This window comes from Rhodoplanes sp. SY1 (assembly GCF_046000175.1).
Taxonomy (GTDB): domain Bacteria; phylum Pseudomonadota; class Alphaproteobacteria; order Rhizobiales; family Xanthobacteraceae; genus Rhodoplanes.
The window spans coordinates 1-54,740 of the sequence record NZ_JBEOMB010000017.1 but is presented as its reverse complement, the minus strand read 5'-3'; the positions used below and the strand labels follow the sequence as shown (position 1 = coordinate 54,740).

The window sequence follows — 54,740 nt, the reverse complement described above, 5'->3', positions numbered from 1 at the left end:
GTCGCCCTTCGAGGGCCGCGCGTCGCGCGGCCGCCTCAGGGTGACGGACAATTTCCGAGCGTGCGGCAAGGTCGTCAGAACCGGTTCTTGCGCTCGCGCACCTCGGCGAACACGGCGGCGGCCGGCTTGCCGGCGAGCTTCACGGCGGCCGCCACGGCGGGCACGTCGGCGCGCAGGAACGGGTTGGATTGCTTCTCGGCGCCGAGCATCACCGGAATGGTCGGCCGGCCGGCGGCGACCTGCCGCTCGGCCTCGGCGGCGCGGGCCGTCAGCGCCGCGTTGTCGGGCTCGATGGTCTGGGCGAACTTGATGTTGGCGAGCGTGTACTCGTGCCCGCAATAGATCGTCGTGTCGTCGGGCAGGGCGCGCAGCTTGAGGAGCGAGCCCCACATCTGCTCGGGCGTGCCCTCGATCACCCGGCCGCAGCCGATCGAGAACAGCGTGTCGCCGACGAAGGCGATCTTGTCGGCGTCGAACACATAGGCGATGTGGCCGGCCGTGTGGCCGGGCGTGTCGAGCACCCGCGCGGTGAGGCCTCCCACCGTCACGGTGTCGCCCTCGGCGACGGTGGCGTCGACGGCCGGGATCGGCTGCTTCTCGTGGCGCGGCGCCGTCACCTTGCAGCCGTGCCGCTCCTTCAGCTCGGCGACGCCGCCGGTGTGGTCGCCGTGATGATGCGTCACCAGAATGTCGGTGAGGGTCCAGCCGGTTTCCTTCAGGGCCGCGTCGACGGCCCACGCCTCGGGCGCGTCGATCGACGCCGTCGCGCCGGTCGACGGATCGTGGATCAGCACGCCGAAATTGTCGGACAGGCACTTGAAGAGATGGGTCTGGGCGGCCATGGGGTTCCGTTCGCTCGATGAGGTCGGTCTGGACCTAGGATGAACCGGGCGATTGCGCAACGGCAACAAGGTCGCGCGAGGCAAGGCATCGTGTCCCGGGGCGCGGCGCAAGGCGCCGCGAACCGGGACCCAGAACGACGCCGCCAAGCTTCGCTTCGACGCCCCTGGGTCCCGGCTCTGCGGCGCATCAGGCCTTCGGCCTGACGCGCCTTGTCCGGGGCACGGATGCTGCGAACCGGAACGCTTCGATCATCAGGACGCCATGACGTCCAAACAACTCACCCGAACGCGCGGCCTTCCTCGCGCAGGATGCGGGCGATCTCGGTCAGGCGGTGGTCGTTCGAAAAATCCTCCAGACGGACCGGGAGCTTCTGGCGCCAGTTCGGGTGCTCGTTGATGGTGCCGGGCACGTTCGGCTGGTCGGCGACCTGGAAGGCGTCCTCGGCGGCGACCACCATCAGGCGGCTCGGTGTGCGGGCGAGGAAGCGGGCGATGTCGTCGAACGAGACGTGCTCGGCCGCGACGTCGCGGCGCAGCGCCTCGGCGATCCGGGTTCGGGCCTCCTGGCGTTCGTCGCCGGTCTCGCCGGGATCGAGGCCGAGCCCGTGCTTGACGGCGAGGTCGTGGCCCGACATCCAGCCCGAGAAGGTCGACAGGTCGTGGGTCGAGAACGACACCAGCGCCTGCGCCGGATACTTGCCCGGCGGGGAGAACGAGCTGTCGGTCGTCCATTCGCGCTCGAACAGCATGATCCGGTAGGACCACACGTTCCAGCCGGCCAGCGTCTCGCGGAAGCCGTCCGGCACGGTGCCGAGATCCTCGCCGATCACGATGCATCGTTCGGCCTGGCTCTCCTGCGCGACGACCGCCATCATGGCCTCGAGCGGGAAGCGCACATAGGTCCCCTGGTCGGCCTTGAAGCCATGCGGCACCATGTAGAGCCGGTTGAAGCCGAGCACGTGGTCGAGCCGAATCGCGCCGGCATGGCGCATCACGGCGCGCAGCGTCTCGCGCAGGAGCGCGAAGTCGGTCGCCATCAGGACGCGCGGATTGAACGAGGCGAGGCCCCAGTCCTGCCCGGCCGTGTTGAGGAGATCGGGCGGAGCGCCGGCCGAGAGCTCGCGCACATAGGCGCCCTGGCTCGACCACACGTCGGCCGAGTCGGCCGCGACCCCGACCGCGACGTCGAGATAGAGGCCGACCGGCATGCCGGCCTCGGCCGCGGCGGCGCTGCAGGCGGCGAGCTGGCGGTCCGCCGTCCACTGCACGAAGGCGTGGAACTCCATGTCGGCGGCGGCGCTCTCGGAGAGCGAGGCGATCGCCTCGCGCGACGGCGCCCGCCACTCCTCCGGCCAGTTCCACCACGGGCCGCCATGGCGGGCGCGCAGCACCATGAAGGCGCAGTAGCCGGCGAGCCAGTCGCCGCGCTCGGCCTTGAAGGCGGCGAAGTCGGCGCGGCGCTCGTCGCTCGCCCGCTCGCGGAACGCCTCGAAGGCGATGCGCAGGCCCTTCAGCTTGAGCGGGATCACGCCGGCATAGTCGACCTGCGGGCTGGCGCGCAGCCGCACCACGTCGTCGCCGAGGCCGGCCGCGGCGCCGGGAAACTCCGGGATCGCGGCGACGTCGATGTAGAGCGGATTGAGGAACAGCCGCGAGGTCGGCGAGTAGGGGCTGATCGCACCGGGATCGTCGAGCGCGATGGCGTGCAGCGGATTGAGCGCGACGCCGGCGGCGCCGAGCCGGCCGGCGATGCGCACCAGATCGCGCAGATCGGTGAAGTCGCCGATGCCCCAGTTGTGGTCGGAGCGCACGCCGTAGAGCTGGACGGCGAGCGCCCAGACGCGGCCGCCCTTGTCGAACGCCTTCGGCTGCCACGCCGCCTCCGGCGCCACCAGGACGGCCTGCGGACGCGGCCCCGGGGGGTCGAGCTGCAGCTGATAGGAGCCGACCTTGGTCTTCTCCGGCAGCACCACGGCGCCGTGCTCGCAGGTGCCGGACGCGACCGTCCGGCCGGTGCGCGTCAGACGCCAAGTCGTGCCGTCGCCGCAGACGCCGTAGATCGGCTCGATGCGTCCCTTGCGGCGGACGTGGACATGCGGCTCGGCCCCGAGCGGCGGCCCGCTGCGCGCCAGCACGTCGAGCACGGCCTCGACCGCGTCCTGGCTCACCTCGCGGAACTGGCCGCGCGCGTCGTAGTAGCTCGTCTCGACGCCGAAGGTCTCGGCGCGGCGGCTCAGCTCGCCTTCACTCATGCCGTTCGACACTCACGTCGCGAGACGTGTCCCGTGCTCCCCGTCGCGGTTTCACCCGTCGCGATCGGATCAGTGGCGCTCGAACCGCACCACCGGCGCCTCGGCGCCGCGCGATCCGACCGCCGGCACCGTCGGGACCTGCGAGACGACCGGCAGCGCCATGTAGGCCGAGTCGTCGAGCGTGCGAACGAAGTCGGCGAACCATAGCTGGACGGATGTCGCGCGCAAGACCTTCATCATCGCCTGCCAGCGCGCGATGCGTTCCTCGAGCGACATGCGGAGTGCCGTGCCGATCGCGGCGCCGATCGCCGCGGTGTCGTGCGGGTTGACCAGCAGCGCCGCATCGAGCTCGCGCGCCGCGCCGGCGAATTCCGATAGCACCAGAACGCCCGGATCGAACGGGTTCTGAGCGGCGACGTATTCCTTGGCGACGAGATTCATGCCGTCGGCAAAGGGCGTCACCAGGCCGACATGTGCGGTCCGGTAGAAGCCGGCCAGGGTGGTCTGGGCATAGCCCTTGGCGAGGTAGCGGATCGGCACCCAGTCGGGCTCGCCGAAGCGGCCGTTGACGTCGCTGACCAGGCCGGCGATCTCGGCCTTGAGCGCTTTGTAGGCCGGAATGTCGCCGCGCGACGGCACCGCGACCTGCATCAGCGTGACGTTACGTCGGAGCGCCGGCTCGCTCTCGAGCAGATGGCCGAAGCCGCGCAGCCGGTTGGCGATGCCCTTCGAGTAGTCGACGCGGTCGACCCCGACGACGAGCTTGCCGCCCTGCAGGCTGGAGCGCAGCCGCGACACCTCCGGGCGCGCCGCCGCCTTGGTGGCGCGGCTGGCGAACAGCTCGGTGTCGATGGTGATCGGGAAGGTGCCGAGCTGCGTCTCGCCGTGTCGCGACCGCACCGACGTGGCGCCGGTCGAGGCCGTCACGGCGGCGCCGGCGGCCGTCGTGCCGGTCAGGGTCGCGCCGGGCAATGCCGCGCCGATCGCGGCGAGGCCGAGTTCGCGCCGCAGGTAGCTCTCGAAATTGCGCTGCGAATCGATCGTCTGGAAGCCGATCAGGTCGTAGGCGAGCATCGCCTCGATCAGCTCGCGATGATGCGGGACCGCCACCATGGCGTCGCGACCCGGCATCGGCGTGTGCAGGAAGAAGCCGATCGGCAGGCTGACGCCGAGCTTGCGCAGCTCCGCCCCGAGCGGCAGGAAATGATAATCCTGCACCCACAGGGTCGCGTCGGCGCGACAGAAGCGCAGCAGCGCGCGCGCCATATGGCAGTTCACCTCGCGATAGGAGGCGTAGTCCTGCGGGCTCGCGGCGATCAAGTCGGGCCGCGAATGCAGCGCCGGCCACAAGGCGCCATTGGCGAAGCCTTCGTAGTAGCCGCGGTAGTGCTCTGTCGGCAGATCGAGTGTCGCCAGTGCGCCTTTGCCGAGCGCTTCGACCTCGACCAACGGCTCCTTGCCGCAGGCGTCGCGGGTCCGTCCGCTGGCGCCGACCCAGATGGCGCCCGACTCGGAAACGGCCGGCAGCAGGGCGGCAGCGAGGCCGCCCGTCATCGGCTCGTCGGCCTTGGCGCGCGCCACCCGGTTGGACACCACGACGATACCCAAGACGATCCTCCCTGATGACTGCCCCGACACCTTGGTGCTGGGGACCGACGACTTGCGCCGGGGAACAACAACTTGGGTCGTCTCGGGTTCCGGGCGGGCGGCGGCGGTGCGACGTCGCGGGCGGTCGGAACGAGGCGCAGCATCGCTAGGATCGATCCGTGATTCGGTGCTTCACGGCGGTATGCAGCAGCCTGGCGAAGTGGTCCGGCCGGGCCCGCGGGATGGAACCGCAGCGCGCCTGATTCGTTTTCGTTCGCCGTCGGGTAGCGCCGCCGGGTAGCCTCGACACGAGACCCTCGGCACACGAAGATGGCCTCGACACACGAACATGGTCGATCATGACGCACGATCCGCGCCTCACCTCGGCCCTGGACGCGACGCCGCTCGATTCGGACGTCTATGGTCGCCGCTATGTCATCGAGGACGTCTATCCGACCGTCGATGCCGGCCGGCACCCGGTGAAGCGGATCGTCGGCGAGCCGGTGGACGTGTGGGCCGACATCTTTCGTGACGGCCACGAGGTGACGGTGGCGGCGCTGCGCTGGCGGCGCGAGGGCGAGCGCGGCTGGTGGACGGCGCCGATGCTGCATGTCGAGAACGACCGCTGGCACGGCACCTTCGTCCCGATCGAGCTCGGTCGTCACGTGTTCGCGATCGAGACCTGGACCTCGGGCTTCGCCACCTGGCGGCGCGACACCCTCGCCAAGCAGCGCGCCGGGCAGGACGTTGCGCTCGAGCTGCAGGAAGGCCGCGCCCTGGTCGCGGCGGCGCTGCCGCGCGCCGGCGACACGGCCGGGAAGCTGCAGGCGGCGCTCGATCAGTGCGATGCGAGCAAGGATGCACGTCCACTGCTCGCCGCCGATCTCGCCGCCGCGATGGCGGCGGTCGAGCCGCGTCCCGATCTCACCTGGAGCCAGCCGTTCCCGATGATGATCGAGCGGGCGCGGGCGCGCGCCGGTGCGTGGTACGAGCTGTTCCCGCGCAACGAGACCGACGATCCGGCGCGGCACGGCACCTTCGACGACGTCGTCGCGCGGCTGCCCGACATCGCCGCGATGGGCTTCGACGTCCTGTACTTTCCGCCGATCCATCCGATCGGCACGACGAACCGCAAGGGCAAGAACAACGCGTTGAAGGCGGGGCCGGACGATCCCGGCAGCCCGTATGCGATCGGCGCCGCGGAAGGCGGCCACGATGCGATCCATCCGGCGCTGGGAACGCTCGACGACTTTCGCCGCCTGGTCGCGGCGGCGCGAGGGCACGGGCTGGAGATCGCGCTCGACTTCGCCACGCAATGCTCGCCCGATCACCCGTGGATCAAGGAGCATCCCGAGTGGTTCAAGTGGCGTCCCGACGGGTCGATGAAATACGCCGAGAATCCGCCCAAGAAGTACGAGGACATCACCAACCCGGACTTCTACTGCGCCGACCGCGTCGCGTTGTGGCAGGCGCTGCGCGACGTCGTGCTGTTCTGGGCCGAGCAGGGCGTGCGCATCATCCGGGTCGACAATCCGCACACCAAGCCGTTCCCGTTCTGGGAGTGGATGATCCGCGACGTGCAGGTACGGTTTCCCGACCTGATCTTCCTGGCCGAGGCCTTCACCCGGCCGAAGGTCATGAAGGCATTGGCGAAGCTCGGCTTCTCGCAGTCCTACACCTACTTCACCTGGCGCACCGGCAAGGACGAGCTGTCCGCCTACATGGCCGAGCTGACCCGGCATCCGGAGCGGGAGTATTTCCGGCCGAACTTCTTCGTCAACACGCCCGACATCCTGCCCTATCATCTGCAGGGTGGGGAGCCGTGGATGTTCAAGTCGCGGGTCGCGCTCGCCGCGACGCTCGCGGGCAGCTATGGTGTGTTCGCCGGCTTCGAGCTTCTGGAGCACGTGCCGCTCGCACCCGGCAAGGAGGAGTATCTCGATTCCGACAAGTACGAGATCAAGCCGCGCGACTGGACCGCGCCCGGCCACATCAAGGATTACATCGCGATGCTCAATGGCGTCCGCCGCGCCAATCCGGCGCTTCAGCAGACGTCGAATTTCGCGTTCGCGCTCGTCGACAGCCCGAACGTGATCGGCTTCGTGAAGGAATCGGTCGGACGCGACAACGTCGTCGCGGCGGCCGTCGCGCTCGTGCCCGGCCGGCACGACGTGTGGCTGCATTTCGGCGACATGCGGATCGGGCCGGAGATGACGCGCCGGCCGGTGCGGGCGGTGGAGAATCTGGTCACCGGCGAGTGGCGGCTGGTCGAATGGGGCGGGGTGCGCCTCGCCATCGACGCCGACCGGGACCCCATCGTGCTCCTGCGTTGCGTCGCCTGATCGCGGTGCGCCCCGATCGCCGGACGACCCCCGTCAACAGCCTCGGAAGCCCATGAACCTTATGTCCGACATCGCCGCCGCGACGGCCCCCGATCTGTCCGGCGACTCGCTCTGGTACAAGGACGCCGTGATCTACCAGATTCACGTCAAGTCCTTCTTCGACAGCAACAACGACGGGATCGGCGATTTCAACGGCCTGACCCAGCAGCTCGACTACATCCAGGATCTCGGTGTCACGGCGCTGTGGCTCCTGCCGTTCTATCCGAGCCCGGGCCGCGACGACGGCTACGACATCGCCGACTATCGCCGCATCAACCCCGACTTCGGCTCGATGAAGGACTTCCGCCGGTTCATGAACGAGGCGCACCGGCGCGGCCTGAAGGTGATCACCGAGCTGGTGATCAACCACACCTCCGACCAGCACCCGTGGTTCAAGCGGGCGCGCCGCTCGCGCCGCGGCTCGAACGCGCGTGACTGGTACGTGTGGAGCGACACCGACCAGAAGTTCCTCGACACGCGGATCATCTTCACCGACACCGAGAAGTCGAACTGGACCTGGGACCAGGAGGCGGGCGCCTACTACTGGCACCGCTTCTTCTCGCACCAGCCCGATCTCAACTTCGACAATCCGCGCGTCCTGTGGGCGATGGTGCAGGTGATGCGCCGCTGGCTCGACTTCGGGGTCGACGGCTTCCGGCTCGACGCGATTCCGTATCTGGTCGAGCGCGAGGGCACGATCAACGAGAACCTGCCCGAGACCCACGACCTGATCAAGAAGCTGCGGGCCGAGCTCGACGCCTACGCGCCCGGCACCTTCCTGCTCGCCGAGGCGAACCAGTGGCCCGAGGACGTCCGCGCCTATTTCGGCGACGGCGACGAATGCCACATGGCGTTCCACTTCCCCCTGATGCCCCGCATCTACATGGCGATCGCCCAGGAGGATCGCTTCCCGATCAACGACATCCTGCGCCAGACTCCGGACATTCCGGGCAACTGCCAATGGGCGCTGTTCCTGCGCAATCACGACGAGCTGACGCTCGAGATGGTGACGGACGCCGAGCGCGACTATCTGTGGTCGACCTACGCGGCCGATCCGCGCGCCCGCATCAATCTCGGCATCCGCCGGCGCCTCGCGCCGCTGATGGACAACGACCGGCGCAAGATCGAGCTGATGAACAGTCTCCTGTTGTCGCTGCCGGGCACGCCGGTCGTCTACTACGGCGACGAGATCGGGATGGGCGACAACATCTATCTGGGCGACCGCAACGGCGTGCGCACGCCCATGCAGTGGACCTCCGACCGCAACGGCGGCTTCTCGCGTTGCGATCCGGCGAAGCTCTTCCTGCCGCCGATCATGGACCCGGTCTACGGCTACCAGGCCGTCAACGTGGAGGCGCAGGCGCGCTCGCCCTCGTCGCTGTACAGCTGGATGAAGCGGCTGATCGGGGTGCGCAAGGGGAGCAAGGTGTTCGGCCGCGGCGGCATGACCATCCTGCGGCCGTCGAACCGCTCGGTGCTGGCCTATCTCCGGCATCACGAGAACGAGGTGATTCTCTGCGTCGCCAACCTGTCGCGCTCGGCCCAGTGGGCCGAGATCGACCTGTCGGCGTGGCGCGGCCGGGTGCCGATCGAGATGATCGGCCGGATGCGGTTCAAGCGCATCGACGACGGGCCGTTCGCCGTCACGCTCGCCCCCTACGGCTTCTTCTGGTTCCAGCTCTCCGACGAGAGCGGCGGCCCCGGCCCGGAGACCATCATGCCGCGCGAATGGATCACGCTGGTGCTTCAGGGGGACTGGAGCTCTCTCGGCAAGGCGCGGGTGCGCCAGCCGCTGGAGCGCGAGGTGCTGCCGGCCTTCCTGTCGGGCCGGCGCTGGTTCGCCGGCAAGGGGATGGCGGGCGGCGAGACCCGCGTGTCGCGGCTCGTGCCGCTCGGTGATGGCGCATTCCCGCCGGTGCTCGCCGTCGTCGATCATGTCGGCCCGAGCGGCGCGGTCGCCCGCTACGCGCTGCCGCTCGCGGTGCGCTGGGGACCCATCGACCGCAGCGCCGACTATCCGCTCACCGCGGTTCTGGCGCCAGTGCGGCTCACCAATCGCGAGGGCGCCCTGGTCGATGCGGTCGCCGACCGCGAGGTCGTCTCGAGCCTCGTCAGCCAGATCCACGCGGGGGCGCGCCGCGGCGGCGGCGAGGCGACGCTGGAGTTCCTGCCCACCGAGCGGTTCGCCGCGAGCACGCTGCCGCCCATCGCCATGGTGCGGGGCGCCGGCGTCGAGCAGACCAACTCGACGACCCTGATCGACAACTCGTTCGTGCTGAAGATCTACCGGCGCATCACGGCCGGGGTGAATCCCGAGGTCGAGACCGGCCGCTTTCTCACCGACGCGACCACGTTCGCCAACACGCCGCCGTTGATGGGGACGATCGAGCTGGTCGAGGACGGCGTCCGCTCGGCCGTCGCCGTCCTGCATCGCTTCGTCGAGAATCAGGGTGACGCGTGGTCGCACACCGCCGCCTCGCTCGATCGCTGGCTGGAGGACGTCGCCATGCTGCCGGGCGCGACCGAGCCGCGTCCGGCCCCGGACATCACCTTCGTCAACCGGGTCCGCCAGATCGGCCGCCGCACCGCGGAACTGCATCTGGCGCTCGCGAGTCGTCCCGATGTCGCCGATTTCGCGCCCGAGCCGGTCACCATGTCGGATGTCGACACATGGACGTCCGAGCTCGTGCGCAACGCCGAGGCGATGTTCGCCGAGCTGGCGCGGCGGCAGCCGGGCCTTCCGCCGACCGCTCAACCGTCGGCCCAGCTCTTGCTGGGGCGACGGGAGGAGGCGATCGCGACACTCTCCGGCCTGCTCGCCGGGTCGTTCGGCGCGGGGCCGATCGATGTCGACAAGATCCGTCATCACGGAGATTTCCATTTGGGGCAGATTCTGATCGCAAAGGACGACGTGCAGATCGTCGATTTCGAGGGCGAGCCCGAGCGATCGCATGCCGAGCGGGTTCGCAAGGCGCCATCGGCCCGCGATGCCGCCGGCTTCGTGCGTTCGCTCGACTACGCCGCGACGTCCGCCCTGATCCGTCACCTGGAGAAAGCCGCCGACGGGCCGCAGCGACTCATGGAGGTACTTGACTCCTGGCGCAATGCGGCGACGGATGCGTTCCTGATGTGCATGCGCGAAACGTCGGCCGGAAGCCGGCTGTGGCCCTCCGATCAAGCCGCGGCCGACCGCCTCCTGCGTTTCTTCATTGTGGAAAAGGCCGTTTACGAGGTGGGATATGAGTTCGCCAATCGTCCCGACTGGGTCCATGTGCCGCTCGCCGGGCTGGCACGGGCTCTCTTTCCGGTCGAAGGCGCGCAGCCATGACTGAAGTCGTGACCCCGGAGGCTCATGCCATCATCGGCGGTTATCACGCCGACCCGTTCCGTTATCTCGGGCCGCATGTCGATCATGGCCAGCCGATCGTCCGCGTCTACCTGCCGGGCGCCCGCCAGGTTCGCGTCCGCTACCCGGACGGGCAGGAGGCCGAGCTCAAGCGCCTCCACGACGCGGGCCTGTTCTCCGGTCTGGTGCCGTCGAACGGCCGCGACTACCGGCTGCTCGCCACGTGGGGCAAGGGCGAGGCGATCACGCTCGACGACCCCTACCGATTCGGCCCGGTGTTCTCCGATCTCGACCTCTACCTGATGGGCGAGGGGACGCACCTGCAGATCTACGACCGCCTCGGCGCCCACACGATGATGCACGAGGGCGTCCAGGGCGTCGCCTTCGGCGTGTTCGCGCCGAACGCCCGCCGGGTCAGCGTGGTCGGCGACTTCAACTTCTGGGACGGCCGCCGTCACGCCATGCGGGTGCGCGGCAACGGCTTCTGGGAGATCTTCATTCCCGACGCCAAGTCCGGCGACAAGTACAAGTACGAGATCGTCGGGCCGCACTCCTCGTCGCCGCTCCTCAAGGCCGACCCCTACGCCTTCTCGGCCGAGGTGCGCCCGCTCACCGCGTCGGTGATCGTCGATCCGGCCAGCCTGCCGCAGATCACGCCCGGCCCCGCCGGCATCAACCGGCACGACGCGCCGATCTCGATCTACGAGGTCCACCTCGGCTCGTGGCGGCGCAATCCGTACCTCAACAACTCCTGGCTCACCTATCGCGAGCTGGCCGAGCAGCTGCCCCAATACGTCGCCGACATGGGCTTCACCCATATCGAGCTGCTGCCGATCGCCGAGCATCCGTTCGACGCCTCGTGGGGCTACCAGCCGACCGGCCTCTACGCCCCGACCAGCCGGTTCGGCACGCCGCACGACTTCGCCTGCATGGTCGACGCGTTCCACAAGCACGGCGTCGGCGTCATCCTCGACTGGGTGCCGGGCCACTTCCCGGACGATGCCCACGGCCTCGCCCAGTTCGACGGCACGGCGCTCTACGAGCACGCCAATGCGATGCAGGGCCGGCACCTCGACTGGAACACGCTGATCTACAATTTCGGCCGCCGCGAGGTGGCGAACTTCCTGGTCGCCAACGCGCTGTTCTGGATGGAGCGCTACAAGATCGACGGCCTGCGCGTCGACGCGGTCGCCTCGATGCTCTACCTCGACTACTCGCGGCCCGAGGGCGGCTGGATCCCGAACAAGTACGGCGGCCGCGAGAACCTCGAGGCGATCGACCTGCTGCGCCGCTTCAACACCGAGGTGTTCGGCAATTTCCCGAACGCGACCACCATGGCGGAGGAATCGACCGCCTGGCCGATGGTGTCGCGACCCGCCGACATCGGCGGGCTCGGCTTCGGCTTCAAGTGGAACATGGGGTGGATGCACGACACCCTGCGTTACATGTCGAAGGACCCGATCTATCGCAAGCATCACCACGGCGACGTCACCTTCGGGATGCTGTACGCGTTCTTCGAGAACTTCGTGCTACCTCTGTCGCACGACGAGGTGGTTCACGGGAAGGGCTCGATCTTCGGCCGCATGCCGGGCGATCGCTGGCAGAAGTTCGCCAATCTGCGCGCCTACTACACGTTCATGTACGGCCACCCGGGCAAGAAGCTCCTGTTCATGGGCGGCGAGTTCGCCCAGGAGCGCGAGTGGCAGCACGACCACAGTCTCGACTGGCATCTGCTGGAGGACAAGCACCACGCCGGCGTCCAGTCGCTGATCCGCGACCTCAACCGGCTCTACAAGACGCTGCCCGCCCTGCATCAGCTCGATGCCGAGCCCGGCGGCTTCGAGTGGCTCGTCGTCGACGACGCCGACAACAGCGTGTTCGCCTGGCTGCGCCGCGGCCGCGATCCGGGCTCGGTCTGTCTCGTCGCCGTCAACTTCACGCCGGCGCCGCGGGAGAACTACCGGCTGCGGGTGCCGTTCGGCGGCGGCTGGCGCGAGGTGTTCAACTCCGACGCCGAGATTTACGGCGGCGGCAACATCGGCAATGGCGGCCGCATCCAGGCCGAGGACACCGACCATGGCGCCGTGCTGAACCTGGTGCTGCCGCCGCTGGCCGGGATCGTGCTGGTTCCGGAGGCGTGACGTCATGAGGGTCGAGCCGGGCGCGCCGTATCCGCTCGGCGCGACCTTCGACGGCCGCGGAACGAACTTCGCGATCTTCTCGGCCAATGCCGAGAAGATCGAGCTCTGCTTGTTCGACAACAGCGGCCGGCGCGAGACGGATCGCATCGTCCTGCCGGCCGTGACCGAGGACGTCTGGCACGCCTATCTGCCCCAGGTCGTCCCCGGGCAGGTCTACGGCTATCGCGTCTACGGACCCTACGATCCGGAGCGCGGCCATCGGTTCAACCCGCACAAGCTGCTGCTCGACCCCTACGCCAAGCGGCTGACCGGGCACTTCGTGTGGAGCGACGCGCATTTCGCGTACCGGATGCGCAGCGCCCGCGCGGATCTCTCCTTCGACAAGCGCGACAATGCCCGTGGGGTTCCGAAGGCCGTCGTCGTCGACGACGCCTTCACCTGGGGCCGCCATCCGCGGCCGTCGGTGCCGTGGCATTCCACCGTGATCTACGAGGCGCATGTCCGCGGCCTCACCATGCAGCGCGAGGACGTGCCGGCGCATCTGCGCGGCTCGTTCCGCGGGCTCGCCGCGCCGGCCATGATCGAGCACTTCAAGCGGCTCGGCATCACGGCGATCGAGCTGCTGCCCGTGCACGCCTTCGTCGACGAGCGCATGCTGGTCGACAAGGGGCTGCGCCAATACTGGGGCTACGGCACCATCGGCTTCTTCGCGCCGGAGCCGCGCTACGGCACGCCGGAGACCGGCGTCGAAGACTTCAAGTCGATGGTCGGCCAGCTCCACGACGCCGGCCTCGAGGTCTATCTCGACGTCGTCTACAACCACACGGGCGAGGGCAATCATCTCGGCCCCACGCTGTCGTTCCGCGGCATCGACAACGCCTCATATTATTGGCTGCGGTCGAACGCGCCGCGCTACTACGAGGACTTCACCGGCTGCGGCAACTCGCTCAACCTCACCCATCCGCGCGTCCTGCAGATGGTGATGGACAGTTTGCGGTATTGGGTCGAGCAGTGCCACGTCGACGGCTTCCGCTTCGACCTCGCGACGACGCTCGGGCGCGAGCCGCACGGCTTCGACCCGACCTCCGGCTTCTTCGCCGCGATCGGCCAGGATCCGGTGCTGTCGCGCGTGAAGCTGATCGCCGAGCCGTGGGACATCGGGCTCGGCGGCTATCAGCTCGGCGGCTTCCCGCCCGGCTGGTCGGAATGGAACGATCAGTTCCGCCGCACCGCGCGGTCGTTCTGGCGCGGCGACGCCAACCAGATTCGCGACCTCGCGGCGCGCGTCACCGGCTCGGCCGATCGCTTCCGCCATCGCCGCCGCATGCCGCGCGCCAGCGTCAACCACGTCACGGTGCACGACGGCTTCACGCTCGCCGACCTCGTGAGTTACGCCCGCAAGCACAACGAGGCGAACGGCGAGGGCAACCGCGACGGCTCCGACGACAACATCAGCGCCAACTGGGGCGTCGAGGGACCGACCGCCGACAAGGAGGTCCGCGAGATCCGCCGCCGCGTGCGCAGCGGCCTCCTGGCGACCCTGTTCCTGTCGCAGGGCGTGCCGCTGATGCTGGCCGGCGACGAGGTCGCCAACTCGCAGAGCGGCAACAACAACGCCTATTGCCAGGACAACGAGATCGGCTGGGTCGACTGGTCCGGTCTCGGCCGCGACGGCGACGATATCGTCGCGCTGGTCGAGAAGCTGACGGCGCTGCGGCGCGACTACCCGCAGCTGCAAGGCCGGCGCTGGCTGGTCGGCCGCCGCGGCGACCAGTACGACGTGAAATGGCTGACGCCCGGTGGAACCGAGATGGACGGCGCGGATTGGGCCTTTGCGGAAGCGAGGTTCCTGTCCTACGTGCTCGCCCCGCTCGATCCCTCGGGTGCTCCTTTGCTGATCCTGCTCAACGCGGCCGCTCATCCGGTCGATTTCGTGCTGCCGAAATGGCCCGACTGCACGGCCTGGACCCGGGTGCTGGCGACCGTCCCGCCCGAGGAGGGCAAGGCCGATGCGCCGCCGAAGCCCGGCATGAAGCTCGCGGCACCCTCGCGCTCCGTCACCGTCTTCGCGGGAACACCGTGACGTCCGCGCCGGCTTCGGCCGGCGCCGCGCATGCCGCTTCAGCGAGTCCCGCCCCGTGCCAGGAGGCCCGATGCCGTCCGTCGTTCCGACCGCGACCTATCGGCTGCAGCTCTCGTCCAAGCTCGGCTTCGACGATGCCGCGGCGCTGGTGCCGTATCTGAAGAGCCTCGGCGTCAGTCATCTCTACGCCTCGCCGTTCCTGAAGGCGCGCGCCGGCTCGACCCACGGCTACGACATCGTCGATCACGACGCCCTCAATCCGGAGTTCGGCGGCGACGAGGCCTTCGGCCGTCTTTCCGATGCGTTGGCGAAGGCCGACATCGGCCTCATCCTCGACTTCGTGCCGAACCATATGGGGGTCGGCTACGCCGACAACACGTGGTGGCTCGACGTGCTCGAATGGGGCCAGAAGTCGCCGCACGCCGCCTCCTTCGACATCGAATGGGAGACGCTGCCCTATCGCCCGAACGGCGGCCTGCTGATCCCGGTCCTGGGAAAATCCTACGGCGAGGCGCTCGACGACGGCGACCTCGTGCTGAAATACGACGCCGCCGAAGGCTCCTTCTCGGTCTGGTACTTCGAGCACCGCCTGCCGATACGGCCGAACCGCTACGGCGACATCCTGAAGACCGTGGTGGCGGAGGCGGGCGCCGCCGACACCGAGGCCGGACGAACCCTGCTGGCGCTGGCGAACCGCTTCCCCGATCCGAACGAGCCGAGCCGCGAGCACGCGCCCGCCTTCAAGGCCGAGCTCGCCGCCGTGCCGGGCGGCGCCGAGGTGATCGAGCGCGGCCTCGCTGCTTATCGGCCCGGCGCGTCCGATGCCACTCGCCTGCATCGCCTGCTGGAGCGTCAGCACTACCGCGTGGCGCATTGGCGCGTCGCCTTCACCGAGATCAACTACCGGCGCTTCTTCGACATCAACGACCTCGCCGGCATCAAGGTCGAGAACCTCGCCACCTTCGACGCCGCGCACCGTCGTGTGCTCCAGCTCGTCCGCGACGGCCGCCTGCACGGCCTGCGGCTCGATCACGTCGACGGGCTGCTCGACCCGGTACAGTACGCGCGGCGCCTGTCGCGTGTCGTGCGCGCGGTGCGGCCTGGGCCGGCCCGCAACCAGCCCTTCTACATCGTCGCCGAGAAGATCCTCGCCGAGGGCGAGCCGATGCCGGCCATGCCGGGCATCGCCGGCACCACCGGCTACGACGTGCTCAACGATATCGTCCGGGTGCTGCTCGACGACGCCGGGATGCCGCGGCTCGACGCGCTCTATCGCGACATTCTGGGCGAGCGGCAGGACTTCGAGGCGATCGTCGAGGACGCCAAGCTGCGCGTGCTCGACACCATGCTGGCCTCGGAGTTCACGGTGCTGTGCCGGCTGCTCGCCCGCATCGCGGCCGGCCACTGGAAGAGCCGCGACTTCACCTTCGAGCGCCTGCGCGCGGCGCTGCGGACCTACATCGTCCATTTCCCGGTCTATCGCACTTACATCGGTGCCAATGGGCAGGTCTCGGCCGAGGACCGCGCCCGCATCGTCGACACCATCACGCGGGCGCGCTCGCGCTGGTACGGCCCCGACGTCGGCGTGCTCGACTTCTTGCAGGAGGTGCTGACCCTCGACCTGATCGCCCCGGGCCGCCAGGGCTACAGCATCCCGCGAGTGCGGCGCTTCTCGGCGAAGGTCCAGCAGCTCACCGGGCCCGTGATGGCGAAGGCGCTCGAGGACACGGCGTTCTATCGCTACCACCGGCTGATCGCGCTCAACGAGGTGGGCGGCGAGCCGGTGCTGCCGGCGCTGTCGCCGGGCGAGTTCGACTACCGCATGAAGGCGCGGCTCGCCCATCCGCATGCGATGGTCGCGACCGCGACCCACGACACCAAGCGTGGCGAGGATGCGCGCATGCGCATCCTGGCGATCGCCGAGATCGCGGCCGACTGGGAAACCGCGGTGCGGCGTTGGCGCCAGCGCCACGAGACGCTGATCACGAGGAAGCCGCGCCGGTCACCGTCCGACGCTCACGAGTACATGCTCTACCAGGCGCTCGTCGGCGTCTGGCCGAACAGCGGATCGGCGGATGCCGGCCTGGTCGAGCGGCTGCAGACCTACGCCGTGAAGGCACTGCGCGAGGGCAAGCAGGAGACGAGCTGGCACAATCCGAACGACGCCTACGAGGGCGCCGTCACGGCCTTCGTCGCTCGCCTGCTCGACCCCGACGCGTCGTCCGAGTTCCTCGCCGACTTCTCCGAGATCGCCGGCCGCACGGCGCTGCTCGGCGCCCTGAACAGCCTCTCCCAGCTCGGCCTCAAGACGACGATTCCCGGCGTGCCGGACATCTACCAGGGCACCGAGCTGTGGGACCTGTCGCTGGTCGATCCGGACAACCGCCGCGCCGTCGATTTCGAGGCGCGCCATGCGATGCTCGACGCCATCGGGGAGACGCCGGACTGGGATGCGCTCGCCGCCTCCTGGACCGACGGGCGGATCAAGCTCGCGTTGACGCACCGCTTGCTGGAGCTGCGCCGGGCCTTGCCGGCCGTGTTCGCCGATGGCGGCTACGAGCCGCTGCCTGTGGAAGGCCCGCATGCCGGGCACGTGCTCGCCTTCGCCCGCACCGGGCGGCGCGACGCCGTGATCGTCGCGATGCTGCGGCACTTCGCGCCGCTCACCGAGGACGGCCGTCGCTGGCTCGATCCCGCCGGGCTCGACGCCGCCGTGGTGCTCGACGGTTATACGGTGAAGGCCGACGCGCTGCGGCCCGGCGCGAAGGCGCCGTCCGGGACCGTCCCGGCGAAGACCCTGTTCGGACCGCTGCCGGTCGCCGTCTTCCGCGCGACGCACGGGGCGCGCCCGGCTGCGAAGAAGCCGCGTTGAGGTGGACGGAACGGAACCGTCCGGTCCTCCGTTCTCGACATCGACACGTCGCGACGACTTCTGGAGAGACCCCATGGACGACCACGAGCAGCGCGTGCGCGAGCGCGCCTTCAAGATCTGGCAGGAGCAGGGCTGTCCCGACGGGCAGGCCGAGGCGCATTGGGAGATGGCGCGCGAGCTGGTCGCCATCGAGCAGAATCAGAACCTGACGCTGGTTCCGGTGGCGCGCGACCCGGAGGACCCGACCATCGCGGCCGACGACGTCGAGGAGACCGGACCGGCCGCCAATGCGACCGGCGAGCTGCCCACCCTGACCGACGAGGGCGAGCAGAGCTATCCGCCGAGCCGCGAGGCCGAGCACGCCGCCGCCGCGTCCGGCCCGCCCGACGACACCAAGGCAGCCGAGTGACGCGAGGCGCGGCGCGCGGCGCGGGACGGCTCGGCCCAACACCGGCCATAGAGCCGCGTGAGGATGCCGGCCTCGCCGAACGTCGTGGCGAGCCCGCCGAGTGTCCGTCTCCATGCCCTCCCGCATCGAAGACTATGCCCTGATCGGCGACGGTGAGACCGCCGCCCTCGTCGACCGCACCGGCTCGATCGATTGGCTGTGCTGGCCGCGCTTCGATTCCGATGCCTGCTTCGCGGCGCTGCTCGGCACGCCCGAGCACGGCCGCTGGCGCCCCGCGCCATGCGACCCGAGCGTGCGGGTCAGCCGCCGCTACCGCGATTCGACCCTGATCCTCGAGACCCGCTTCGAGACCGCGGCGGGCGCCGTCCTCCTCACCGATTTCATGCCCCTGCGCGACGGCTCCTCCGAGATCGTGCGCCTGGTGACCGGGCTCTCCGGTCGCGTCGCCATGGCGATGGAGCTGGTCCTGCGCTTCGGCACCGGGGCAATCGTGCCGTGGGTCAGCCATCTGGAAGACGGCACGCTGCGCGCCATCGCCGGCCCCGACATGGTGGTGCTGCAGACGCCGGTGCGGCTCGACGGGCGCGACCTCACGACGGTCGCGGCGTTCACCGTGGCGGCGGGCGAGACCGTGCCGTTCGTGCTCGCTTTCGCGCCGTCGCATCATCCGCCGCCGCCGCCCGTCGATGCACGAGCCGTGCTGGCCGAGACCGAGGCGTTCTGGTGCGACTGGGCGTCGAGCTGCCGGTCGGCCGGGCGCTGGTCGGCCATGGTGGTGCGCTCGCTCGTCACCCTCAAGGCGCTGATCTACGCGCCGACCGGTGGCATCGTCGCGGCGCCGACGACGTCGCTGCCGGAATTCCTCGGCGGCACCCGCAACTGGGACTATCGGTTCTGCTGGGTGCGCGACTCGACGCTGACGTTGTTCGCTCTGATGAACGCCGGCTACTTCCACGAGGCGCAGGCGTGGCGCGACTGGCTGGTCCGGGCCGTCGCCGGCAGCCCGGAGCAGATCCAGATCATGTACGGGCTCGCCGGCGAGCGCCGCCTCACCGAATGGGAGGTGTCGTGGCTGCCCGGCTACGAGGGCTCGCGTCCGGTGCGGATCGGCAACGACGCCTATCGCCAGCTCCAGCTCGACGTGTTCGGCGAGGTGATGGCGACGTTCCACCAGGCGCGCCACGGCGGGCTCGCCCCGACGATCTCCGGCTGGGATCTCCAGGTGAAGCTGCTCGAGCATCTCGACACGATGTGGCGCGAGCCCGACGAGGGGCTCTGGGAGGTGCGCGGCCCTCGCCAGCATTTCACCTTCTCCAAGGCGATGTGCTGGCTCGCCTACGACCGCGCGCTCCGCAGCGCCGAGGAGCACGGCCTGCCGGGGCCGCTCGACCGCTGGCGGGCGAAGCGCGAGGCGATTCACGCCGACATCTGCGCCAAGGGCGTCGATCCGGGGCGCGGCTGCTTCGTCCAGGCCTACGGGTCGCGCGAGCTCGACGCGAGCCTCCTGCTGCTGCCCATCGTCGGCTTCTTGCCGGTCGGCGACCCGCGCATCGCCGCGACCGTGACGGCGATCGAGCACGATCTCCTGGCGCACGGCTTCGTGCTGCGCTACCGCAGCGAGACGACGGCGGACGGCCTGCCGCCGGGCGAGGGTGTCTTCCTCGCCTGCAGCTTCTGGCTGGTCGACGTCTACGTGCTGCAGGGGCGTATCGACGAGGCGCGCGCCCTGTTCGAGCGCCTCCTGTCGCTCGCCAACGACGTCGGCCTGTTCGCGGAAGAGTACGATGTGCACGCCCGCCGCCAGGTCGGCAACTTTCCGCAGGCCTTCACTCACGTCGCGCTGGTCAACAGCGCCTACAACCTGGTCGCCGCCCGCGCGCCCGCACCGAGCGAGGCGCACGAGGCGGCGACGGCGGAGTCGTGATCACGTAGGTCCTGACGGACGTGTGCGGCTGCTCGTCGACGTTGCGAGGGCGCTCCGCACCCTCTCCCTGAGGGAGAGGGTCGACGCGCAAAGCGCGTCGGGGTGAGGGTTTACGGCGCTCGTGGAGGCCTCGACACCCCTCACCCGGATCTCGCGCGACGGCGCGAGATCCGACCTCTCCCCGCCGGGGAGAGGTGAAAGCCAAGAGCGCCGCGCGGAAACCAACATCGCCGCGCGCGGATCGCCTCACGCCCCCCGCTCCAGAAGCCGGTCGAGCCAGGCGCGGACCGCGGCGGGGTCGGCGAACGTGCCGACCGTGCCGGGAATGTCGCGGCCGACCCCGAAGCCGAAGCCGCCGAGCGGCGGCAGGACGGGGAAGACCCGCTCGTCGGTGACGTCGTCGCCGACGAAGACGGGCCGGCGGCCCTTGAACGGGGCGAGCTGCATCAGCTCGACGACGGCGCTCGCCTTGTCGAAGGCGGCCGACTTCACCTCGATCACGGCCTTGCCGGGCAGCGCCTCCAGCGGCAGGTCGGGGAAAGAGTCGCAGATGCTCCGCACCATGGCGGTCACGGCGTCGCCCTTGTCGGGCGCGAGGCGCCAGTGCAAGGCGAGCGAGTAGCCCTTGTCCTCGATCAGCACGCCGGGGCCGAGCTCGGCGACGCTCGCCAGCTTGCGCTTGACCAGCGGTTCGAGCACCGGCGTGCGGGCCGGGTCGGAGCGCTCGCCCGGGGCGACGCGCAGCTCGGCGCCGTGGCCGCCGATCGCCGGCAGCTCCAGCGGCGCGAACAGAAGGTCGAGATCGGCCAGCGCGCGGCCGCTGACCAGCGCCAGCGCGCCGCCGGTGCGGGCCAAGAGGCCGCCGAGCGTCCGCCGCAGGGTCGGCGGCACCCACACCTCGCGCGGCGTGTCGGCGAATTCGAGCAGCGTGCCGTCGATGTCGAGCAGCAGCGCGACCGTGTCGAGGTCGATCGCGTCGGTGGGGAACGTCATGGTGTCGGCACGGGTCATCCGGTCACTCTACGCCGTTCACTCGACGGCCGCGAGCGGCCGCGCCACGTCCTCGAGGCTGCGGCGTTCCGCGGCGACACCCCAGCGCCAGTGCACGGCGGCGGCCGCGATCATCAGGGCCGCCCCGAACAGATAGCCGGCGAACACGCTCGCCCGCGAGCCCGAATCGATCAACGCCCCGAACAGCCACGGCCCGGCGACGCCGCCGATGCCGGTGCCGAGCGCGTAGAACACCGCGATGGTGAGCGCCCGGATCTCCAGCGGGAAGGTCTCGCTCACCGTCAGATAGGCGGCGCTCGCCGCCGCCGAGGCGAAGAAGAACACGATCGACCACGCCAATGTCTGCTGGACGACGGTGATGTGCGCCTGCAGGAACAGCAGCCCCGAGACGCTGAGCAGGACGCCCGACGCCGCATAGGTGAAGGCGATCATCGGGCGCCGTCCGAGCGTGTCGAAGAGGCGCCCGAGCAGCACCGGCCCGAGGAAGTTGCCGACCGAGAAGGGCAGGATGTACCAGCCGACCGTGCCGATCGGAACGCCGTAGAAGTCGGTCAACACGAGCGCGTAGGTGAAGAACACGGCGTTGAAGAAGAACGCCTGCGCGGCCATCAGCGCGAGGCCGATCAGGGCGCGGTCGCGGTGGCGCACCAGCAGCGTCTCGGCGACGGCGGAGAGCGGCGTGTAGCGCCGCACCCGCAGCCGCACGGTCGGCAGGTCGTCGGTCGCGGCCGGCCTGCGGCCTGTCACCTGGCGCTCGATGTCGGCGACGATCGCTTCCGCCTCGGCGAGGCGCCCGTGCGTCATCAGCCAGCGCGGGCTCTCCGGGATCCACATCCGCATCAGCAGGATCACGAGACCGAGCGCGGCGCCGATCAGGAAGGCGATGCGCCAGCCGTATTCGGGGTGGATCACGGCGGGGTCGAGGACGATGATCGAGCCGAGGGCGCCGGCGGCTGCGCCGAGCCAGAAGCTGCCGTTGACGACGAGGTCGGTGAAGCCGCGATAGCGCGCCGGCACCAGCTCCTGGATGGTCGAGTTGATGGCCGTGTACTCGCCGCCGATGCCCGCGCCGGTGAGGAAGCGCATCGCGGCGAAGCTCCACACGTCCCAGGTCAGCGCGGTCGCCGCCGTGGCCGTGAGATAGACGGCGAGCGTGATGAAGAACAGCTTCTTGCGGCCGAGCCGGTCGGTCAGCCAGCCGAAGCCGACCGCCCCCAGCACGGCGCCGAGCAGATAGGCGCTGGTGGCGAAGCCGACATCGGCGTTGCTGAAGTGCAGGACCGGGCTCTCCTTGAGGGCGCCGGCCAGCGTGCCGGCGAGCGTCACCTCGAGGCCGTCGAGGATCCAGGTGATGCCGAGCGCGGCGATCACCAGCGTGTGGAAGCGCCCCCAGGGCAGCCGGTCGAGCCGCGCCGGCAGGTCGGTCTCGACCACGGCGCCGAACGGCGCGGCGCCGGACGATGCGGCGCCGCGCGGCCCGGCGTCGCTTGGCGCCGTGGGGGGCGCCGAGCCGTCGGCTGCGACGGTCTCCGTCATGCCGGCCCCCCGGCGGCGACGTGCAGGGGCGGCGGCTCCGGCCGCGGCATCGGGTCGTCGATGTCGGGCGCATCCTCGTGGCCGGGCGGGGGCTCCTCGATCGGGCCGGGCTCGTCCTCGTTCGGCGGCGGCTCCTCGATCGGGTCGTTCGGGCGGGTCGGCGGCGGGTCGTCGAGCGGACCCGGATCGGCCGGGCCGGGCGTCGGATCGTCGACCGGACGGCGCGGCGGCGCGATCGGCTGCGCGTTCGCCGTGTGCAGCCGTGCAATCTCGTCGTCGTCATCCGGTCGTGAAGGGGTAAACTCGTGCACGCGGACCGCCCGATTCGGTTCATGGACCTTCACCGCGAGGGTTCCGCGGTGCCGACACCAGAACGGCCGGACGGCGGTAACGTTCCCTGGCGGGGCGCCCTCCAGGGGTGCGCGCCCAAATTGTGGCGCCGCATTTCCGGCGCCCGTGCGGGCCGTTGGCGCAACAAGACGCCGAGTCGATGCCACAGGAAAACCTGTTCCAGATCAAAGCAAACCGTTTTCAACTTATGTAAATGTAAGTTAAAGTTGCATTCCATGAAAGAAAAGCTTGAATCGTCTCCAGGTTGTGGCAACACTGACCAAGTAACGCTTTTTCGGGGGGTGACGACCGTGTCTTATCCGACTCCCGCACGCGGCGAGGGTGGGGGCCGCTCCAGGGACGAAGGGGGATTGCCCAGCAGTGGCGATCGGCTGCTCGCGGTGCTCGGCCTGTTCACGATGGACCGGCCCGAATGGACCGTGGAGGATGCCGCCGGCGAGCTCGCCGTCTCGGCCACCACGGCCTATCGCTACTTCAAGCGGCTGACGCGGGCCGGGCTGATCAGCCCGGTGTCGGGCGCGAGCTACACGCTCGGTCCCGCGATCATCCAGATGGACCGCCAGATCCAGCTCTGCGATCCGATGCTGAACGCGGCCCGCGGCATCATGACGAGCCTGGTCCAGCAGGCGGCCGAGGGCGGCGCCGTCATTCTCTGCCGCCTGTTCCACGACCGCGTGATGTGCGTCCACCAGGAGATCGGCACCGGCCACCAGGAGCCGATCGTGTTCCAGCGCGGCCGGCCGATGCCGCTGTTCCGCGGGGCGACCTCCAAGATCATCCTGGCGCATCTGCCCAACCGCACGCTCAAGTCGCTGTTCACGGCGAATGCCGAGGAGATCGCGGCGGCCGGCCTCGGCCACAGCTGGGACGACTTCCGCCGCCATCTCGCGGCGTTCCGCCGCGCCGGCTACACGACCGCGGCCGGCGACGTCGACCAGGTTCGCGCCGCCATCGCGGCGCCGGTCTTCGGGCCGCGCCGCGCCGTGCTCGGCAGTCTCAGCTTCCTGGTGCCGAAGGCGCGGTGGGACGATGCCCTGCGGGCCAAGCTGGCGCCGCTGGTGATCGCCGCGGCGCGCGACATCGAGACCGCCATGCAGGCCGGCGACGTCGACGGCCAAGCCAGCCGCCCGCGCGTGCGCGTCGCGCGGTGACGACGCCGCTGCCGCTCGCGCGCCTCTCCCCCGCGGAGAGCTTTGCGTGACTCGGTCATTCCGGGGCGGCGCACCGCGCCGGACCCGGAATCCAGCCCAGGATGCGGAACTTGCCGCTGGATTCCGGGTTCGCGCCTTCGGCGCGCCCCGGAATGACGAAGTCTGCAAAGCCCTCCCTCAGGGAGAGGGTAAGATCGCTCGCTCGACAGGCGGCGGTCGTGACTCTCACCGCCCCGCGCGCAGGCGGGCGACCAGCTCCGGGGTCGGATACGAGTCCGCCGGCAGGCCGAACTTCAGCTGTGCCTGCTTGATCGCCGCGCGGGTGCCGGCGCCGATCTTGCCGTCCGGCGTGCCGACGTCGAAGCCGGCGCGGTTGAGAAGCTCCTGCAGTTCCTTGCCCTGCTCCTGGCTCAGCACCGGGATGTCGGAGGCGCCGCGATGCATCGGCGGCGCGCCGGCGAGCCGCGTCGCGTAATAAGCGGCCGTGGTCGCATAGACCAGCGAGGCGTTCCACTTCAGGTACGCCTGGAAGTTCGGATAGACCAGGAAGGCCGGCCCGAGCCGGCCCATCGGCAGCAGCAGCGAGGCGGGCGGCCCGCCGGCCGGCAGCGGCTTGCCGTCGCGCAGCGTGACGCCCCATCCGGACCACTTGGCGTGCGGATGCTGGATGGCGAGATCGGCCTCCTGCCACGGCATGCTGGCCGGCACCTTCACCTCGCGCATCCACGGCTCGCCGCGCCGCCAGCCGAGCTCCTGCAGATAGGACGCGCTGGAGCCGATCACGTCGGGGACGCTCTTCAGCAGGTTGCGGTGGCCGTCGCCGTCCCAGTCGATGGCGTGCTTCATGTACTCGGACGGCATCATCTGGGTCTGGCCGAGCTCGCCGGCCCACGAGCCGACCATCTCGTCGGGCCGCAGGTCGCCGCGCTCGATCATCCGCAGCGCGTCGAACAGATGCCCGCGGAACATCTCCGAGCGGCGGCAGTCGTAGGCGAGCGTCGTGAGCGAGCGGATCGCATGATCCTTGCCCATGGCGACGCCGAAGTCGCTCTCCAGGCCCCAGAAGGCGACGATGATCGGCCCCGGCACGCCGAACTGCTTCTCGGCGCGGGCGAACAGGGCGGCGTGCTTCTGCAGCTGCTCGGCGCCCTTCTGCAGCCGGTAGGCGGGCAGCACCTTGTCGGAGAACTGCAGGAAGCTCTGGGCGAAGAACTTCTGGCCACGGTCGATGTTGACGATGCGCTGGTCGTAGACGAGGTACGGCGCCGCCGCGGCGATCGCCTGGCGGGAGATGCCCTGCTGGACGGCCTCCTGCTTGAAGCGGGCGAGCCAGTCCTCGAATCGGCCGGTGTTTTGGCACGGCGCCTGCGCGAGTGCCGGGGCTGCCGCGGCGAGCGCCAGTCCGACCGCCCCGAGGAGCGCGCCGGCGCGACGGCGGGTGCGCCCGCCGGCGGGCGGGGCAGACGAGCGCGGAGCGGGCGAGAACATGAGCGTCTCCTGCGATTCGCGCGGTCCCGAACACGCGCCCCGATCACGCTGTCCGATCGCGTGCGCGTCCGAATCACGACCCGAGAAAAATCGTCGGGCGTGATGGTCGCTTCACGGTCGCGGTGTCAAGGCAGCTTGTCGAAGCCGTCTCCGAAACCCTTCAGGCTCATCGGAAAGCCGATGCCTTCCTCGGGCGTCTGGAAGATGAAGAAGGTCGCCGTCTGGCCGGAGCGGAACTGCTTGATCAGGTTCTCGTCGAGCACGACCTCGGCGTAGCAGCCGCGCGGCAGGCAGCGCACGAAGCCGGCGCGTCCGACGTCGACATTGTCGACCTTGAGGCCGAGCCCGGCCGGCAGCAGCACGCCGAGCGGCGCCTGGACGCGCATCAGCCGGGTCTTCTGGTCGGCGGTGCGCAGCACCAGCACGGTGAGGCCGACATTCGCGCGGTCCTCGGCCACCACGCTCTGGAACAGCGCGCATTGCTCGGACTGCGCGCCGGGCGGCGTCTCGCAGCGGATCTGCCAGTCCTCGTGGACGGACCGCACGGCCCCTTGTGCGGCTGCGGGGGCGACTGCTGCACCGCACGCGAGAAGAGCGACCGCGAGCCCCGGAACCGCGAGCCCCAGACAGGCGCCGGCGAGGCGCCGCGCCCCCGGCGCGCGCGACATCGAACGGGCGACGTGCGCGGCCGCGAAGACGGCCTGTCGAAGCGAGTACGCACCCATCGCGGGCTCCTTTGCGGACGGTGCGACGGCACCGTGTCGGCTGCCGCACGTGTCAGGATCGGTTTACCGCGCGATCGTCAAGACGAGACGGAATCACGCGGTCCATAGGCTAAGTTACGTCATCGGCGCGACGGCCGCACCGGGGGTTTCGGCGGCGTCGTCCGCACCCGGCCCGCGCGGCCGGTGCGGTGTCTTGCTGCAATTGCGTCGTCGCGGCGCGATCCCCGTGCAGGCACATTGCGAGTGGGGCGGATTTGTGGTTTGAAGAGTTTCAATCGCGGTACAAACCCCCGGTGCCGTCGAGGCTGTCCGTCAGTGCGCCCGAGCTGTGTGCGCCGCGGAACCTCCCGACTTCATCCGGTTTTGGACCTGTGCTTTTCGCCCCGTTGTGACGACGGCCCGGACGGGCCGCCCGTATCCACCGCCGACGAAGGAGCCGTGACCACGATGACGGGTGTTCTCCGAGTGCTTTGCGTGGCGCTGGCCGCCGTGACGATGATCGGGATCGGCGGCCTCGCCGGGCCCGATGCGGCCCTGGCCGGTCTCGGCCAGCCGTCGCCCTGGCAGCTCGGAATGCAGGAGGCCGCCGCGCCGGTGATGAAGGACGTGGTCTGGTTCCACGACCTCCTGCTGTGGATCATCACCGCGATCGTCGCGCTGGTCCTCGTCCTCCTCGTCGTCGTCACGCTGCGCTTCAACGCCAAGGCCAACCCGACGCCGTCGCGCACCACCCACAACACGCTGATCGAGGTACTGTGGACCGTGGTGCCGGTGATCATCCTCGTCGTGATCGCGGTGCCGTCCTTCCGTATCATGTTCGTCCAGCTCAACACGCCGCAGGCCGACGTCACCGTGAAGGCGACCGGCAAGCAGTGGTTCTGGAGCTACGCCTATCCGGACCAGGGCAAGTTCGAGTTCGACTCGCTGATGGTGCCGGAGGGCGAGCTGAAGCCCGGCCAGCCGCGCCTGCTCGCCGTCGACAACGAGATGGTGGTGCCGGTCGGCAAGGTGGTGCGCGTGCAGGTCACCGGCGCCGACGTGATCCACGCCTTCGCGGTGCCGTCGTTCGGGATCAAGATCGACGCCGTGCCGGGTCGTCTCAACGAGACCTGGTTCAAGGCGGAGCGCGAGGGCGTCTATTACGGCCAGTGCTCCGAGCTGTGCGGCAAGGACCACGCCTTCATGCCGATCGCGGTGCGGGTGGTGAGCGAGCAGGCCTTCACGGCCTGGGTCGAGGACGCCAAGAAGAAATACGCCGCCGTCCCGCCGTCCGCCGACGCGCCGCAACTCGCCGTGGCGCAGGCCGTCGCCGACTGAGCCGGCATCGCGCGCCTTTTCGCGCGACGCCCCACGAGACTCCCGAGGAAACGCCATGGACGCCACCGTAACGGCTCACGACGCGCACGACGCCCACGCCCATCCGACCGGATGGCGGCGCTGGGTCTTCTCGACCAATCACAAGGACATCGGGACCATGTACCTGGTGTTCGCCATGATGGCCGGGGTGATCGGCGCCGCGCTGTCGATCGGCATGCGGCTCGAGCTGCAGAACCCGGGCATGCAGATCTTCGCCTCGGCCCACACCTTCAACGTGTTCACCACGGCGCACGGCCTCATCATGGTGTTCTTCATGGTGATGCCGGCGCTGATCGGCGGCTTCGGCAACTGGCTGGTGCCGCTGATGATCGGGGCGCCCGACATGGCGTTCCCGCGGATGAACAACATCTCGTTCTGGCTGTTGCCGGCGGCCTTCGCGCTGCTCCTGATGTCGCTGTTCGTCGAGGGCGAGCCGGGCGGCACCGGGGCCGGCTCCGGCTGGACCATCTACGCGCCGCTCTCCACCATCGGGCATCCGGGACCGGCGATCGATTTCGCGATCCTGTCGCTGCATCTCGCCGGTGCCTCGTCGATCCTCGGCGCCATCAACTTCATCACCACCATCCTGAACATGCGTGCGCCGGGCATGACGCTGCACAAGATGCCGCTGTTCGTGTGGTCCGTGCTGGTGACGGCGTTCCTGCTGCTGCTCGCGCTGCCGGTGCTGGCCGGCGCCATCACGATGCTGCTCACCGACCGCAACTTCGGCACCACCTTCTTTGCCCCCGAGGGCGGCGGTGATCCGGTGCTGTTCCAGCATCTGTTCTGGTTCTTCGGCCACCCCGAAGTCTACATCATGATCCTGCCGGGCTTCGGCATCATCAGCCAGATCGTCGCGACCTTCTCCCGCAAGCCGGTGTTCGGCTATCTCGGCATGGCCTACGCCATGGTCGCGATCGGCTTCATCGGCTTCATCGTGTGGGCCCACCACATGTACGTGGTCGGTCTCTCGACCGGCACGCAGGCCTATTTCGTCGCGGCGACGATGATCATCGCGGTGCCGACCGGCATCAAGATCTTCTCCTGGATCGCGACGATGTGGGGCGGCTCGATCGAGTTCCGCACCCCGATGCTGTGGACCTTCGGCTTCATCTTCCTGTTCACGGTGGGCGGGGTGACGGGCGTCGTGCTCGCCAACGCCTCGGTCGACCGCGCCCTGCACGACACCTACTACGTCGTCGCCCACTTCCATTACGTGCTGTCGCTCGGCGCGGTCTTCACCATCTTCGCCGGCTGGTACTACTGGTTCCCGAAGTTCACCGGCTACCTGTACGAGGAGTGGATCGGCAAGCTGCACTTCTGGGTCACCTTCGTCGGCGTCAACATGCTGTTCTTCCCGCAGCACTTCCTCGGACTCGCCGGGATGCCGCGCCGGATCGCCGACTATCCCGACGCCTTCGCGGGATGGAACATGGTGTCGTCGATCGGCTCCTACATCTCGGGCGTCGCGCTCCTGATCTTCTTCTTCGGCATCATCCGCGCCTTCCAGCGCAAGGAGCACGCCGCCGGCAATCCGTGGGGGGCCGGTGCGACGACGCTGGAATGGACCCTGCCGTCGCCGCCGCCGTTCCATCAGTTCGAGGTTCTGCCGCGCATCCGCTGACGCAGGCCTCGCAGCGGCGGCGCGCCGCCGCTGCATTCGCTCTCGCGCCGGATCGCGCGGGTGACGTTCGCCGATCAAACCAGCGCCGCGTCGTGTGTCGCGCGCGCGCCCGAGGTCCACGGAATGTCTCTCGTCACCGACGGCGCCGACCTGTCCCGCCATCCCCAGGTCGTCGCCGACCATGTGCTCGCCGGCACGGTGCTGGCCGCGCCGGAGCCGAGCCTCGCGGAGGTGAAGGACTACGTCGCCCTGATGAAGCCGCGGGTGATGTCGCTCGTGGTGTTCACGGCGCTCGTCGGCATGCTGGTCGCGCCGGACCGGCTGCATCCGGTGATCGGCTTCGCGGCGCTCGTCGCCATCGCGGTCGGGGCGGGGGCGGCCGGCGCCCTGAACATGTGGTGGGACGCCGACATCGACCGGGTGATGTCGCGCACGGCGCGCCGCCCGATCCCGGCCGGCCGGGTGCGGCCCGAGGAGGCGCTCGCCTTCGGTGCGACGCTCGCGGTCGGCTCCGTCGCGGTGCTCGGCCTCGTCGCCGGCTGGCTCGCCGCCGGGCTCCTCGCCTTCACGATCCTGTTCTACGCGATCGTCTACTCGATGTGGCTGAAGCGGGCGACCTCGCAGAACATCGTGATCGGCGGCGCCGCCGGCGCCGTCCCGCCGATGATCGGCTGGGCCGCCGCCACCGGCAGCCTGTCGCTCGAGCCGGTGCTCCTGTTCCTGATCATCTTCTTCTGGACGCCGCCGCATTTCTGGGCGCTGTCGCTGTGGCGCAGCGACGATTATGCGCGCGCCGGCATCCCGATGCTGCCGGTGGTCTCCGGCGTCGCCGAGACCAAGCGACAGATTCTGCTGCACGCCCTGCTGCTCGCCCCGGTCGGCGTGTCGCCGGCGCTGTTCGGTGGCGCCGGAATCCTCTACGGCCTCGTCGCCACCTATGCGGGCGCCAAGATCGTGTGGCTGTCGGTGCGGCTGTGGCGGGCGGCCGATCCGCAGGCGACCGATCGGCTGGCGAAGCGGCTGTTCGGCTTCTCGCTCTACTATCTGTTCGCGCTGTTCGCCGTGCTGCTGGTCGACCGCTGGGTGGCGCCGCTGATCGCGGCCGGCGCGAGCGCGCTCGGGATCGCCGAGATCGGACCGGGTTGGCTCGGAGGCGCGGCATGAGCGGGCGCCCCTTGCCGCGCGACGACGGCATCGTCCTCTCGGCGGAGCAGAAGCGCCGCCAGCGCGCCCGCTCGGTGGCGATCGCGCTCGTGCTCGCCGGGCTGGTGCTGCTGTTCTACGTGGTCACGCTGGTCAAGCTCGGCCCCGGCGTGATGAACCGCCCGCTGTGACGCCGACCATCCGCCCGACCCGTAACCACGAGGCAGCGAGACCGTGACCCCGACGCCCGCCACACCCGACCCGAATGCCGTGCGGCGACCCGCCGCGAGCCGGCGCGACGTCGGCGTGGCGCTCGCCTGCGGCGTCTTCGTCGGCCTGATGGTCGGGGCGGCTTACGCGGCCGTGCCGCTCTACGACTGGTTCTGCCGCGTCACCGGCTTCGGCGGCACCACTCAGGTCGCCGCCGCGGCGCCGCACGAGATTCTCGACCGCCGCATCACGGTTCGGTTCGACGCCAACATCGCCCGCGGGCTGCCGTGGCGGTTCGAGCCCGAGCAGACCAAGGTCGAGGTGAAGCTCGGCGAGGTGGTCACCATCTACTACGCCGTCACCAATCTGGCGGCGCGCGAGACGACGGGCACCGCCTCCTACAACGTCGCGCCGACCACCACGGGCGCGTACTTCTCCAAGATCGAGTGCTTCTGCTTCACCGAGCAGGTGTTCAAGCCGGGCGAGCGGCGTGAGATGGCGGTGGTGTTCTTCGTCGACCCGAAGCTCGCCGCCGACGCCGACCAGGACGATCTCGACACCATCACGCTGTCCTACACGTTCTACCCGACACGCACGCCGGCGACGGCGCGCGCGAGCGGCTCCTGACCGACGATCCGCGCGGCGCGACGCGCCGCGGCCCCCGCACGACCGACGGAGACCACCATGGCCGAGGCCCACGCCAAGCAGCACGACTACCACCTGGTCGATCCGAGCCCGTGGCCGGCGCTCGGCTCGCTCGCCGCCTTCGTCATGGCGGTCGGCGCCATCTTCTGGATGCACAAGTCGTTCGCGGCGGCGCCGTGGGTGTTCGCGGTCGGAGCCGCCGGCGTGCTCGCCGTGATGGCGGGCTGGTGGCGCGACGTGATCAGGGAGGCCGAGCACGGCGGCTTCCACTCCAAGGTGGTGCAGATCTCGCACCGCTACGGCATGATCCTGTTCATCGCCTCCGAGGTGATGTTCTTCGTCGCCTGGTTCTGGGCGTATTTCACGGTCGCGCTGTTCCCCGATCAGGCCAACATGGTGGCCCGCACCGAGCTGCTCGGCGGCGTGTGGCCACCGAAGGGCATCGAGACCTTCGACCCCTGGCACCTGCCGCTCCTCAACACGCTCATCCTGCTCACCTCGGGCACGACCGTCACCTGGGCCCACCACGCGCTCCTGCACGGCGACCGCGAGGGTCTCAAGTGGGGCCTGATCTGCACGGTCGCGCTCGGCCTCACCTTCACGATGGTGCAGGGTTTCGAGTACGCGCACGCCCACTTCGCCTTCTCGGGCAACATCTACGGCGCGACCTTCTTCATGGCGACCGGCTTCCACGGGGCCCATGTGATCATCGGGACGATCTTCCTCATCGTCTGCCTGTTCCGGGCGCTGGCCGGCCACTTCACGCCGACCCAGCATCTCGGCTTCGAGTTCGCCGCCTGGTACTGGCATTTCGTCGATGTGGTGTGGCTGTTCCTGTTCGCCGCCATCTATGTGTGGGGCGCCGGACCGGCGGCCGCGCATTGACCCTGATGGGATCGACCGGCGGAGAGCTGATCGGGATGGACGAGCGCGCCGACCACGGGCTGCCGGCCGGGCAGAGGAGCGTCCCCAATCCGCTGGCGGCGGGGCTGCGCGGCCGCTGCCCACGCTGCGGCGAGGGGCATCTGTTCTCGGGTTTCCTCAACGTGCGGCCGCGGTGCGAGGTGTGCGGCCTCGACCTCGCCTTCATCGACTCGGGGGACGGGCCGGCCTTCTTCGTCATGTCGTTCTCCGGCTTCGTCGTCGTCGCCGCGGCGTTGATCACCGAGATCATGGTTCAGCCGCCGTTCTGGCTGCACGCGGTGCTGTGGCTGCCGCTGATCCTGATCACGACGCTCGCGCCCTTGCGTCCGTCCAAGGGACTGATGATCGCGCTGCAGTACCGCCACAAGGCGGAGGAGGGGCGGTTCGGCCCCGAGGACGCATCGTGACGGCGCGCTCGGCCTCGCTTCCCGCGCCGTCGCCGCTGCGCCGCCTGCTCGTCCCGGGCCTGGTGTCGCTCGTCGGCGTCGCGGTCCTGATCGGGCTCGGCGTCTGGCAGCTCGAGCGGATGGCGTGGAAACGCGCCCTCATCGCGACGCTCACCGAGCGGCTCGCCGCCGACCCCGTCCCCCTGCCGCCGCCGGCGGCGTGGCCCGGGCTCTCGCGCGAGGCGAACGAGTTCCGCCGCGTGCGCGTCTCCGGCACGTTCCGGCACGACAAGGAGGCGCTGGTCTACGCGATCGGCTCCGGCTCCCGCACGGCGCCGACCGGCCTCGGCTACCGGGTGTTCGCGCCGCTCGTGCTCGCCGGCGGCGGAACCGTTCTGGTCGACCGCGGCTTCGTGCCGGACGCCGACAAGGCGCCCGAGGCGCGCGCCGCCGGCCAGGTGACCGGCCCGGTCGAGATCGTCGCCCTGCTGCGCTGGCCCGAGACCCGGCCGACCTTCGCGCCCGCCGACGATCCCGGCCGCAACATCTGGTTCGCCCGCGATCCGGGCGCGATCGCGTCCGTGAAGGGCCTCGACGTTCCGGTCTTCTACCTCGACCTCGAGACTCCGGCGCCGCCCGGCGGCCTGCCGCGCCCCGTGCTGCTGCGGCCGAACCTGCCCGACAACCACCTGCAATACGCCATCACCTGGTTCAGCCTGGCGCTGGCGCTGGCCGCGATCTTTCTCATATGGGCCTTTGGGCGGCGGAAGGGCGATAGCCAGTAGGGTGGGTATCGGCGCGACGCGCCGTTGCCCACGCGGGTCCGCACCCCTGGTGATCGAGGCTGACGGCGCGGGCCTGCGGTGCAGGCCCGCCCTACCGGGTACCGGGTCGGTGCCGCCTAAAAATCCTTCAGGAGCCGCTCGATGTAGTCGAGCTCCACGGGCGGGCGCAGCGGGTCGGCGAAGCGGCGACGCAGCTCCTCCAGGATCCGCCGCGCGCGCTGGACGTCGATCTCGCCCGGCACCTTCACGGTGGTGTCGTCGCCGTAGTCGCGGCCGCGCAGCGGCCGGCCGAGCGGATCGGTGTCCTGCTGGGCACGCGCCTGGCCGCGGCCCGGCTGGCCGGGACCCGGTCCCTGACCCATCTGCTGCTGGAGCTGCTGGGCGAGCCCCTGCGCGCCCTTGCGGAGCGCGTCGAGGGCACGGCCCTGGCTGTCGACGGCGCCGTCGGCATTGCCCTGGCCGAGCTCGCCGGTGGCGTCGCCCATCGACTCCTCGGCGCGGCCGAACTGATCGCCGCCCGGCTGGTCGCCGCCCTGGTCGCCCTTGCCGTCCTGCGGCTGGCCGAAGCCCTTCTGCTTGAGCTGCTCCATCAGCTTCTTGAGCTGGTCGCGCAGGGCCTGCTGGTTCTGCTGGAGCTGGCTGTAGTCGCCCGGATCGCCCGGCTGCTCGCCCTCCGGCGGCTGGCCGCGGCGGCCGCGCTGGCCCCGCTGCCCGCGCTGGTCCTGCCCCTGCTGGAACGTGCGGTCGCGCAGCTGCTGCTGCTTGCGGATCATGTCGCCGAGCTCGTCGAGCGCCTGCATCATCTCGTCGTCCACGTCGCCCTGCTGGCCGGGGCGGGCCATCTGCAGGTTCTCCATCATGGACTGGAGCTGGTCGAGCAGGGCGCGGGCGGCGTCGCGGGCGCCGGAGCGGGCGAGCTGCTCGAGCCGGTCGAGCATGCTCTGCAGGTCCTGCGAGCGCAGCTCTCGCGTGTTGCGGTCGAGCGGTCGCGCCATCTGCGGGTTCTTGCGGAGCTCCTCGGCGAGCGCCTGCATGAACTGCTGCATGGCGGCGCGCAGCTCCTCCATCAGCTTCTTGATCTCCTCCTCGCTGGCGCCGCGCTCCAGCGCCTGGCGCAGCGCCTCCTGGGCGTTGCGCAGCCGCTGCTCGGCATCGGAGACGGTGCCGTCCTCGATCTGGGTCGCCATCGCCCACAATTCGCGCACGACGTCGCGGAGCTGCTCGTCGGTCTTGGCGCGGACGAGCGTGTAGAAGATCGAGCGCAGGCCGATATAGGTCCCGGCCTCGGGGGTGTAGCGGTCGGGCGCGATGGCGAGCGCGTCGAGGGCCACGGCGACGGTGTCGCGACGGTCGGCGTCGAGCGCCAGGATCCGGCGCTGCTCGATCAGGGCGCGGGCGAGCGGCTTGACGAACAGCCGCTCGGGCAGGCGCAGCTCCACCGGGGTGCTGCGGCCTTCGTTGCCGGCCTCGTCCTTGGCCGTGAGCGTCAGCGTCACCTCGGCGCCGGCCCACGGGTTCTCGGTGAAATCCTTGGTGGTCTGGCCGACGCCCGCGCGGGTGCGGGCCTGCGGCAGCGACAGGGTGGTCTCGGGCGGATCGAACAGCGGCCGCGGCGCCGCGTCGGGCGGAGTGGACACGCCCGGCTGGGCCGCCGGCGGCTTCGCCGCCACGGTGGCGCGCGCCTCCACCACCCCGTAGTCGTCGTCGACCTTGTAGGTGAGCTGCAGGGCGCCTCGCGCCTGCGGCTCCGGATCCTTGGTGAGCGCGATGGTCGGCGCCCGGTCGGGCGTCGCGACGAAGCTCCAGGCGAGGTCGTGGCCGGTGCCCCGCACCGTGGCGGTGCCGCGCTCCTTCACGCTGAAGCGCCGCTCCTCGGCGCCGGCCGGGGGCTTCACGGCGGCATCGGGCGCCGCCTCGACCAGCCCACCCGTCACCGAGACGTCGAGGCCGGACTGGCCGCTCGCCCGGATCACCAGGACGCTGCCGGCCGGCACCGTCACGGCGGCCGGAATGCCGGCCTGGGCCGTCTCGCCGGGGCGGACGCCGGGCAGGATCACGGGCGGCCGGCCCGTGTAGACGGGCGGCGACACCCAGGCGTCGAGCCGGTAGTTGGTCGGGACGACGGTGCTGTGCCAGTCGAACGCAGCGGCGATCCGCCGCATCCGGTCGCCGCCGGCCGAGACGAAGGACACGGCGACGAGCAGCAGCACCAGCATGCGCACCGCGACCGGGTCGCGCACCGCGAGCCGCGGCGCCGGCAGGCCGACCTTCAGGGAGCGGGCGGCGGCGAGCGAGCGCTCGACATGGGCACGCCACAGCGCCAGCGCCCAGGGATCCTCGGACGGGGTGGCGATGGTGTCGACCGCGGCGGTCGCCGGCCGATGGACGAGGCCCGAATCGCGGTCGAGCCGGGCGAGGCCGAGCGTGCGGGCCGGGAAGCGCAGCCGCACCAGCGGCGCCAGGGCGGCGATCAGCAGGCCCGCGAAGGCGACGAGCCCGACCGCCCGTCCGACCGGCGGCAGCCACAGCCAAAGCCCGAGCCACGAGGCGGCGAGGAAGCCGCCGAGGACGGTCGCGACGAGCGCGAGGCCGGGCCACAGCCGCTCCCAGAACACCACCCAGCGGGCCCGCATCAGCGCCGCACCGAGCACGTCGGCCGAGGCAGACGAGGGTGACGCGGGCCTGTCGGGCGCGGACTTGTGAGGCGCGGGCTTCTCGGGGGCTCGGGTCTGGTCGCTCAAGCGGCTCTCCGGGGGTACGGCCTCTCGCCTATAACACGCAAGAGTCGGTCCTGGCATGCGGGCACGGCCGAAATGCGTCCGACCGGGCGGCCGATCACGCCATTGTCAGGTCTTGCCGAAGAGGCGTCAGGCAAGTTCCGCGCCGGGCGGACTGTATCATTGTGTGTGCTGCGGGCCCGCCTGCGGGGCTCCTGGTTTCGTTACGACTTACGTAAAGTGTAATTCCGGTGTACGGTCATGATCGTCAGCTACCGCGACGAGCGGACCAGACGGTTCGCCGAGGGCGTGCGTGTGAAGCAGTTTTCGGGATTTGCCCGACAGGCCGAGATCAGGCTGGACCGCCTGGACGCCGCGGCAGCGCTGAGCGATCTCGCGGCCCTTCCGGGCAACCGGCTCGAAGCCCTGAAGGGCGACCGAAAAGGTCAGTACAGCATCCGGATCAACGATCAGTGGCGCATCTGCTTCGCGTGGCCGGAGGGATCGCCCGGCCCGATCGACGTCGAGATCGTCGACTATCATTAGGAGGCTCGACAGGAGGCTCAATGGCACGCACCGCCATCCACCCGGGCGAGCATCTCGCCGAAGAGCTGTCCGAACTCGGGGTCTCGGCTGCGGAGCTGGCGCGTCAGCTCGACGTGCCGGTGAACCGCATCATCGGAATCATCAACGGCCAGCGCGGAATCACGGCCGATACGGCGCTGCGGCTCGGCCACTGGTTCGGCACCAGTCCGGAGTTCTGGCTCAATCTGCAGGCGCTCTACGAGCTGCGTCTGGCCAGGCGCGAGATCGGCGATCGACTCGGCGGAATGCCGACGCTCGCCGATCGCACGAAGCTGTCCGGCGGGGCCTCAGCGAAGTGACGCATGTCCGCTGTGAGAACGTTTCCGTTCGACGTCACAACCACCCCGGCACCCGGTCCAGCGCGATGATCTCCGCGATCGACGGACGTGGGCGCACCACGGCCCAATCCGATCCGTTCACCAGCACCTCCGGGACGAGCGGACGGGTGTTGTAGGTGCCGGCCTGCACGGCCCCGTAGGCGCCGGCCGACATCACGGCGATCAGGTCGCCCGGCTGCGGCGCCGGCATCTCGCGGTCGAGCGCCAGGAAGTCGCCGGACTCGCACACCGGGCCGACCACGTCGGCGACGATCCGCGGCGTCTCCGGCGTCGGCGCGACGACCGGGCGGAGCGCGTGGAAGGCGTCGTAGAGGGTCGGCCGCACCAGGTCGTTCATGGCGGCGTCGACGATCACGAAGGTCTTCGCCTCGCCGCGCTTCACGTAGATCACCCGGGTCACCAGGATGCCGGCATTGCCGACCAGCAGCCGGCCCGGCTCGAACAGCAGCCGGCAGCCGAGGTCGCGGGTCGCCTCCTTGACCACGGCCGCATAGGCCTCCGGATGCGGCGGCTCGTCGTCGCTCTCGTCGTAGGGAATGCCGAGCCCGCCGCCGAAGTCGATATGCGTGATGGCGTGGCCGTCGGCGCGCAGCGCGCGGACGAAGTCGGCGAGCAGCGCGAAGGCGTCGCGGAACGGCCCGAGCGCCGTGATCTGGCTGCCGATATGCATGTCGACGCCCTCGACCTTCACGCCGGGGAGGGCGGCGGCGCGGGCGTAGACGTCGCGGGCGCGAGAAATCGGGATGCCGAACTTGTTCTCGGCCTTGCCGGTCGAGATCTTCTCGTGGGTGCCGGCATCGACGTCCGGGTTGACGCGCAGCGAGATGCCGGCTCGCTTGCCCTTCGCGGCGGCGATCGCGGACAAGAGCTCCAGCTCGGGCTCGGACTCGACATTGACGCACAGGATGCCGGTGTCGACCGCGAGCGCGAGCTCGTCCGCGGTCTTGCCGACGCCCGAGAACATGATCTTCTCCGGCGGGATGCCGGCCGCCAGCGCGCGCTTCAGTTCGCCGCCCGAGACCACGTCGGCACCGGCGCCGAGGGCGGCGAGCGTGCGGATCACGGCCTGGTTGGAGTTCGCCTTCATGGCGTAGCAGATGGTCGCCGGCACGTCGGCGAAGGCCTCGGCGAACACCCGGTAGTGCCGGGTCAGGGTGGCGGTCGCGTAGCAGTAGAACGGCGTTCCGACCGCCTCGGCGATGCGGACGAGATCGACCGCCTCGGCGTGCAGCACGCCGTCGCGATACTGGAAATGATGCATGGGCGCCTCGGACGGGAGCGGGGTCGGCGCAGCATGATGTCGCCGCGCCGCTCCGGCGGGCCGGAGCGGGTGTCGCGACGTGCAGGCGCAGGGGCAGCGTTTAGGCCAAAGTGGCTCAGTTGAGAAGCGGGTCGAGCGGGAAGCGCCGATCCTTCGCCGGCGGCAGCGTCATTTGCTGCTGCTGCGGCGTCATGTCCGGCAACAGACCGGACGGCGACCGCCATCCCTGCTGCTGCTCGGCGGTGGGCGCCGGGACGGCCTGGGCGGAGGGCGGTGGGTCGAGCGCGCTCTTGCGGCCGCAGCCGGCAAGGCCGAGTGCCCCGGCCAAGGCCACGATCGTCAGAACCCTGATCACGCGCGTACGGCTCACGAGCCTGTCGCCCCCCATCGAACCCACTCCGTGCGACGAGCCATCCTGTCCGCGCGGACTGTCCCGCGCGCCGGCGGATGCCGGTCACGAGCGCCGACCCTACAGCATCGGTACGCGAAATTCGGACCTTTTCGGGAGCACGGTGTGATTTTCGCAGCGACCGTGTGATCCGTGCATCAGCGTTCCCCACCGCACATCGGGGCGGAACCGCATCGGCGGCCTGCGGTTGTCCCAGCGCGATCGATTCGACCCCTATAAGCCCTTGAGGAGGCAACTGAATGCCGTCGACCACCAAGCTGTTCCGCGCCGGGGTGCTGGCCCTGGGCGTCACTGCCCTCGCGATGCCGGCGTTTGCCCAGACCGGCAATCCGGCCGCTCCGACCGGCACCGAGACGCCGAACAACGCCCCGCCGAAGGGCAATATCGGCACCAGCGGCTCGACCGGCGGCGTCGGCCAGCCCGGGATGGCTCCGCGGGCGCCGATGGGCACCACCGGGGCGGGCGGCGCCAATGCGCTCGGCGATTCGCAGCGCCCGAGCGCGATGCCGCCGACCTCGAGCGGTGTGCCGGCCGAGAATCTCGGTGCCCGTGGCTCCAACGCGCCGAGCAACGTCCCGAACCCGGGCCCGAAGGGCAATATCGGCGGGAACTGATCGCGCTGATCGGCAAATGGCGCGACGCCCTCGGCGGGCGTCCGCCGCCGGTGCGGTCCGCGATCACGGCAGCCGACGCGAGGCCGGCCCCGGAGCGATCCGGGCGCCGGCCTCGGCGTTTTCAGGACCGGGCGTTTTGGGACGAGCGACGTGTCGCGGTCACCGCGACGGTCGACGGTCCGCCGTCATCGCGCGGCTTCGGCCGCGAGCCGGGTCAGCCAGGCCTCGGCCTGGGCGCGGACGTTGTCGGGCGCCGTGCCGCCGTAGCTGGCGCGGCTCCTCACTGCGCTGTCGACGGTCAGCACGTCGAACACCGCCGCCGTGATGCGCGGCTCGACGCTCTGCATGGTCGCGAGCGGCAGCTCGGCGATGTCGACGCCGGCCTTCTCGGCCGCCTGCACGATGCGGCCGGTGACGTGGTGGGCGTCGCGGAACGGCATGCCCAGCACCCGCACCAGCCAGTCGGCCAGATCGGTCGCGGTGGCGTAGCCGCTGCCGGCGGCGGCTCGCATGCGGGCCGTGTCGGGCGTCATGTCGCGCACCATGCCGGCCATCGCGACGAGCGACAGCTCGAGCGCCGCGAAGGCGTCCATGGCGCCTTCCTTGTCCTCCTGCATGTCCTTTTGGTAGGCGAGCGGCAGCCCCTTCATCACCATCAGGAGCGCGGCGAGATCGCCGCAGACGCGGCCGGTCTTGGCCCGCACCAGCTCGGCGGCGTCCGGATTGCGCTTCTGCGGCATGATCGACGAGCCGGTCGTGAAGGCGTCGGTGAGCTTCAGGAAGCCCACCAGAGGCGACGTCCAGATCACGATCTCCTCGGCGAAGCGCGACAGATGCACGGACGTGATCGCCGCGGCCGCGAGCGTCTCCAGCACGAAGTCGCGATCCGAGACGGCATCCAGGGAATTCGCGGTCGGGCGCGAGAAACCGAGCGCCGCGGCGGTCTTGTGACGGTCGAGCGGGAACGACGTGCCGGCCAACGCGGCCGAGCCGAGCGGGCATTCGTTGAGCCGGGCGCGCGCGTCGGCGAAGCGGCCGCGGTCGCGCCCGGCCATCTCGACATAGGCGAGCAGATGGTGGCCGAACGTCACCGGCTGGGCCGTCTGCAGATGGGTGAAGCCCGGCATCACCGTGTCGGCATGCGCCAGCGCCGTCTCGGCGAGCGCCCGCTGGTAGTCGGCGAGCAGCGCGTCGATGCCGTCCACGGTGTCGCGGACCCACAGCTTGAAGTCGGTCGCCACCTGGTCGTTGCGCGAGCGCGCGGTGTGCAGGCGGCCGGCCGGCTCGCCGATCAGCGCCTTGAGCCGCGACTCGACGTTCATGTGGATGTCTTCGAGGGCGCGGGAGAATTCGAACGTGCCGGCCTCGATCTCGGCCAGCACGGCGTCGAGCCCCGTGGCGATGGCCGCCGCGTCGGCCGCCGAAATGATGCCCTGATCTGCGAGCATCCCCGCATGCGCCTTGCTCGCGGCGATGTCCTGCCGGTACAGCGCGCGGTCGAAGTCGATCGAGGCGTTGATCTCGGCCATGATCGCGGCGGGCTCGCTTTCGAACCGGCCACCCCACATCTTGTTGCTCATTCCGCGTCCCTGAAGTGTCCGACCCGACAGTCCGAAGCAGTGTTCGCCCATGGCCGATGATCCCGTGACGACCCCGCCCGAGCCCGCGGCCGCCGCCGCGCCGCGCCGGCCGCGGCGGACGATGCTCGTCGCCCTCGCGCTCGGCGCCGCCGTGGCGGTCGGTGCCGGGGCGGTATACGGCCTGTCGGGTTTGGGGCGCAATCCGCAGGCCGCGGCCTGCGGCCCGGCGCTCGATCTCGCGAAACGCCTCGCGCCGCTCGCCAAGGGGGAGGTCGCGGCCGTGGCGGTCGCCGACACGCCGCGGACCCTGCAGCACCTCGCCTTCACGGACGGGACGGGGGCGGCGAGGACGCTCGCCGATTGGCGGGGGCGCACCGTGCTCCTCAACCTGTGGGCGACCTGGTGCGTGCCCTGCCGCAAGGAGATGCCGGCGCTCGACGCGCTCCAGCGTCAGGCCGGAAGCGAGCGGTTCGAGGTGGTCGCCGTCAACGTCGACACGCGCAACCCCGACAAGCCGCGCGCCTGGCTGAAGGAGGTCGGGATCGACGGTCTCGCCTACTACGCCGATCCGAGCGGCAAGATCCTGCGCGAGATCGGCGCCTTCGGCCTGCCGGCGACCGTGCTGGTCGATCCGGCGGGCTGCACGGTGGCGACGCTCGCCGGACCCGCCGAATGGGCGAGCCCGGACGCGCTGGCTCTGGTGAAGGCCGCGCTGGCGCGGTGAGGAGCAAGGCGAGGCCGCCGCGCTGCCGCGACCGGGCCGATCAGTAGATCAGCACGGGCGCCTTGCCGATCAGGCTGCGGTCGTCGATCTCGCGGACCAGGAAGTCGGCGACGTCCTCGCGCGAGACGAGCCCGTTGCGCCAATCCTTCTTGTCGACCAGGACGCGATACTCGCGCGTCTTGTGGCCGTTGGTCAGCACCCCGGGGCGGGCGATCGTCCAGTCGAGCCCGCTCTCCTTGATCAGCTTCTCCTGCCGGCTCTTGTCGTCGTAGGCGCGGCCGAAGACCAGCACGAACGGGCCGTACTGGAGCAGGTTGATGCTGCTGCGGCTGTCGCCCGCCCCGAAGCCGGTGACGGCGATCAGCCGGCGCACCCCGTGCTTCTGCATGGCGGCGACGAGATGCCGGGTCGAGTCGGAGAACAGCCGCACCGGGCCGATCATGTCGGAGAACCCGATGCCGAGAGTCTGGATCACCACGTCGACGCCCTCGACGGCCGCCTCGAGGTCCGCGGCCTTGAGGGCGTTGCCCTTGACGATCTCGAGACGCGGATCGGCCTTGATCCGCGGGGCCGAACGGGCGAAGGCCCGAACCTGGTGGCCGGCGGCGAGCGCCTGAAGCGTGGTTTCGAAGCCGATGCCCTTCGAGGCACCGACGATCAGGACACGAGCCATCCTAAAATTCCCTTTTGGACGCGACGGACCGGGCCGGGCGTCGAATGAGTCGACATCGGCGAACGAACGGGGAGGGCGGTCGGATCACACCGCGGCGCGAATGCCGGCGAACGCCGGCCCGACCCCGGGCCGAGACCGCGAAGGCCGGAGGCCCGTCACCCGTTTCGGGTTCTCCTATCGCACAGATCGCGGGACGGGACCACGATCGTGCCGCGCGTCCCGCGCGAACTCCGCGGGACGTCGTAAACGCATGTCTCGAAAGGGATCAGGCGCGCGGCCGCATCCGGGCCGCCGCGTTCGTGGGCGCGGCCGAGGTCGGCGGGGCGGCTCCGGAAAGGCTCGGCCGGGACTTAAACGGAGATGTCGAGCGCGCGGCCGACGCCGGCCGCCACATTGGCGAGGCGCTGGCCGTTGTCGGCGGCGGCCTGCACCATGTCGGCGATGTCCTTCTCCTGCTGGGCGTTGACCTTCATCATCTTCGCCGTCATGGCGATCTGCGTCTCGCCGGCCTGTGCGCCGACGGCCGCGCCTGCGACTGCCGTGGTGTTCATCGCGTCCCTGCCTTTTCGTTGCTCGGCGTCGGCGTCGAGGCCGGAGCGCCGGATTCATGAGCGCGCCGCCTTCAGGCCTTCATGTCGAGCTGGGTCTTGGCGATCTTGGCCTGCAGCTCCGACTGCACCCGCACCGCCGCGCGCTTCGCCGCGATCTCGCCCATGCCGGAGCCGAGCGTCGTCGCCGTGTCGGCGAACGAGTAGCTGAACGCCGCGAGGTTCGCTGCGACGTTGTTGTTGAACGCCTTCTGCTTGGCGCGCCAGTTGGTCACCTGCCCGTAGGCGGTCGGCGTCGACACCCAGTTGAACCGGGACGAGACGATTCCCATCGGTCCGCTCCTCGGCGGGAATCCTAGGCCCCGCCGCGTTAACGAACCCTCACCAGGCGTGCGAAGATCGCGGGGCCGCCCCGCTATTTCACCACGCCCGAGACGCAGCACGGGCGCTTGCGCGGCGCCGGAATGCGGGTCTTGAGGTAGCAGCGCGGCGTCGGGCCGACATAGCCGGCGCGCAGGAACGTCCAGGCGCGGCAGCGGCTCTCGCCTTCGCAGGCGGCCTTGCAGACCTGCCAGGTCGCCTCGGCCGCGAGATCGAGCGTCTGGTAGTCGCCGCCGGCGCGGTCGATGCCGATCTCGCCGCCGCCGTCGTTGGTCTCGGTGACGCCGGCGCCCTTGACGCCGGAGGCGCAGCACGGATCGGCCTTGGCGGCCTCCACCTGGGCCTTGAGGCGGCACACCGCGCCGCCCTCCGCGGTCGGGTAGGCGAAGCTCCAGGCTCGGCAGCGGGCGTCGCGCTCGCAGCGCGACGCGCAGGCGGCCGGATCGGCGCTGCGCACCGGAAACGTCGTGTAGGCCGCGCCGCCGCGGTCGAAGCCGACCTGGGCGCGCGCCGCGCTCCATCCCGCCGGCAGGGCGACGACGACGGTCATCACGACGACGGTCACGAGACGGACGGTCACGAGGAGAGCGAGGCGAAGCAGCAGGGACACCGGAGCGGGGAGGCGGGACTCGACCGACACTGTGCCTCCCGTCATCGTGGGTCGTCTCGTTCGAGGACCGCCCGTGGACCGGACCATGGTCGGCGAGATCTATCGCAAAATCCCACCTCCGAACAGGCGCGACCGGGCCTGCCGCGAGCCGCCTAGACGGCGAGCGGCGCCACGGTGGCGCCGAGCAGGCCGATCAGATCGGCGGGCTCGAGCTCCACCTGAAGGCCGCGCCGTCCGCCGTTGAGCACGACGGTCGCGTGCGCGGTCGCCTCCTGCTCTACGAAGACCCGCACCCGTTTCCTCTGGCCGAAGGGCGAGATTCCGCCGACATGATAGCCGGTGATGCGCTCGGCCTCGGCCGGCGGCAGCATCTCGGCGTGCTTGGCGCCGGCCGCGGCCGCGAGCTTCTTCAGCGACACCTCGCGGTCGGACGGCAGCACGACGCAGACCGGCTCGCGGTCGGCGCGCGCCATCAGGGTCTTGAGCACGCGGGCGGGCGCGAAGCCGAGCGCCTCGGCCGCCTGCAGGCCGATGCGCGGGGCGTCGGGATCGTAGTCGTACTCGTGCAGCGAGAAGCCTATTCCGGCCTTCTGCAGCGCCTGGACGGCCGGCGTTCCCTTCGCCATGGCGGTGGTTCCCGTCCGAGCCGTGTCCGATCAGTAGGCGTATTCGTTGAACACCGGGTCGACCGAGCCGCCCCAGGCGCCGTGGAACTTCTCCAGCAGCTCCTCGGCCGGCGTGCGGCCGCGCTCGACGATGTCCTCGAGCGGCGCGAGGAAGCGCGTCTCGTCGCGGCCCATCCAGTCCTGCTTCTCGCGCCGCGCCAAGCCGGCGCGGGCGAGCGCGACGGTCTCGCGCGCCAGCTCCAGGATGGTGCGGCCGGCGATCGTCGCCTCGAAGCCGAGGCGCGGCACCTGGTCCCGCAGGCTCTGCCGCTCCTCCGCGGTCCAGCCCTTCACGATCTCCCAACAGGCGTCGAGATTGGCGTCGTCGTAGAGGAGGCCGACCCAGAAGGCCGGCAGCGCCGGCAGGCTGCGCCACGGCACCGCGTCGGAGCCGCGCATCTCCAGGTAGCGCTTGAGGCGGACCTCCGGGAAGATGGTCGAGATGTGGTTGGCCCAGTCGGAGAGCGTCGCGCGCTCGCCCGGCAGCGCGTCGAGCCTCCCCGCCAGGAGATCCCGGAAGGACTGCCCGGCGACGTCGATGTAGCGGTCGCCGCGCTTGACGAAATACATCGGCACGTCGAGCGCGTAGTCGACCCAGCGCTCGTAGCCCATGCCGGGCTCGAACGCCCAGGGCAGCATGCCGGAGCGGTCGGCGTCGGTGTCGCGCCAGATCTCCGAGCGGAACGACAGGAAGCCGTTCGGCTTGCCTTCGGTGAAGGGCGAGTTGGCGAACAGCGCGGTGGCGACCGGCTGCAGCGCCAGCGAGACGCGCAGCTTCTTGACCATGTCGGCTTCCGACGCGAAGTCGAGATTGGTCTGCACCGTGCACGTCCGGTACATCATGTCGAGGCCGAGCCTGCCGACCTTCGGCATGTAGCTCGTCATGATGCGGTAGCGGCCCTTCGGCATCACGGCGATCTCGGTGCGGGTCCAGGTCGGCGCCATGCCGAGCCCGAGAAAGCCGATGCCGAGCGGCGCCGCCACCTCGCGCAGCTGGGCGAGATGGGCCTGCAGCTCCGAGCAGGTCTGGTGGATGGTCGGCTCGGGGGCGCCGGAGAGCTCGAACTGGCCGCCCGGCTCGAGCGAGATGGCGCCGCCCTGGGTCACGTCGACGAGCCCGATGATGTGCTCGCCCTCCATGATCGGCTCCCAGCCGAGGATCATCTGCATGCCCTCGAGCAGGGCACGAATGCCGCGCGGCCCCTCGTAGGGCAGCGGCTCGTGGCGGGCGATGGTGAAGGGGAACTTCTCGTGCTCGGTGCCGATCCGGAACTTGTCCTTCGGCTTCTCGCCGGCCGCGAACCACGCGACGAGGTCGTCGCGCGACTGGAGCGGCGTCATATCGATCACGTCACGAGCCATGGAGCGGTCCGGTGGGGTTGGCGCGGCGACCTTACACACCCGGGGCGAAAGAGCAACGTGCCGGACCTGCTCCCTTTTTCCGGCTTGCGGCACGGCCCGGGGCGCCGCCGCGGCGGTATGCCGGCCGGGTAACCGCATTTCCGGTCGAGAATTTTTCCCGCCCCAAACTTGTGCTAGACGAACCTGGCCGCAACGGAGCGGCGACAGCGGAGCGGCGAACCGACGTGGCGCTTGCGAGACAGGATCGGTCCTGGTCAACTCGGTCGGTGGCGGACCGCCGCGCGGCGGTGCTGCGCGTGGCCGCGGTGCTGCGCGTGGCCGCGGTCGGGGCCGTGCCGCTGCTCGGCGGCTGCGCCCAGAATCTCGATCTCGGCATCCTCTACGCGGCGCCCGGCAAGTACGATTATTTGCGCTGCGAGGATCTGCCCGCCCGCCTCTCCACGGCGATCGGCCGCGAGAAGCAGCTTACCGACCTGATCGCCCGCGCCAACCAGGAGCCGGGCGGACAGGTGGTCGGCTCGGCCGCCTACTCGGCCGACCTCGCCCAGGCGCGCGCCGAGCAGAAGATGCTGCGCCAGACCGCGGTCGACAAGAACTGCGGCCCGATCGAGCCGCCGCCCCCCGGTGCCGCCCCGGCCGCCGCGCCGGCAGCGCCGCCGCGGACGACGGGCCGACCGCCGACGCGGACGCAGTAGCGGTCGACGGCGTCCGGGCCTCGGCCAGTCAGTTCAGCGTAAAGGAAGCGCCGGCGACGACGCCGTAGTCGCTCACATCGGGCGCGCCCGTGAAGGCGGCGTTGATGCGCAACCGGTCGCTCACCGCGTAGCCGATGCCGACCGCCAGGCCCGCCTGGTCCTTGTAGTGGCCGAACGCGGCGGCGAGCGACGCCCTGCCGGGCCGGGGATCGTACTGCAAGCCGGTCGCCGCGAGCGCCAGGGCGGCGCCGGCCCGCGCCTCGCGCCGGGTGGCGGTCACCTCGGTCTGCAGCCCCGCGATCTGCGACTGGAAGCCGGCGCTGACGCTGCTCAGCTGACCGACCGTGGCGGCATCGGTCGCCGCGATGCCGGCCGCCACATTAGTCAGGCGTCGCTCGCCGCCGGGCGATCCGAACGACACCGTGTTGGGGGCGCTCGCGAGGGATCCCTGGCCGATCGCCACCGCGTTGGTCGCACCCGCCGCGACGGTCGCGCCGCGCCCGATCGCGGTCGCACCGGCGGCCATGGCGACACTCGCCTCGCCGAACGCGACGGCGTTGGCGCCGGTGGCGATCGCGCCGTTGCCGATCGCGGTGTTGCCGACCGCGGTCACCTGCGCGCCGGCGCCGAGCACCACGGCATTCGCGAAGCCGTTGTCGCTGGCATTGGGGCCGATCACCACGGCGTTCGCGGCCGAGATCGCGTTCGTGCCGATGGCGATCGCGTTGGTGCCGTTCGCCTGCGCGAGGTGGCCGAGCGCCAGCCCGCCGGTGCCGTCGGCAAGCGCGCCGGCGCCCATCGCCAGACTCGCGTCACCGCTCGCCGTGCTGCCGGCGCCGAAGGCCGCGCTCTGGACCCCGCTCGCCCGGCTGCTCGTGCCGTAGGCCGAGCTGGACACGCCCGACGCCGTGCTGGCGACACCGACTGCGACGGCGTCGACGGCGCCGGCGCCGACCTGCGCCCGGGCGCCGATCGCGATGCCGCGGGTCGCGGTCGAAGCGACGAACGCCGCACCGCCGGGGCCGGGCGCGGCGGCGCCACCGATGGCGATCGAGCTTTCGGCGAGGGCCCGCGCATTGGCGCCCGTCGCCGTGCTGTGATTGCCGGCAGCGACGCTGCTGTCGCCATAGGCCGCGCTGCTGGAGCCCGTCGCCGTGCTGCCGGCACCGAAGGCCGCTGCGCTGGATCCCGCTGCCGTGGCGTTGACGCCGAATGCGGCGGCGTTGCTGCCGCTGGCGACGCTCCCGGTGCCGACGGCCGCGCTGGACAGGCCGGTCGCCTGGGCATTGTTGCCGTATGCGGCGGCATTGTCGCCGGTCGCCTTGCTGACGATGCCAAAGGCGGCGCTCGACGCGCCCGACGCCGTGCTGCCGGCACCGAAGGCCGATGCGTTCAGGCCGGTCGCCTGGCTGCTGATGCCGTAAGCCGAAGCGTTCAGGCCGGTCGCCTGGCTGCTGACGCCATAGGCCGAACTGTTGTCCCCGGTCGCCTGGCTGCCGGTGCCATAGGCCGAGCTGGTTCTGCCCGACGCTCTGGCCGCCACGCCGATCGCGCTGCTCTCGAAGCCTCCCGCATTTGCTTGGTTTCCGATCGCAACGGCACCATCTCCGCCGGCCTGGGCGAGGGTGCCCACCGCCACCGCCACGGGGCCGGTCGCCTGAGCGCTGTTGCCGAATGCCACGGCGCCAATTCCCGTCGCTGACGCGTTGACGCCGACCGCCGTGGCACTGTCGCCACTCGCGACGCTGCCGGCCCCGACGGCCGTGCTGGACAGGCCGGCCGCCTGGGCATTGTTGCCGTACGCGGCGGCATTGTCGCCGGTCGCCTTGCTGACAATGCCGAAGGCCGCGCTCGATACCCCCGATGCCTCGCTGCTTGCGCCGTAGGCCGAAGCGTTCAGGCCGGTGGCCTGGCTACCGACGCCGTAGGCAGCACTGGCTTGCCCAGTCGCCCGGGCATTATTGCCGTATGCGGCGGCATTGTCGCCGGTCGCCTTGCTGCTGGTGCCGACGGCCGTGCTGGACAGGCCGCTCGCCTCGGCTCTGCTGCCGAACGCCGCAGCATCGTCGCCGGTCGCCCGACTGAGGATGCCGACCGCCGCGCTGGAGCCACCCGACGCCGTGCTGTTGGAGCCGACGGCGGTTGCAAATATCGCGGTCGCGTTGGCGGAGTTGCCGAAAGCCGAGCTGGCTCGGCCGGTCGCCGTAGCAGCTGTCCCGACCGCGAGGGCACCGGGGCCGCTGGCTTGGCTGGTGTTGCCGAACGCGACCGCGCCGCCGCCGTTCGCCGTGTTGTTGGTCCCGCAAGCCACGTCGGTGCCGGTGACGGCGGTGCTGCCGCCGTCGCCGAGACCGGCCGTTCCGTTCTGGTTGCAGACGAACTGGGCGTGGGCAGCGTCCGGCGCCAGGACGCCGGCCATCACGCCGAGGGCCACGCCCCCTAGAAGGACCGCGCCCCGCCTCCGTCCCCCCGGCTGCCGGCGCCGGGTCGTGGGGCCGGTGACGCCGCTCCCCATGGCTCCGAATTGCGGACATGCGTCATCGTCGCGCGAGATGGTCATCGGCGCCCCCCCGTTCCGAATGTCGTCGTCCCAGCCTGCAGCCGCCCCCCGGCGTGCCCGTCGCCGCGGTCTGCAGACGCCCCCCTCACGCCCACTGACGCCTACGCATACGCCAGCGTCGACGCGCCAGCCTGTCACGACCGGTGCGCACGCCCTGATCCCGCCCGGAGGGTTGAATCGCCCTACCCGATGGCGTTTAATCCTGGTCTGCGTAACCCAGGGTACTCGGCGGCATGCGGGCATCAACGGAACAAACCACCACGGTGTCGCCTGGAGTGTCGCTCGGGGCGACCGAACCAGCCGACGGCCCGGCGCCGACGGGCCGGCCGATCTGATCAGGTGACGGTCCCGCTCGGCTCATGATCACGTCCTCCCCTGATCACGTCGCGCTGCTCCGCGAGGCGGAGACCTACGGCGCCCATCCGCAGTTCGATCCGGCGATGCGGGCCTTCTGCATCGGCCTCGCCAGCTTCCATTCGGTCGGCTTCACGCGGCTCACTGGCGTCGTCGACACGATCACGTTCGCGGTCGCGTTGCTGGTGCTCTATCTGGACATGATCGCGCCTGAGAGCGCCAATGCGAGCCGGCTCGTCGCGCTCTGCGCGGACGGCGGGCTCGCCGGCGCGACGGCAGTGCGCAATGCCATCTCGGCGCTGCGGCGCGGCGGCATGATCGTGGTCGACGATCGCGTCGAGGTCGGGCAGGCGCATCCGGTGCGGCCGACCCCGGCCCTCGTCGACACCATGAAGGACAATCTCGCGACACGCCTGTCCGCCATGGAGCCGGTGGTGCCGTGGCCGAAACCGGCCGGCGAATGGGCCCGAACCGACGGTGTCCTCGAAGGGTTCGTGCGCGGCAATATCGAGGCTTATCGGAACAGCCGCTTTCTCCTGTTCCAACAGTTCCCCGAGATCCGCGGCTTCATGGATCGCCACTGCGGCTATCCGGTGCTGCTCGATGTCCTCGGCCGATCCGAGACGTCGGCACAGGGGATGTCCACGGTGGTGCCGCTCTCGGAGGTCGCGGAGCGGTTCGACGTGTCGCGCACCCATGTGCGAAAGCTGTTCGGCGCGGCGGCGGCGAACGGCTGGCTCGACTTCGAGCCCAAGGGCCGGCTGACGATCGACGCGGCCCGCTTCGCGCGCTTGCGTCTGTGGATCGGCCTGGAGTTCGCCTGGACCCGGCGGCTCGTCGGATCGCCGCCGGGCGCCGGCTCCGACGTCAGGGCTTGCGGCTGAGCAGAAACACGGCCTGCTCGCCGAACAGGTTCCAGAACCACCACGGCGCGTCGATCTTCAGCGCCGTGCCCCACGGGTCGAGCGCCACGGCCTTCTCCATGCGGGCGCCGGTGAGCGCGCACATGTCGTTGAAGTCCTTGATCGTGCAGAAGTGGATGTTGGGCGTGTCGTACCACGTCTCGGGCAGGTTGGCGGTGCGCGGCATCCGCCCGTAGAGCAGGAGCTGCAGGCGGATGCGCCAGTGGCCGAAGTTCGGGAACGACACGATGGCGTGCCGGCCGATCCGCAGCATGTGCTCGATCACGTCGCGCGGCCGCCGCGTCGCCTGCAGGGTCTGCGACAGGATCACGTAGTCGAAGGCGTCGTCCGGATAGCTCGCCAGATCCGTGTCGGCGTCGCCCTGGATCACCGCGAGGCCCTTGGCGACGCACTCGTTCACGCCCTCGCGCGACAACTCGATGCCGCGTCCGTCGACGCCACGCGCCTCCAGGAGCCGCAACAGCTCGCCGTCGCCGCAGCCGACGTCGAGGACGCGCGAGCCGGGCTCGACCATCTCGGACACCAGCAGCAGGTCGACGCGAGCCCCGCCGGGACCGCGGACGGTCTCGGCCATGGTGAGGTCGCGCGGCGCGCGGGACAGCATCACGGCAAGCACCTCACGTCACACCTCACACGGAATCTGCACGACTAAGTCGGCCGTCATTCCGGGGCGGCGCGCAGCGCCGAACCCGGAATCCAGCCGAGAACGCAGAGTTTTCCGCTGGATTCCGGGTTCGCAGCTTTGCTGCGCCCCGGAATGACCAATCGAACTGACTGCCGGACGCGGGATCACGCTGGAGATCTCCTCAGACCACGATGCCGCGGGCGCGGCCAGCGGCGTCGAGAAAGCCGCGCACGATGGCGAACAGCTCCGGCTCGTCGAGCAGGAAGGCGTCGTGGCCCTTGTCGCTGTCGATCTCGGCGAACGAGACGCGGGCACCACCGGCGTTGAGGGCGTGGACGACGGCGCGCGACTCGGCGCTCGGGAACAGCCAGTCCGACGTGAAGGAGATCACGCAGAACCGCGTCCGCGTGCCCCGGAAGGCGTTCGCCAGAACCCCGCCGTGGTCGCCGGCGAGGTCGAAATAGTCCATGGCGCGGGTGAGATAGAGATAGCTGTTGGCGTCGAAGCGCTCGACGAAGGTCGAGCCCTGGTAGCGCAGATAGCTCTCCACCTCGAAGTCGGCGTCGAACGAGAAGGTCGGGTTGTCGCGGTCCTGGAAGCGGCGACCGAACTTGCGGTGCAGCGCCGTGTCGGACAGGTAGGTGATGTGCGCGCCCATGCGGGCGACCGAGAGGCCGCGGCGCGGGCTCGTGCCCTCGACGAAATAGCGGCCGTTGCGCCACTCCGGATCGGCCATCACGGCCTGGCGGCCGACCTCGTGGAAGGCGATGTTCTGGGCCGAGTGGCGCGGCGCCGTGGCGATCGGCAGCGCCGAGAAGACGCGCTCCGGATAGCTCGCGCACCACTCGAGCACCTGCATGCCGCCCATCGAGCCGCCGACCACGGCGAACAGCGAGTCGATGCCGAGGTGGTCGAGCAGCATGGTCTGGGCCCGCACCATGTCCTTGATGGTGATGACCGGGAAGTCGAGCCCGTAGGGCTCGCTGGTCAACGGGTTGGTGGAAGAGGGGCCGGACGAGCCCATGCAGCCGCCGACCACGTTGGAGCAGACGACGAAGTAGCGGTCGGTGTCGATCGGCCGGCCCGGACCGATCATGATGTCCCACCAGCCGCCCTTACCGGTCACCGGATGGACGTTGGCGACGTGCTGGTCGCCGGTGAGGGCGTGGCAGACCAGGACGGCGTTGCTTCTGTCGTCGTTGAGGGTGCCGTAGGTCTGGTAGGCGACCTGGAACGGCGACAGCGCGACGCCGCAGTCGAGCTGCAGCGGCCGGCGCTGGTCGAACACGGCGAGCTTGGAGCGCGGATGGTCGGCCTCGCGCACCAGCACGGGGAGCTTCCTGTCGGTCTTGATCTCGGCCTCGGCGGGGGTGGTGCTCATCGCGGTCGAAACCGGCCTCTCGTCGTGTCGCTGCGGGCGACCATCGCGGGGGTGGAACCGCCCATGGTGGTCGGAAACCGGGTTTCGCACAACCGGCAAGCGACGCCGCACGGGCGCCCGAGGGGCGACACGGGTCGGGCTTACATAGGGCGGGGCGGCGCCCTGTCAATGTTTTCTTTGCGTTCGCGCCGGCTGCAAATTATCAACCACATCCGTGAGATGGGCGACAAGCCCGCGCCCCGGAGGCCGTCATGGAAGCCAGATCCCCCGCATCGCCCGCGTCGTCGTCCGCCGCATCCGCGCCGCCGAAGGTGTCGCTGCCGGCGCTGCGGGCCGAGATCGACCGCATCGACGAGGCGATGCACCGGCTGCTGATGGAGCGCGGCGAGATCATCGCGCGGCTGATCGAGGTGAAGCGCACGGCCGAGACCGGCTCTGCCTTCCGGCCCGCCCGCGAGGCCGACATGATGCGCCGCCTGGTCGAGCGCCATCACGGCATCCTGCCGCTCGACACGGCCGAGAGCATTCTGCGCGTCATCATCGCGACCTTCACCTATGTGCAGGCCCCGTACCGGGTGCATGCCGACCTCTCCACCGGCGAGGCGGCGATGCGGGACAGCGCGCGATTCCATTTCGGCTTCACGGTGCCGTTCGAGGGGCATCTCGGGGTGCCAGGGGTGTTCCGGGCGCTCGACGGCGCCCATGGCGACCTCGGCCTGGTGCCGGCGACGAGCCCCTCCGGCGGCGCCTGGTGGACGGCGCTGGAGGCCCCGGACGCGCCCAAGATCATCGCCCGGCTGCCCTTCGTCGAGCGCGCCGACCACCCGGCCGGGCTGCCGGTGTTCGCCGTCGCCCGACCGCATCCGGACGCGCTGGTCACCGAGGTCCGGCTGTACAGCGTGCGGGTGTCGGGCTGGAGCCTGAAGGCCGCGCAGGCCGCCGGCATGCTCGCCGAGGTTGTGGCGGTGCCCGACGGCGCCTTCGACGGGGCGGCGCTGCTGGTCTCGGTGCCGGCCGGCCGCACCATCGAGGAGGTGACGGCGGCCCTGATCGGGGCGGGGGCCTCGGTCCGCGCCCAGGCCATGGTCGGCGGCCACGCGACCCGCTATACCGTCTCGGCGGACGGCGCCCTGGTCCCGACCGGGCACTGACGTCCGCCGCAGTCGATACGCCGTGCCCGCGCATGCGGGCATCCACGCGCTTTCCGCCCTCGCAGGACCGAAGACGTGGATGGCCGGGACGAGCCCGGTCATGACGGAAGAGAGAACCGTGCATTCTGCCGAAGGTCTTGTGATGTCCAACGTTCGTCCGCAGCCGCGTCCCGGCGTCCTGTCGATTTCCGCCTACGTGCCCGGCAAGAGCGGCGCCCCCGGCGTCGCCAAGGTGTTCAAGCTGTCCTCGAACGAGTCGCCGCTCGGCCCGAGCCCGAAGGCGGTCGAGGCCTACAGGAGCGTCGCCGAGCATCTCGAGGACTATCCGGACGGCGCGTCGACAAGGCTGCGCGAGGCGATCGGCGCCGTCTACGGGCTCGATCCGGACCGCATCATCTGCGGCGCCGGCTCCGACGACCTCCTCAACCTGATCGCGCGGGCCTATCTCGCCGACGGCGACGAGGCGATCCACTCGCAATACGGCTTCCTGGTCTACCCGATCGCCACCATGGGGACGGGCGCCAAGCCCGTCTCGGTGCCGGAGAGGAACCTGACGACCGACGTCGACGGCATCCTCGCCGCCGTGACGCCGCGCACCAAGGTGATCTTCCTCGCCAACCCGAACAACCCGACCGGCACCTACATCCCCTATGACGAGGTGAAGCGGCTGCATCGCGGGCTGCGCCCCGACATCCTGCTCGTCCTCGACGCGGCCTATGCGGAGTATGTGAGCCGCAACGACTACTCGACCGGGCTGGAGCTCGTCGCCGAGAGCGACAACGTGGTGATGTGCCGGACCTTCTCGAAGATCCACGCGCTCGCGGCGCTGCGCCTCGGCTGGATGTATGGCCCGGCCCACATCGTCGACGCCGTCAACCGGGTGCGCGGGCCGTTCAACGTCAACGCCCCGGCGATCGAGGCCGGCATCGCGGCCGTGCGGGATGCCGAGCATGTCGAGCGCTCGCGCGCCCATAACGACCGCTGGCTGCCGTGGCTCTCCGAGGAGATCGCCAAGCTCGGGCTGACCGTGACGCCGAGCGTCGGCAACTTCTTCCTGATCCATTTCCCGACGCAGGGCGGCAAGACCGCCCAGGCGGCCGACGCGTTCCTGACCAGCCGCGGCCTGGTGCTGCGCGCGGTGGCGAGCTACGGCCTGCCGAACGCGCTGCGCATGAGCATCGGCACCGAGGAGGCCAACCGCCTCGTCGTCGCCGCGCTCGCCGAGTTCATGGCGGGGTAGCAGCGCTGCATCGGCCGACAGCAGTGCGCCAGTTCTCCCTCTCCCCGCGTGCGGGGAGAGGGTGGCTCGCCGCGCAGCGGCGAGACGGGTGAGGGGGCCTCTCGTGGATACGGAGACGCCCCCTCACCCGGACTTCGCGCCCGCGGCGCGAACTCCGACCTCTCCCCGCGCG

45 protein-coding genes are annotated in these 54,740 nt (G+C 70.4%); 24 read left to right on the top strand and 21 right to left on the bottom strand.

The features are described 5' to 3' along the window. Positions 1–74: 74 nt before the first annotated feature. The 3 genes from gloB to ABTU92_RS06500 form a co-directional block, all read right to left on the bottom strand. The gene (gloB, locus tag ABTU92_RS06510) at positions 75–842 is read right to left on the bottom strand and encodes a hydroxyacylglutathione hydrolase (RefSeq protein ID WP_408088818.1); all 768 of its coding nucleotides are present in this window, start codon (positions 840–842) and stop codon (positions 75–77) included. Between the two features lie 278 nt (positions 843–1,120). Continuing rightward, positions 1,121–3,094 carry a 4-alpha-glucanotransferase gene (malQ, locus tag ABTU92_RS06505; RefSeq protein ID WP_408088816.1) on the bottom strand — a complete coding sequence of 658 codons (1,974 nt, stop codon included), beginning with the start codon at positions 3,092–3,094 and terminating at the stop codon, positions 1,121–1,123. A 69-nt stretch (positions 3,095–3,163) separates the two neighbouring features. Then, positions 3,164–4,702, bottom strand: coding sequence for a trehalose-6-phosphate synthase (locus tag ABTU92_RS06500; RefSeq protein WP_408088814.1), 1,539 nt, complete (start codon positions 4,700–4,702; stop codon positions 3,164–3,166). A 338-nt stretch (positions 4,703–5,040) separates the two neighbouring features. Here ABTU92_RS06500 and ABTU92_RS06495 point away from each other — a divergent pair, with 338 nt between their 5' ends. The 7 genes from ABTU92_RS06495 to ABTU92_RS06465 all read left to right on the top strand — a co-directional run bounded on the left by ABTU92_RS06495 (position 5,041) and on the right by ABTU92_RS06465 (position 19,837). Beyond that, entirely contained in the window at positions 5,041–7,023 is a 1,983-nt protein-coding gene (locus tag ABTU92_RS06495; RefSeq protein ID WP_408088812.1) for an alpha-1,4-glucan--maltose-1-phosphate maltosyltransferase, read from the top strand. 52 nt (positions 7,024–7,075) lie between these two features. Beyond that, a complete protein-coding gene (treS, locus tag ABTU92_RS06490; protein WP_408088810.1) occupies positions 7,076–10,390 on the top strand; it encodes a maltose alpha-D-glucosyltransferase in 3,315 nt (1,104 codons plus the stop codon). Then, on the top strand, positions 10,387–12,549 hold the full coding sequence (gene glgB / locus ABTU92_RS06485) for a 1,4-alpha-glucan branching protein GlgB (RefSeq protein ID WP_408088808.1): 2,163 nt from the start codon (positions 10,387–10,389) through the stop codon (positions 12,547–12,549). The genes treS and glgB overlap by 4 nt, the downstream gene beginning before the upstream one ends. Before the next feature lie 4 nt (positions 12,550–12,553). Continuing rightward, positions 12,554–14,632: a glycogen debranching protein GlgX gene (gene glgX / locus ABTU92_RS06480; protein WP_408088806.1), complete on the top strand. Its 2,079-nt coding sequence runs from the start codon at positions 12,554–12,556 to the stop codon at positions 14,630–14,632. A 70-nt stretch (positions 14,633–14,702) separates the two neighbouring features. Continuing rightward, positions 14,703–17,504, top strand: a complete 2,802-nt coding sequence (treY, locus tag ABTU92_RS06475; protein WP_408088804.1) for a malto-oligosyltrehalose synthase — start codon at positions 14,703–14,705, stop codon at positions 17,502–17,504. 73 nt (positions 17,505–17,577) lie between these two features. Further along, positions 17,578–17,913, top strand: a complete 336-nt coding sequence (locus ABTU92_RS06470; RefSeq protein WP_408088802.1) for a DUF2934 domain-containing protein — start codon at positions 17,578–17,580, stop codon at positions 17,911–17,913. 112 nt (positions 17,914–18,025) lie between these two features. Next, positions 18,026–19,837, top strand: a complete 1,812-nt coding sequence (locus ABTU92_RS06465) for a glycoside hydrolase family 15 protein (protein ID WP_408088800.1) — start codon at positions 18,026–18,028, stop codon at positions 19,835–19,837. Positions 19,838–20,083: 246 nt separating this feature from the next. On the opposite strand, the gene otsB is transcribed toward ABTU92_RS06465, so the two are convergent. The 3 genes from otsB to ABTU92_RS06450 are packed head-to-tail and all read right to left on the bottom strand — an operon-like array spanning position 20,084 to position 22,695. Then, entirely contained in the window at positions 20,084–20,848 is a 765-nt protein-coding gene (gene otsB / locus ABTU92_RS06460; RefSeq protein ID WP_408088798.1) for a trehalose-phosphatase, read from the bottom strand. A gap of 18 nt (positions 20,849–20,866) precedes the next feature. After that, positions 20,867–22,384: an MFS transporter gene (locus tag ABTU92_RS06455; protein ID WP_408088796.1), complete on the bottom strand. Its 1,518-nt coding sequence runs from the start codon at positions 22,382–22,384 to the stop codon at positions 20,867–20,869. After that, complete coding sequence (locus ABTU92_RS06450; RefSeq protein ID WP_408088794.1) at positions 22,381–22,695, bottom strand: hypothetical protein; 315 nt, start codon at positions 22,693–22,695, stop codon at positions 22,381–22,383. Before ABTU92_RS06450 ends, ABTU92_RS06455 begins: the two co-directional genes overlap by 4 nt. A gap of 390 nt (positions 22,696–23,085) precedes the next feature. Here ABTU92_RS06450 and ABTU92_RS06445 point away from each other — a divergent pair, with 390 nt between their 5' ends. Further along, complete coding sequence (locus tag ABTU92_RS06445; protein WP_408088792.1) at positions 23,086–23,886, top strand: IclR family transcriptional regulator; 801 nt, start codon at positions 23,086–23,088, stop codon at positions 23,884–23,886. 225 nt (positions 23,887–24,111) lie between these two features. Here ABTU92_RS06445 and ABTU92_RS06440 read toward each other — a convergent pair whose 3' ends face one another. Both ABTU92_RS06440 and ABTU92_RS06435 read right to left on the bottom strand, forming a co-directional pair. After that, positions 24,112–25,374: a lytic murein transglycosylase gene (locus tag ABTU92_RS06440; RefSeq protein WP_408088790.1), complete on the bottom strand. Its 1,263-nt coding sequence runs from the start codon at positions 25,372–25,374 to the stop codon at positions 24,112–24,114. 125 nt (positions 25,375–25,499) lie between these two features. Then, complete coding sequence (locus ABTU92_RS06435; RefSeq protein ID WP_408088824.1) at positions 25,500–26,042, bottom strand: invasion associated locus B family protein; 543 nt, start codon at positions 26,040–26,042, stop codon at positions 25,500–25,502. A 504-nt stretch (positions 26,043–26,546) separates the two neighbouring features. Here ABTU92_RS06435 and coxB point away from each other — a divergent pair. The 8 genes from coxB (at position 26,547) to ABTU92_RS06395 (ending at position 33,172) form a co-directional block, all read left to right on the top strand. Continuing rightward, positions 26,547–27,416, top strand: a complete 870-nt coding sequence (gene coxB, locus ABTU92_RS06430) for a cytochrome c oxidase subunit II (RefSeq protein WP_408088822.1) — start codon at positions 26,547–26,549, stop codon at positions 27,414–27,416. A 55-nt stretch (positions 27,417–27,471) separates the two neighbouring features. Next, on the top strand, positions 27,472–29,079 hold the full coding sequence (gene ctaD, locus ABTU92_RS06425) for a cytochrome c oxidase subunit I (RefSeq protein ID WP_408088788.1): 1,608 nt from the start codon (positions 27,472–27,474) through the stop codon (positions 29,077–29,079). A gap of 123 nt (positions 29,080–29,202) precedes the next feature. Beyond that, entirely contained in the window at positions 29,203–30,243 is a 1,041-nt protein-coding gene (locus tag ABTU92_RS06420; protein WP_408088786.1) for a heme o synthase, read from the top strand. After that, positions 30,240–30,413: a hypothetical protein gene (locus ABTU92_RS06415; RefSeq protein WP_408088784.1), complete on the top strand. Its 174-nt coding sequence runs from the start codon at positions 30,240–30,242 to the stop codon at positions 30,411–30,413. Before ABTU92_RS06420 ends, ABTU92_RS06415 begins: the two co-directional genes overlap by 4 nt. 43 nt (positions 30,414–30,456) lie before the next feature. Continuing rightward, positions 30,457–31,059, top strand: coding sequence for a cytochrome c oxidase assembly protein (locus tag ABTU92_RS06410; RefSeq protein ID WP_408088782.1), 603 nt, complete (start codon positions 30,457–30,459; stop codon positions 31,057–31,059). Between the two features lie 57 nt (positions 31,060–31,116). Next, positions 31,117–31,962, top strand: a complete 846-nt coding sequence (locus tag ABTU92_RS06405; RefSeq protein ID WP_408088780.1) for a cytochrome c oxidase subunit 3 — start codon at positions 31,117–31,119, stop codon at positions 31,960–31,962. A 35-nt stretch (positions 31,963–31,997) separates the two neighbouring features. Beyond that, a complete protein-coding gene (locus ABTU92_RS06400) occupies positions 31,998–32,408 on the top strand; it encodes a DUF983 domain-containing protein (protein WP_408088778.1) in 411 nt (136 codons plus the stop codon). Further along, a complete protein-coding gene (locus tag ABTU92_RS06395; protein WP_408088776.1) occupies positions 32,405–33,172 on the top strand; it encodes an SURF1 family protein in 768 nt (255 codons plus the stop codon). The genes ABTU92_RS06400 and ABTU92_RS06395 overlap by 4 nt, the downstream gene beginning before the upstream one ends. A gap of 116 nt (positions 33,173–33,288) precedes the next feature. On the opposite strand, the gene ABTU92_RS06390 is transcribed toward ABTU92_RS06395, so the two are convergent. Then, complete coding sequence (locus ABTU92_RS06390) at positions 33,289–35,913, bottom strand: TIGR02302 family protein (protein ID WP_408088774.1); 2,625 nt, start codon at positions 35,911–35,913, stop codon at positions 33,289–33,291. Between the two features lie 237 nt (positions 35,914–36,150). Here ABTU92_RS06390 and ABTU92_RS06385 point away from each other — a divergent pair, with 237 nt between their 5' ends. After that, a complete protein-coding gene (locus ABTU92_RS06385; RefSeq protein ID WP_408088772.1) occupies positions 36,151–36,435 on the top strand; it encodes a type II toxin-antitoxin system RelE/ParE family toxin in 285 nt (94 codons plus the stop codon). Between the two features lie 20 nt (positions 36,436–36,455). Continuing rightward, a complete protein-coding gene (locus ABTU92_RS06380) occupies positions 36,456–36,773 on the top strand; it encodes a HigA family addiction module antitoxin (RefSeq protein WP_408088770.1) in 318 nt (105 codons plus the stop codon). A gap of 34 nt (positions 36,774–36,807) precedes the next feature. Here ABTU92_RS06380 and lysA read toward each other — a convergent pair whose 3' ends face one another. Together lysA and lptM are read right to left on the bottom strand one after the other, a co-directional pair. Next, positions 36,808–38,073, bottom strand: a complete 1,266-nt coding sequence (gene lysA, locus ABTU92_RS06375; protein ID WP_408088768.1) for a diaminopimelate decarboxylase — start codon at positions 38,071–38,073, stop codon at positions 36,808–36,810. A gap of 115 nt (positions 38,074–38,188) precedes the next feature. Beyond that, the gene (gene lptM, locus ABTU92_RS06370) at positions 38,189–38,443 is read right to left on the bottom strand and encodes an LPS translocon maturation chaperone LptM (protein ID WP_408088766.1); all 255 of its coding nucleotides are present in this window, start codon (positions 38,441–38,443) and stop codon (positions 38,189–38,191) included. A 278-nt stretch (positions 38,444–38,721) separates the two neighbouring features. Here lptM and ABTU92_RS06365 point away from each other — a divergent pair, with 278 nt between their 5' ends. Beyond that, complete coding sequence (locus ABTU92_RS06365; RefSeq protein ID WP_408088764.1) at positions 38,722–39,096, top strand: hypothetical protein; 375 nt, start codon at positions 38,722–38,724, stop codon at positions 39,094–39,096. A gap of 185 nt (positions 39,097–39,281) precedes the next feature. On the opposite strand, the gene argH is transcribed toward ABTU92_RS06365, so the two are convergent. Further along, entirely contained in the window at positions 39,282–40,676 is a 1,395-nt protein-coding gene (gene argH, locus ABTU92_RS06360) for an argininosuccinate lyase (protein WP_408088762.1), read from the bottom strand. Between the two features lie 49 nt (positions 40,677–40,725). On the opposite strand from argH, the gene tlpA reads away from it, so the two are divergent. Beyond that, a complete protein-coding gene (tlpA, locus tag ABTU92_RS06355; protein ID WP_408088760.1) occupies positions 40,726–41,400 on the top strand; it encodes a thiol:disulfide interchange protein TlpA in 675 nt (224 codons plus the stop codon). Between the two features lie 40 nt (positions 41,401–41,440). Here the strand turns inward: tlpA and ABTU92_RS06350 are convergent, their stop codons facing one another. The 6 genes from ABTU92_RS06350 to ABTU92_RS06325 all read right to left on the bottom strand — a co-directional run bounded on the left by ABTU92_RS06350 (position 41,441) and on the right by ABTU92_RS06325 (position 45,639). Further along, positions 41,441–42,073, bottom strand: a complete 633-nt coding sequence (locus ABTU92_RS06350) for an NAD(P)-dependent oxidoreductase (protein WP_408088758.1) — start codon at positions 42,071–42,073, stop codon at positions 41,441–41,443. A 350-nt stretch (positions 42,074–42,423) separates the two neighbouring features. After that, entirely contained in the window at positions 42,424–42,624 is a 201-nt protein-coding gene (locus tag ABTU92_RS06345; RefSeq protein WP_111358013.1) for a hypothetical protein, read from the bottom strand. 71 nt (positions 42,625–42,695) lie between these two features. Next, on the bottom strand, positions 42,696–42,953 hold the full coding sequence (locus ABTU92_RS06340) for a hypothetical protein (RefSeq protein WP_408088756.1): 258 nt from the start codon (positions 42,951–42,953) through the stop codon (positions 42,696–42,698). An 83-nt stretch (positions 42,954–43,036) separates the two neighbouring features. After that, the gene (locus ABTU92_RS06335) at positions 43,037–43,582 is read right to left on the bottom strand and encodes a PAN domain-containing protein (protein ID WP_408088754.1); all 546 of its coding nucleotides are present in this window, start codon (positions 43,580–43,582) and stop codon (positions 43,037–43,039) included. Between the two features lie 182 nt (positions 43,583–43,764). After that, positions 43,765–44,238: a Cys-tRNA(Pro) deacylase gene (gene ybaK, locus ABTU92_RS06330; protein WP_408088752.1), complete on the bottom strand. Its 474-nt coding sequence runs from the start codon at positions 44,236–44,238 to the stop codon at positions 43,765–43,767. Between the two features lie 30 nt (positions 44,239–44,268). Beyond that, positions 44,269–45,639 (bottom strand): glutamate--cysteine ligase, encoded by a 1,371-nt coding sequence (locus ABTU92_RS06325; RefSeq protein WP_408088750.1) that lies wholly within the window; start codon positions 45,637–45,639, stop codon positions 44,269–44,271. 266 nt (positions 45,640–45,905) lie between these two features. Here ABTU92_RS06325 and ABTU92_RS06320 point away from each other — a divergent pair, with 266 nt between their 5' ends. Then, complete coding sequence (locus ABTU92_RS06320; protein WP_408088748.1) at positions 45,906–46,334, top strand: hypothetical protein; 429 nt, start codon at positions 45,906–45,908, stop codon at positions 46,332–46,334. A gap of 28 nt (positions 46,335–46,362) precedes the next feature. On the opposite strand, the gene ABTU92_RS06315 is transcribed toward ABTU92_RS06320, so the two are convergent. Then, positions 46,363–48,768 carry a YadA family autotransporter adhesin gene (locus ABTU92_RS06315; protein WP_408088746.1) on the bottom strand — a complete coding sequence of 802 codons (2,406 nt, stop codon included), beginning with the start codon at positions 48,766–48,768 and terminating at the stop codon, positions 46,363–46,365. A 485-nt stretch (positions 48,769–49,253) separates the two neighbouring features. Here ABTU92_RS06315 and ABTU92_RS06310 point away from each other — a divergent pair, with 485 nt between their 5' ends. Then, positions 49,254–50,132, top strand: coding sequence for a hypothetical protein (locus ABTU92_RS06310; RefSeq protein ID WP_408088744.1), 879 nt, complete (start codon positions 49,254–49,256; stop codon positions 50,130–50,132). Here the strand turns inward: ABTU92_RS06310 and metW are convergent. Together metW and ABTU92_RS06300 are read right to left on the bottom strand one after the other, a co-directional pair. Next, positions 50,116–50,745, bottom strand: coding sequence for a methionine biosynthesis protein MetW (gene metW, locus ABTU92_RS06305; protein WP_408088820.1), 630 nt, complete (start codon positions 50,743–50,745; stop codon positions 50,116–50,118). The genes ABTU92_RS06310 and metW overlap by 17 nt on opposite strands. 232 nt (positions 50,746–50,977) lie before the next feature. Beyond that, positions 50,978–52,177 carry a homoserine O-acetyltransferase gene (locus ABTU92_RS06300; protein WP_408088742.1) on the bottom strand — a complete coding sequence of 400 codons (1,200 nt, stop codon included), beginning with the start codon at positions 52,175–52,177 and terminating at the stop codon, positions 50,978–50,980. A 251-nt stretch (positions 52,178–52,428) separates the two neighbouring features. On the opposite strand from ABTU92_RS06300, the gene ABTU92_RS06295 reads away from it, so the two are divergent. Together ABTU92_RS06295 and hisC are read left to right on the top strand one after the other, a co-directional pair. Then, a complete protein-coding gene (locus ABTU92_RS06295; RefSeq protein ID WP_408088740.1) occupies positions 52,429–53,328 on the top strand; it encodes a chorismate mutase in 900 nt (299 codons plus the stop codon). 142 nt (positions 53,329–53,470) lie between these two features. Then, positions 53,471–54,568 carry a histidinol-phosphate transaminase gene (gene hisC, locus ABTU92_RS06290; RefSeq protein ID WP_408088739.1) on the top strand — a complete coding sequence of 366 codons (1,098 nt, stop codon included), beginning with the start codon at positions 53,471–53,473 and terminating at the stop codon, positions 54,566–54,568. Positions 54,569–54,740 lie beyond the last annotated feature (172 nt).

Excerpts from the sequence above, each read along its gene's own strand:
- ybaK (WP_408088752.1), bottom strand. The coding sequence starts at position 44,238 with ATGGCGAAGGGAACGCCGGCCGTCCAGGCGCTGCAGAAGGCCGGAATA.
- ABTU92_RS06380 (WP_408088770.1), top strand. The coding sequence starts at position 36,456 with ATGGCACGCACCGCCATCCACCCGGGCGAGCATCTCGCCGAAGAGCTG.
- treY (WP_408088804.1), top strand. The coding sequence starts at position 14,703 with ATGCCGTCCGTCGTTCCGACCGCGACCTATCGGCTGCAGCTCTCGTCC.
- ABTU92_RS06350 (WP_408088758.1), bottom strand. The coding sequence starts at position 42,073 with ATGGCTCGTGTCCTGATCGTCGGTGCCTCGAAGGGCATCGGCTTCGAA.
- treS (WP_408088810.1), top strand. The coding sequence starts at position 7,076 with ATGAACCTTATGTCCGACATCGCCGCCGCGACGGCCCCCGATCTGTCC.
- ABTU92_RS06420 (WP_408088786.1), top strand. The coding sequence starts at position 29,203 with ATGTCTCTCGTCACCGACGGCGCCGACCTGTCCCGCCATCCCCAGGTC.
- metW (WP_408088820.1), bottom strand. The coding sequence starts at position 50,745 with ATGGCCGAGACCGTCCGCGGTCCCGGCGGGGCTCGCGTCGACCTGCTG.
- otsB (WP_408088798.1), bottom strand. The coding sequence starts at position 20,848 with ATGACCCGTGCCGACACCATGACGTTCCCCACCGACGCGATCGACCTC.
- coxB (WP_408088822.1), top strand. The coding sequence starts at position 26,547 with ATGACGGGTGTTCTCCGAGTGCTTTGCGTGGCGCTGGCCGCCGTGACG.
- ctaD (WP_408088788.1), top strand. The coding sequence starts at position 27,472 with ATGGACGCCACCGTAACGGCTCACGACGCGCACGACGCCCACGCCCAT.
- tlpA (WP_408088760.1), top strand. The coding sequence starts at position 40,726 with ATGGCCGATGATCCCGTGACGACCCCGCCCGAGCCCGCGGCCGCCGCC.
- gloB (WP_408088818.1), bottom strand. The coding sequence starts at position 842 with ATGGCCGCCCAGACCCATCTCTTCAAGTGCCTGTCCGACAATTTCGGC.
- ABTU92_RS06310 (WP_408088744.1), top strand. The coding sequence starts at position 49,254 with ATGATCACGTCCTCCCCTGATCACGTCGCGCTGCTCCGCGAGGCGGAG.
- ABTU92_RS06405 (WP_408088780.1), top strand. The coding sequence starts at position 31,117 with ATGGCCGAGGCCCACGCCAAGCAGCACGACTACCACCTGGTCGATCCG.
- ABTU92_RS06365 (WP_408088764.1), top strand. The coding sequence starts at position 38,722 with ATGCCGTCGACCACCAAGCTGTTCCGCGCCGGGGTGCTGGCCCTGGGC.
- argH (WP_408088762.1), bottom strand. The coding sequence starts at position 40,676 with ATGAGCAACAAGATGTGGGGTGGCCGGTTCGAAAGCGAGCCCGCCGCG.
- malQ (WP_408088816.1), bottom strand. The coding sequence starts at position 3,094 with ATGAGTGAAGGCGAGCTGAGCCGCCGCGCCGAGACCTTCGGCGTCGAG.
- ABTU92_RS06325 (WP_408088750.1), bottom strand. The coding sequence starts at position 45,639 with ATGGCTCGTGACGTGATCGATATGACGCCGCTCCAGTCGCGCGACGAC.
- glgB (WP_408088808.1), top strand. The coding sequence starts at position 10,387 with ATGACTGAAGTCGTGACCCCGGAGGCTCATGCCATCATCGGCGGTTAT.
- ABTU92_RS06495 (WP_408088812.1), top strand. The coding sequence starts at position 5,041 with ATGACGCACGATCCGCGCCTCACCTCGGCCCTGGACGCGACGCCGCTC.
- glgX (WP_408088806.1), top strand. The coding sequence starts at position 12,554 with ATGAGGGTCGAGCCGGGCGCGCCGTATCCGCTCGGCGCGACCTTCGAC.
- hisC (WP_408088739.1), top strand. The coding sequence starts at position 53,471 with ATGTCCAACGTTCGTCCGCAGCCGCGTCCCGGCGTCCTGTCGATTTCC.
- ABTU92_RS06400 (WP_408088778.1), top strand. The coding sequence starts at position 31,998 with ATGGACGAGCGCGCCGACCACGGGCTGCCGGCCGGGCAGAGGAGCGTC.
- ABTU92_RS06385 (WP_408088772.1), top strand. The coding sequence starts at position 36,151 with ATGATCGTCAGCTACCGCGACGAGCGGACCAGACGGTTCGCCGAGGGC.
- ABTU92_RS06465 (WP_408088800.1), top strand. The coding sequence starts at position 18,026 with ATGCCCTCCCGCATCGAAGACTATGCCCTGATCGGCGACGGTGAGACC.
- ABTU92_RS06455 (WP_408088796.1), bottom strand. The coding sequence starts at position 22,384 with ATGACGGAGACCGTCGCAGCCGACGGCTCGGCGCCCCCCACGGCGCCA.
- ABTU92_RS06340 (WP_408088756.1), bottom strand. The coding sequence starts at position 42,953 with ATGGGAATCGTCTCGTCCCGGTTCAACTGGGTGTCGACGCCGACCGCC.
- ABTU92_RS06440 (WP_408088790.1), bottom strand. The coding sequence starts at position 25,374 with ATGTTCTCGCCCGCTCCGCGCTCGTCTGCCCCGCCCGCCGGCGGGCGC.
- ABTU92_RS06300 (WP_408088742.1), bottom strand. The coding sequence starts at position 52,177 with ATGAGCACCACCCCCGCCGAGGCCGAGATCAAGACCGACAGGAAGCTC.
- ABTU92_RS06415 (WP_408088784.1), top strand. The coding sequence starts at position 30,240 with ATGAGCGGGCGCCCCTTGCCGCGCGACGACGGCATCGTCCTCTCGGCG.
- ABTU92_RS06295 (WP_408088740.1), top strand. The coding sequence starts at position 52,429 with ATGGAAGCCAGATCCCCCGCATCGCCCGCGTCGTCGTCCGCCGCATCC.
- ABTU92_RS06470 (WP_408088802.1), top strand. The coding sequence starts at position 17,578 with ATGGACGACCACGAGCAGCGCGTGCGCGAGCGCGCCTTCAAGATCTGG.
- ABTU92_RS06435 (WP_408088824.1), bottom strand. The coding sequence starts at position 26,042 with ATGTCGCGCGCGCCGGGGGCGCGGCGCCTCGCCGGCGCCTGTCTGGGG.
- ABTU92_RS06345 (WP_111358013.1), bottom strand. The coding sequence starts at position 42,624 with ATGAACACCACGGCAGTCGCAGGCGCGGCCGTCGGCGCACAGGCCGGC.
- lysA (WP_408088768.1), bottom strand. The coding sequence starts at position 38,073 with ATGCATCATTTCCAGTATCGCGACGGCGTGCTGCACGCCGAGGCGGTC.